This is a genomic window from Actinoplanes italicus, from assembly GCF_003001815.1.
In the GTDB taxonomy this organism is placed as follows: domain Bacteria; phylum Actinomycetota; class Actinomycetes; order Mycobacteriales; family Micromonosporaceae; genus Actinoplanes; species Actinoplanes italicus.
Window position 1 is genome coordinate 229,793 of record NZ_PVMZ01000006.1, and the last position, 56,362, is coordinate 286,154.

A 56,362-nucleotide genomic window follows, 5' to 3' on the forward strand; every position below is an offset into this window, starting at 1 on the left:
CGCCCACATCAGGCAGAAGTCCCTCGAACCCGGGAAGGACGAGCCGGGCGCGGACTGGGAGCAGGCCTTTCCGCCCTGCACCACCGACCGTGTGACCGACTGTGACAGCGACGTCGGTTATCCGCGGGACCTGCCGACCGATGCCGCCGCGATGCGCGAGCGTCTGTACGGCACGCCGCGCGGGGACAATCCGGCCGACCAGGGCGCTTTCACCACGATCGGCGACATCATGCGGTCGCACTACGTGACGCCGGACGCGGCGGCCGCGATGTTCGAGGCGGCCGCGACCATTCCGGGGGTGACCCTGGTCCCCGGGGCCGTCGACACGGCGGGGCGGCAGGGCGTCGCGGTGTCCCGGCTCGAGAGGGGCAGCCGCCGCGAGCTGATCTTCGAGGAGGGCACCTACCGATACCTCGGCGAACGGGAGGTGGCGACCGCGGATCACCCGGCCGCACCCGAAGGCGCGGTGATCAGCTACCGCGTACAGCTCGAGGTGGCGATCGTGGACCGGACGAAGCAGCTGCCATAGGCCGCCGTCAGTGTCACAGCGGTCGGCGCGCACACAGCGGCACCGAGTGCTCCCGTCGTCGCCAGGACGACCGTGCGCGTCCACGGATCCGCAGCGTGTGCTCCTGCCGTCGCCGCCCACGAGGTCACACGCACACGGAAAGCGCCAACGTGCGCCCGGCCACGCCGGAAAGCCCGACAGCACCGTCAAACCCGGCAGAACCGTGAAGCCCGACAGCGACGGAAGCGCACCGACGATCGCACCACCGGCCATCACAGCCTCCGGGCCAGCCATGATCACGAACGGCGGGCTGCCTCACCAGGCGGGTTCGCTCCGGGCGTACCGCAGGAAGAGCATGTCCTCGTGGGTCAGCGCGTGCCGCAGCGACATCCTGCGCGGAGGCGCCGGCGGGCCGTGTGCGATCCGGCCCGCCGAGCCGCCGACCAGCAGCGGGGCGACCGTGAGGCACAGCTCGTCGATCAGGTCGGCGGCGATCATCGCGCCGAGCAGGCCTGGTCCGCCCTCGCAGAGCACGCGCGTCGCGCCCCGATCGTGCAGCAGCCGCACCCCGGCGGCCAGGTCGACCTCGTCCTCACCGAGCGCGATCACCTCGGCCACCTCGCGGATCGGCGCGTCCGCGGGCGCCGCGCGATGGGTCAGCACGATCGGGCGGATCGGGGCGTCCGAGAAGATCAGCTGCTCAGGGTCGAGATCGAGAGAACCGGAGACGACGACCATGAGCGGGTACGGGGAGAGCCCGTTCGCGATCCGCCAGGTGCGAGCCGATCCGGTCAGGCGCAGCGCGTCGTAGCGTTCGGCGCGGACCGTGCCGGCCGCCACCACCAGGGCATCGCAGGTCATCCGGAGATGGTCGAAGATCTCCTTGTCACCGGGCCCCTGGAGCCCGGCGGAGAGCCCGTCGACCGAGACCGCCCCGTCGGCGCTGGCGATGAAGTTGGCCCGCAGGGTGGGGTGCTCGGCCCGCGGGTAGTGGCCGAGCAGCTCGTCCGGCGTGAAGATCATGGACCGGGCGGGCCCGTGACCGGCGGGGTCGGCTCGGGCTTGCGGTGCTGGCAGTCGCACCAGGACGCGCCCCGGCAGTCGTCGTGCCGCCGCTCCCGGCAGGACTCACAGATCATGCCTCGACCTTAGCGCCCGGGCAGGGCGCCGAACCCGGACCGGCTGTCTCTCACCGCTGTCTCAGGCGCGTCGAGACAGCGGTGTGAGACAGCCGGGTGCTGAATCCCGGATTCTGGGAGCCTGATCCACTCTCCGGGAGTACGACGGTGTCCGACACCCGACCGGCGAACCGCCGCGACCGGCCCGGACTTCTACCCTCAGTGGTGATTCCGGGCATACCGCGACAGCTTGACGGCCGGGACACGGCCGCGCAACGGGTCGGAAACGCCAGGTGGGCAGGGTGTTGAACGGGGACGGCGCGCCGGCCGTCGCGACAGGAGGAGTCACATGTTGCTGCGGGTTCGAGTCACCCTGCCGGACCGCCCCGGCGCTCTGGGGCAGGTCGCGCGCACCCTCGGGGTGGCCGGTGCCGACATCGTCCAGGTCGTCGTGCTGGAGCGCCTCGGCGGCCGCGCGGTCGACGACTTCACCGTCGTGTGGCCCGGCGCCACCCGGGTCGAGCGTCTTCTCGCCGGCCTGGCCGCCATCCCCGGTGTGCAGGTCGACGGCGTGTGGAAGGCGATAGGAGCCCCGGTCAACGGCGGCCACGACGCCGAACTGCTCGCCCAGGTCGCGGCGAACCCCGCCGACGGGCTGGCCACGCTGGTCGACGCGGTTCCCGGACTGCTCGCCGCCGACTGGGCCGCGGCCGCCGTGGTGCCGGCCGACTGGGCCGCCCGCAACGGCTCCGGCGCGGGCACCGGGCCGGGTGTCGTCTACGCGAGCTGGCGTGCCCCGTCCCCGCTGCACCTGCCCGAGGTCACCCCGCTGCGGGCCCGCCCGATGACCGAGCCCGGTGGCGCGCGATTCGCGGTCGCCCCGTTCGGCCGTGCCGGGCTGGTCCTCGTGGTCGCCCGCACCGACGAGGACGACCTGCCGGCCGCCGCCTTCCACATCACCGAGGTGGACCGGGTCGCCCAGCTGGTCCGGGCTGCCGCGGTCATCCTCGGCGACCGGCTGGACTCCGTGGGCACGCCCGCCACCGCCCACCGGGTGTGACCGTACTAACCCCGGTTTTCCCAGCTCAAGCAATACCGGCGCAACATCGGCGGTGCACTCTGGAAGACGGATGAAGGGAGTGCCCCCGATGGCGTTGTGGCGAGTCAGGGCAACGGTCGACGACCGTCCCGGTTACCTCTCGGTGCTGACCGCGAGCCTGGCACTGCGGTCGGTCAACATCCTGGCCGTGCAGGTGCACACCACCGAGGACGGCGCGGTCGACGACTTCCTCGTCGATGCTCCGGACAATCTGACCGAGGCCGATCTGCTGGCCGCGGTGGCCAAGGGCCGCGGACGCGACGCGTTCGTGGCCCGGGCCGAGGCACAGGGGCTGGCCGACCAGCCGACCCGGGCCCTCGCCCTGGCCGGACGTCTGGTGCACGAGCCCGAGTCGCTGGGTGAGGCGCTCGTCACACTGCTCGACGCGACCGAGGTGCGCTGGCGCCCGCAGAGTGGTGAGCTGCCCGGTTTCCACGGCGGGCGGATGACCCTGACCGACCCGGCCGGCGGTTCGCTCGAGGTGCTGCGGGCCCTGCCGGCGTTCACCCCTGCCGAGTTCGCCCGGGCGCAGGCACTGGTCGAGGTCGCCACCGGGGTCCACCGGCGGCACCGCGAACAGGTAGCGCTGCTGCTGCCGGACGGCACCGAGACGGTGCTGCGCGCCGCCGGGCCGGACGACCTGGCCGCGGTCGGCGAGTTCCACGACGAGTGCTCACCGGCGGCGCTGCGCCAGCGCTATCCCGCCGGGGTGCCCGCCGAGGGCCGGCTGCGCCGCCTGCTGGAGCCGGCCGGTGGGGTGACGCTGCTCGCCGTCGCACCCGGTGGCGCCGTGGTGGCGATGGCGACCCTGCTGGCCGAGGGAGACCTGGGCGAGGTCCGGGTCCTGGTGGCAGACGACTGGCAGCGCCGCGGCCTGGGCACTGCCCTGCTGCGGCGACTGCGGGCGCACGCCACGCGATCGGGTGTGGCCGCGGTGGTGGCGCACATCGGCGCCGGCAACGTGGCGATGCTGCGCACCCTGCGCCGGGTCGGCTCGGGCCCGATCGAACGCGACGGTGCGATGGTGACCGTCACGCTGCGCACGGCCGGCCCGCGGGTCGGCGACGAGGCTCCTCGCATCGCGGGGTGAGAGGGGTGGCGGCGGGCTCCGGTTCGGACCCGCCGTCACCCAGGGGTCACCGCGCGACACACCCGGCTCGCCGGAGTGGTCAGCCCCGCAGCTCGCCGTGCTCCACACAGGTCGCCGTCCAGCCGGTGGGGACGACCTGCACCTTCATCCGGCGGCGGCAGTGCGTGCAGTACCGCGGTGGTTCCAGCGCGCGGGCAGCCGAACACGCCTGGTGGGAACCCGGCTCTCCGCAGCGATCGCAGTACATCAGAACGTCGCCGACAGGGACTTGACCGGCATCTTCAGGTCCTTGAGCAGCTCGAGGTCGTCGCTTGCCGGACGGCCCAGCGTGGTCAGGTAGTTGCCGACGATCATCGCGTTGATGCCACCGAGCATGCCGTCACGGGTACCCAGGTCACCCAGCGTGATCTCGCGCCCGCCGGCGTACCGCAGGATGGTTCTCGGCATGGCCAGCCGGAAGGCCGCGATCGCACGCAACGCGTCGCGACCCTCCACCACCGGACGGTCCGAGAACGGGGTGCCGGGCCGCGGTGTGAGGAAGTTCAGCGGGACCTCGTGCGGGTCGAGTTCGGCCAGCTGGGCGGCGAACTCGGCGCGTTGCTCGAGGGTCTCGCCCATGCCGAGGATGCCGCCGCAGCAGACCTCCATGCCGGAGTCGCGCACCATCTTCAGCGTGCCCCAGCGCTCCTCCCACGAATGGGTGGTCACCACGTTGGGGAAGTGGGAGCGGCAGGTCTCGAGGTTGTGGTTGTAGCGGTGCACACCCATCTCGACCAGCTCGTCGACCTGCTCCTGGGTGAGCATGCCGAGGCTGGCCGCGACCTGGATGTCGACCGCCTCCCTGATCGCCTTGACGCCCTCGCGCATCTGATCCATCAGGCGCTTGTCCGGCCCGCGGACGGCGGCGACGATGCAGAACTCGGTCGCCCCGGTGGCCGCGGTCTGCCTCGCGGCCTCCACGAGGGAGGGAATGTCGAGCCAGACCGCCCGGACGGGGGATGCGAAAAGACCCGACTGCGAGCAGAAATGACAGTCCTCGGGACAGCCACCGGTCTTCAGCGAGACGATCCCCTCGACCTCGACCTCCGGGCCGCACCACTTCATCCGCACGTCGTGGGCGAGCTGGAGCAGCTCCGGCAGATCCTCGTCGGGGAGGCGGAGGACCTCCAGGATGTCCGTCTCGTCGAGACCGGCACCGTCGTCGAGCACCCGGGCCCGCGCCCGGTCGAGGATCTCTGGCATGGCCCGTACCCTACAGAGTTCCCAGCACGGTAGGACTGTCGGAGCTGGGTGATAGTTTGCCAGTCTCGTGATCAATGGGGGTGTCTTGGCGGACTGGTTGGAGGCGCTCGACCGCCTGGCCCACGAGCGGGCCAAGGCGGGGCTCACCCGTCAGTTGCGGCCACGGGCGGCCGGCGACACCGTCGTCGACCTCGCCGGAAACGACTACCTCGGCCTCTCCGGACATCCCCGGGTGATCGACGCGGCACGGCAGGCCCTGGAGACGTACGGCCTCGGCGCCACCGGTTCCCGGCTGGTCCGCGGCTCGACCGACGCGCACGCCGCCCTCGAGGACTCCCTGGCCGGCTGGCTCGGTCTCGACGCGGCCCTGGTCTTCTCCTCGGGATACCTCGCCAACCTGGCCGTCGTCCGGGCCCTCTCCGCGGTCTGCGACCTGGTGGTGTCCGACGCGTACAACCACGCCTCCCTGATCGACGGATGCAGGATCTCCGGCCTGCCGGTCCGGGTGGCGCCGCACAACGACCCCGCCGCCGTCGCCGCCGTCCTCGACGCGCACCCCGGCCGGGCCGCCGTCGTCACCGAGTCGGTGTTCTCCGTCGACGGCGACCTCGCCCCACTCGCCGAGCTGTATCGGGTCACGTCGTCCCGGGGCGCCCTGCTGATCGTCGACGACGCACACGCGCTCGGCCTGCTCGGCGACGCGGGCGCCGGCGGGGTCGCGGCCGCCGGCCTGGCCGGTGCGCCGGACGTGATCGTCACGGCGACGCTGTCCAAATCGCTCGGTGGCGCCGGCGGTGTGGTGGCCGGGCCCGCGGCGCTGGTCCGGCACCTGGTCGACACGGGGCGCAGCTTCATCTACGACACCGCTCCCCCACCGGCCGTGGTCGCCGGGGTCCTCGCCGCCGTCGAGGTGGCCCGGGCCGCCGACGACCGGCGGGCCGTGCTGTTCCGGCGGGGCGCACACCTGGCCGCCACGCTGCACCGTCCCGTCCCGGCGGCCGGGGTGCTCTCGGTGCCGGCACCGGGGCCGGAGGCCGCCGTGGCCTGGGCCGCCGACTGCCGGGACCGCGGGGTCGCGGTCGGCTGCTTCCGGCCACCGTCGACACCGGACGGCAGCTCGCGCCTGCGACTGACCGTGAACGCGGGCGTCCCCGAGGAGGCTTTCGCCCGGGCCTTGCAAGTGATCCTGGAGTGCGCACCATGACCCCCGACCCCCCACGACACCTTTCGGCGGTTCCGCCGCTGCCCCGCTCCGGCGGACACGGGTTGCCCGACCTGCCGGCCCGCCCGGCGCCGGTGACCGGACCCGACCCGCTGCAGGCCCACGGCGGAGGGCACATACCGCCGGCGGCCGAGACGCTGCCACCCTCTGACCCGCCGCCCACGTCATCGCCCTCTCGCCCGGAACCCGAAGCCGAGCAGACGGAGGAGCCCGAAGCCGAGCAGACGGAGGAGCCCGCAGCCGAGCAGGCAGAGGAGCCCGAGCCGGTGACGGAAGCCCCGCCGGTGACGGCGTCGGAGGCCGAACCGCCCGCGGAAGCCCGGGCCGAGCCCGCGCCGAGTGACGAATGGCACGGGATCGTCCTGGTCACCGGCACCGACACCGAGGTCGGCAAGACCATCGCGACAGCCGCCATGGCCGCCGCCGCCCAGGCCGCCGGCCTCCGCGTCGCCGTGATCAAACCCGGTCAGACCGGCATCGCGACCGGCGCGCCCACCGACGCCGACGTGGTGACCCGTCTGGCCGGTCCCGAGACCGTCCGCACCCTCGCCGAGTACCCCGAGCCCCTGGCCCCGCTGGCCGCCGCCAAGGTCGCCGGCCTGCCCGCGCTCGACCTGTTCGACGTGGTCGACGCGATCCGGGCCGAAGCCGGCAAGCACGACCTTGTCCTGGTCGAGGGCGCCGGCGGCCTGCTGGTGCCGATGGGCCTGCGGCCGTCCGGCGAGTCGTGGACCTTCGCCGACCTGGCGACCACGCTCGGCTCCGGCACGATCGTGGTGGCCCGTGCCGGACTGGGCACGCTCAACCACACGGCGCTCACCCTGGAGGCGCTGGAGCGGCGCGGTGTGACGGCCAAGGTGATCCTCGGCGCCTGGCCGGCCGAGCCCGAGCTGGTCCACTGGGCGAACCTCGGCGAGCTGGTCCCGCATCTGGTCGGGGCACTGCCGGCGGGTGCCGGGTCGATGGATCCGGGCGTCTTCCGGCGATCGGCTCCGGGCTGGCTGACACCGGCGCTGCACGGTGTGCTGGACAACTGGCGCGTCTGGGCGGAGGAGGCGGGATGACGGTCCCCGATGGGGGATCGGCGTCGCGGGCGGGGTAACGGGACACCCGACACAATTGCAGTCCGGGGAGGTGATCCGCGTGCAGACTGGCCGAGTGGCTTTCACCCTGACGATCGACTGTGGCGGTGGCGGGATCAAGGGTTCGGTCCTTGACGAGGCCGGGACGATGCGGGCCCAGCCGATCCGGGTGCCGACGCCCTACCCGCTTCCGCCGGACCTGTTCGTGAAGACGCTCGTCACGCTCGGCGAGCAGCTGCCGTCCGCGGACCGGGTGACCGTCGGCATGCCCGGGATGATCCGGCACGGCGTGGTGGTGGCGACCCCGCACTACGTGACCCGGTCCGGCCCGCGTACGAAGGTCGATCCCGAGTTGGTCGAGGCCTGGCACGGGTTCGACGCGCGGACCGCTCTGGCCGAGGCGTTCGGGCTGCCGACGCTGGTGCTCAACGACGCCGAGGTGCACGGTGCCGGAGTGGTCGCCGGCACCGGCTGCGAGCTGGTCCTCACTCTGGGGACCGGGCTGGGCTGCGCGCTGTTCGACGGCGGCGAACTGGCTCCGCACCTGGAGATGTCACAGGCGCCGATCCGGTGGGGCACGTCCTACGACACGTACATCGGTGAGCACGAGCGCCGCCGGCTCGGCGACGCCCTCTGGTCGCGCCGGGTCCGCAACGTGGTCGACGGGCTGCGGCCGGTCTTCCTCTGGGACCGGGTCTACCTGGGCGGCGGCAACTCCCGGCTGATCACCCCGACGCAGCTGGCCCGGATGGGCGACGACGTGGTGGTGGTCCCGAACACGGCGGGCATCGTCGGCGGGGTCCGCGCCTGGACGCTGGGTCACCGGTCATGATCGGCCGACCCGCCGCCGTCCTGCTCGACTTCGGTGGTGTGCTCGCCGACGCGCCGTACCGTGCCGAGCGCCCCGACCTGGTCCTGCGCCTCTACAACCTCACCGACCGGGCGCTCTCCCCCGGCCGGATCCAGCAGTCGCTGATCGACGGCGGCGCCGCCTACGCCCGCTGGCGCGACGAGGACTGGCCCGACGAGCTGCCGCAGCCCGAGGTCTGGGAACGCTTCGTGATCCACGACTGGCCACCGCTCGCCCAGGCCAGAGTGCGCGGCGCGGTCACCCGGCTCAGTTACGACTGGGCCTGGCGGGAGGGCTGGGCGCTGCGGCCCGGCATCGCCGGGTTCCTCACCACATGCGCCGGGCGGGGCATCCCGCTCGCGGTGGTCAGCAACACCCTCAGCGGCGCGGCGCACCGTGACTTCCTGGCCAAGGCCGGCGTCGGGCGCCTGTTCGCGGCACAGATCTACAGCGACGAGGCCGGGGTCCGCAAACCCAACCCGCAGATGATCTGGAACGCCACCGACGCGCTCGGCGTCTCCCCGGCGGACTGCTGGTTCGTGGGCGACAGCAAACGCCGCGACATCGCGTGTGCCCGGCGTGCCGACATCGGCACCGCCATCCTGATGCCGTCCGGCCGTAAGGACTCCGGCGGCACGCAACCCGAGGCCGATGCGGTGGTCGCCGACGGCCACGAACTTCAAGACCTTCTCTCCGGTACGCCCTGAGCGTCCCGTTCTCAGCGGGGCGGGCTCGTGTAGAGCCCGGTCCGGCAGCCCATCTCGCCCGGTTCGAGCCAGATCCGGTCGAACCCGACGTCCTTCGTCCTGCCGTCCGGTGTCCGGATCACCACGACGCAGTCACGCTCGGCGGCGATGCCCACGGCCGCCACCAGAACGCCCTCGACGACGGCGGTGTCGATGCCGGTCCCTGCCGGGAACGCGGCCCGGACCGCGTCCGCCAGCGTCTCCGGTGTAGCGGTCTTCAGCACCTCGGCGAGCCGATCACGCGCATCGGGCGGCAGCGACGGCGGAGGCGACGGTGAGGGCGCGGCCGGAGCGGTGCCCTCCGGGCAGTCGACGACCTTGTGGGTGGTGTAGCGGTACATCTTGAGGGTGAACCGATAGCAGGCCGCCGGTGTGACCGCCGGGTCGGGCGAGGGCAGCTCGAACCGGACGTCCACGGTCGCCTCCTCGTCCGAGGAGACCCGCCCGGACCAGGCCACCGGCGTCAGGCGGATCGAGTCGTCGAGTGATGGGGCGGGCATCTCGGCCGGGATCTCGGTGGCGGCGATGTGCTCGGCTGTGCGGCTGCGCTCCCGATAACCGAGGTCCTTGCCGAGTTCCTCCGCCATGGACTCGGTCGCGCGCCGCGCCGAGGACGTGCCGTCGGCGGACTCGGTCGCCCGGGTCAGGACACTCACCGCCACCGCGATCACCGCGCCGACCATGACCAGACTGCCGACCAGCCACACGACGAACGCCCGTATTCCGCGCACGCCGGAACTCTATCGGTGCCGGTCAATCAGGCCGCGGTGACCTGCCAGACCGTGGTGCGGCGGATCGGCATGTTCTCCAGCTCCTCCACCACCGGGACGTCGTAGACCGCCCGCTGGATCAGCCCCTCCGGCAGGTAGGCGCGGCCCGGGTCACCCACCAGGACCAGCGAGCCCCGGCCCGCGGCCCGCCGCAGGAACGGCAGCACACGCCCGGCCATCTCCCGGCTGTAGAAGACGTCCCCGGCCAGGACCACGCCGTACCGGTCGTCGGAGTCCAGCAGGTCGGCCTCGACGGTCTCCACCCGTACGCCGTTGGCCTCGGCGTTGGCCCGCGCCGCCGCCAGCGACAACGGGTCGATGTCGTTCGCCGTGACCGGTTGCGCCCCGGCCCGCGCCGCGGCCACCGCCACCAGGCCGGAGCCGGTCGCCAGGTCGAGGACGCTGCGGTCGGCCACCAGGTCGGGATCGTCGAGGACGTGGCGGGCCAGGGCCTGCCCACCGGCCCAGGCGAAGGCCCAGAACGGCGGCGGCTGCGGGGTCCCGGACTCCTCGGTCGCCTCCCACAGGGCGATCGGGTCGCCGGCCTGGAAGAGCGAGACCTCGGGCACGAACGGGACCGGCGCCAGAGCGGTGTGGGCGCGGAGGAACTCCAGAAGCACGCCTGCGATTGTGCCGTTTCCGCTCAGGTGCGCGGTCACCGGGCCGATCAGTCCGACAAGGGTCTACGTCGGGAGGAGCACCGATGCCGACACGGTGGCCCGCCACCATCTTCGGAGCCTGGATGGTGGTGCTCGCCGTGGCCTTCGGGCTGCAGCCGGACCTCCAGGGGCTGTTGCGCCTGGTCGCCGGCATCTCGGCGGCGCTGGCGCTCTCCTTCGGCATCCGCCGCAGCCGCCCTGACGACGTCAAGCCGTGGTGGGTGCTGGCCGGGGCGGTGCTCCTGTCAGCCGTCGGCGGCGCTCTCGCCACAGCACCGGCGTTCATCGCGAACTGGCTGACCTGGCTGGAGTCGGCCGGGGTCGCGCTGCTGCTCGTCGCGTACGCCGCCCTGGCCGTCGCCCTGGCCGGTTTCGTGGATCGCCGCACCAGCTCGTCGCGGGACCGGGCCGGTCTGCTGGACGCGCTCACCGTCACGTCCGGGGTGGCGCTGCTGATCTGGACGTTCGTGGTCGGTCCGCGGCTGGAGGGCTCGGCCGCCACCGGCTGGACCGAGATCGCCATGCCGGTCGCCGACCTGCTCTGCCTGGGTCTGCTGGTCCGGCTCGCGACCATGCCGGGCCGCCTGGTGGCACCCGGTTACATGCTCGGGGCCGGGGTGGTGGCGCTGCTCGCCGCCGACGTGGGCCGGGCGTCCGGTTTCGGGCATCTGGCCCTCTACACGGCGGCGGGGCTCGCCGCGCTGATCCCGTCGATGGCCGAGTTGACCCGTCCGGCCGAGACACCGCCGGCCGAGACCAGTCACGCCCGGCTCGCGCTGCTCGGGGTGGCGGCCATGGTCGCGCCGACCGTGCTGCTGGTGAAGATGTTCCGCGACGGCCAGTTCGCCGGTCTCACCGTGGTCGCCGCGCTCAGCACCCTGATGGTGGCGCTGGTCCTGGCCCGGATGGCCGGGATCATGGCGAGTCACCGGCAGGCGATGTCCCGGGAGCGGGCGTTGCGCGAGGCGTCGGCGGCACTGGTCTCGGCGGCCGACAGCGAGGCGGTGGGCCTGGCCGTACGCACCGCGGTCGCCCAGCTCATCCCGGGTGACGTGCCACACGGCGTGGTCCTGGCGATCGCGATCGCCCAGTCCGAGCCGCAGTCGCCGGAGGCGGCCGCGCAGGCCGCCGTGGACCGGGCCACCGGCACCGCGGCCCGGCTCGTCACCACCCGTGACGTGGACTGGGCGGTGGCGGTACGCCTGACCCAGTTCACCAGGACGCTGCGCTGCCCCATGGTGCTCAAGGACCGGCCGGGCGGCGACCCGCTCGTCGGCGTTCTGCACGTGGGCGCGCCGACCTGGGCGCTGCTGGAGCTGCAGCGGTCGGTGGAGGTGCTGGCCGCGCAGGTGGCGCTGGCCCTGGAACGGATCGCGCTGGGGCACGAGGTGGCGCGGCGCAACAGCGAGACGTACTTCCGGACGCTGATCCAGAACACCGCCGACGTGATCACCATCCTCGACGACGAGGACCGGATCCGGTACGCCAGCCCGTCCGCGGTCGGGGTGTTCGGCGGCGACCCGACCGGCGCCCTGCTACCCGAGGTGATCCACCCCGGCGAACGGGACCGGCTCGGCGACGTCCTGGCCGCGGTCCGCGGCGGTCATCAGCTGGAGCAGCAGCTCGACTTCCGGGCGCGCGGCAACCGGCGTACCGAAGTCCTGCTCGAATTGCACTGCCGGGACCTGCGGGCGGAACCGACCGTGGCCGGGCTCGTCATCACCATGCGGGATGTCACCGAGCAGCGCCGCCTGCAGAACGAGCTGACCCACCAGGCGTTCCACGACGCGATGACCGGCCTGGCGAACCGGGTGCTGTTCAACGACCGCCTGCGGCACGCGGTGTCCCGCAGCACCCGGGACGGTTCGGTGATCGGCGTCCTCTTCATCGACCTGGACGACTTCAAGATGGTGAACGACACTCTCGGGCACGCGGTCGGCGACCAGCTGCTGATCGAGGTGGCGCACCGGATCGCCGGGGCGCTGCGGGCCGACGACACGGCGGCCCGGCTCGGCGGCGACGAGTTCGCGGCCCTGGTGGAGAATGTCAACGACCCGGGCGCGGTCGAGGAGACCGCCAACCGGATCTTCGCGGCCCTCGCCCAGCCGGTGATGACCGACGCCAAGCCGCTGTACGCGATGGCCAGCATCGGCATCACCACGACGCCCGAGGGCAACGACGCCGACGAGCTGCTGCGGCAGGCCGACCTGGCGCTGTACGTGGCCAAGGGCGCCGGCAAGAACCAGTGGCGGCGCTACCAGGCGCACCTGCACAACGAGATGGTGGAGCGGCTGGAGCTGCGGTCGGCGCTCGACCACGCGGTCAACGAGGGCCACTTCCTGCTGCACTACCAGCCGATCGTGGACCTGCCGTCGGGCATGGCGGTCGGGTTCGAGGCGCTGGTCCGCTGGCACCACCCGAAGCGCGGCGTGATCACGCCGGACCAGTTCATCGAGGTCGCCGAGGAGAGCGGGCTGGTCCTGCCGATGGGCCGCTGGGTGCTGGAGGAGGCATTGCGCACGGTCGCCGAGTGGCGCCGCATCCTGCCGGACGGTCACACGCCGTACGTCAGCGTCAACGTGTCGGTCAAGCAGTTCCGGGAGAGCGGCTTCGTCGAGCAGGTGCGGACCGCGCTCGCACACACCGGGGTGCCGCCGCAGTCACTGATGCTCGAGATCACCGAGACGCTGCTGGCCAAGGACGACGAGCGTATGTGGACCGACCTGAGTGTGCTGCGGGAGATGGGCATCCGGATCGCGATCGACGACTTCGGCACCGGGTACTCGTCGCTCGGCTACCTGCGGCAGCGACCGATCGACGTCATCAAGATCGACAAGACGTTCATCGACGACATGGTCACCGGGCAGCAGCCGCTCGCACTGGTCAGCGGCATCGTCAGCCTGGCACAGTCGCTGGGCCTGGTCGTCATCGCCGAGGGCATCGAGGATCCCGGTCACCGCGAGGTTCTGGTGCGCCTCGGGTGCCCGCTCGGGCAGGGCTTCCTGTTCTCGAGTCCGCTCGGCCCGACCGAGGTGCTGGCCTGGCTGCGGAGCACCCAGTCGATCGCCGTCTGACCCGTCTGGCGCGTTTCGAGGGGCAGGTCAGCGTGCTCGGGTGGTGCGTCGCGGGACGTGTGGGTTGCGGTTGGGCACCGCGACGTGCGTACAAAATAGGTCAATAGGGGTTTCCGGTGCCGGGAAGCCGGCCGCGCAGCAGACCACCCAACCGTCCGGGCAGGCCGGGGTCGTCCGCCAGAGGCGGGCTTTCGGTGCCGGCCTCGCCGGCGATCCCGGCGACAAGCTCACGCAGGGCGCTCACCGCATCGGTCCGCGGACGCCAGCCGAGGGCGGCGGCCGCCCGGTCGCAACTCATCAAGGGCGCCTTCAGCGCCAGCCGCACCCACCCCCGATCCACCGGCTGCAGCCGCAACTGCCAGGTCAGCGCGGCGGCTCCCTCCAACAACAAACCAGGCACCCGCAGTCGTACGCCGTGAAACGCGCGCCCCACGATGTCGGCGTCGAGCACCGGCCCGGCCGCGAGATTGAAGGCACCCCGCACGTCGGCGCGGAGCACGCGCAGAAAGGCGTCGGCGACATCGTCCGCGTGCACCGCCTGCATCCGCAGCCCCGGATGACTCGGGACGATCGGGATCCGCCCGAAGCGCAGCAGGTTCGCGGGCAGCAGCGGTCCGGCGAAGTAGCGGGCGATCTCGGCGCCGGCGTCCCGCTGGAAGATCAGCCCCGGCCGCAACCGGACGATCCGCAACGTCGGATGGTCCGACTCGATCTCGTCGAGCATGCGTTCCACCAGCGCCTTGTGGCGGCTGTACGACGACTCGGCGACGCCGGTGCGCAGCCAGGTCTCGCGGACGAACGCCCGTTTCGGGCCGGGCGCGTAGACGCCGACCGACGAGGCATGCACGAGGGCCGGGACGCCGGCCGCGATCGCGGCCCGGAAAACGGTCCGGCTGCCGAGCACGTTCGTCCGGTACAGGCGGCGCTGGTCGTGGCTGGGCTGGATCTGCCAGGCGAGGTTCACCACCGCGTCCGCGCCGGTGAAGAGCTCGGTCAGCCGTACGCCCGCTTCGTCGGTCCCGATGTCGATCGAGTGCCAGTCGACATCCGCGTACGGACCGGTCGGCGGCGGCCGGCGACGGCTGACACCGGAGAGTTCGAGGTCGGGCTCCTCGTGGAGACGCCGCAGCAGGGCCGTGCCGGCGTTGCCGCTGGCGCCCACGATCACTACACGCATGGGTGATGCGGTACCCCCGGGCGCCCGCTTGAACCGTTGCGGCCCGCACTACCCGTCCCACCGAACGGAAGTACGTCGAGCCGGAGCCGTTTCATTCCTGCGGGCGGGAAATCATCCGCCCGCGCCACTTTCCTGTGTGCGGGCCATGAATGACCGTGGCAATCTGGAATTATCTCGCGCCGCATTGCGGTACGTTCTTCGGGCCCACCGGCCGTTCTTTACACCGCTCCGGCCGTTCCGCCGGGTGAACCGGCCGTTCTCTCAGGCCGCCGGGTCGTTCTTTGTGCCCTTTCGGGCCGCGCGGCCCGCGTAGAGCCGGTCGGGCACGAACGGCAGCGCATTGGCCAGCAGGATCGCCGCGCGATACTTCCCCGGAACGACGATCCGCCGGCGCGGCCGGTTCAGTGCCCGTTCCACCGCCGCCGCCACGATTTCCGGGCCGGGCAGGCCGGAACGGTGCGCGGTCAGGTCGGTCGCGATGTATCCGGGCTCGACGAGAGTGACGCCGATGCCCGTACCGGCCAGTTCCCGGCGCACCGAGTCATTGATGCCGCGAAGGCCGAACTTGGTCGCGGAGTAGACGCCGCCGATACCGATCTCACCGGCCACCGAACCGATGTTCACGATCGAACCGGACCCCTGAGCCCGCATGATCGGAACGATGGCCCGCATCAGCCGGATCGGCGCCAGGAGATTTACCTCGACCGCCGCCCGGACCTCGTCCTCACCGGCCAGAACGGACGCGTCACAGCCGACACCCGCGTTGTTGATCAGGGCATCGATCCGCCCGTCGACCGTCATAGCCCGCTCGACCAGCGCGTTCACGGCATCGGGATCGGTGACGTCGGCGGGCGCCACGAGCGCCGTGCCGCCCGTCTCCACGATCCGGGCGGCCACCGACCCCAGCTCGGCGGCCCGGCGCGCGGCCAGCACCACGGTGTCCCCCCGGGCTCCGAGCCGGAGGGCGATCGCCCGGCCGATCCCGCTGGACGCTCCGGTCACGACGACGACGGCCACGGCACTCCCCTTTCGGCGGCAACGCCTTCCGACGGCAAACGGCGCCACCCGATCGGGCGGCGCCGTTGCACGGGCGACTAGCGCTTGCTGTGGTACGCCTCGACGACCTCACTCGGGATGCGGCCACGCTCGGAGACGGTGAAACCGTTCTTGTTGGCCCACTCCCGAATAGCCTGATTCTGGTCGCGGCTGGAACGGCTCGACACCGCCGGAACTGCACGCCGGGCTGGGGTCGGAACGTTACCGTTCCGGCCCAGCCGGGTGGCTGCGGAGAGGAACGGTTCCAATGCTTTACGCAGCTTGCCGGCGTTCTTCTCGGACAGGTCGATCGTGTAGTTGACCCCGTCGAGGCCGAATTCGACGGTGCGGTCCGCTTCGGTACCGTCGAGGTCGTCGGTCAGCACGGTAATTATCTGCTTGGCCATGGTTGTTCGCTCCTACGGCGAGTATTCGGCTGACGTCCGCGCGCACACGCCAGTCCTGCTCGCGAATGCCCGCCGTCACATTCATTCTGTCTTCCACAAGGCAGCCAGTGCAAATTGCCCGTTCTGGCATGTCGCAATTGCCGGGTACCAACCGCCCCAGAACTCTTTTCGTAGCCGTGAATGTGCGGTAACGTCGCAGGTGGGAGCGCTCCCACACCTCCTGGAGGCCAGATGAGCCGCGCCGTCCGAGTCATGACCCTGACCGCCCTGGTGGCGTTCGCGGTAGCCACCGCGATCGTCGCCGCCCAACAGGCCTGACCCCCGGCCGTGCTGACCCCGCAGCGTAGTTGACCTTCCATACCCAACGCCACCACCCGCTGCCCACGATCCCGAGCCGCCTCGTCGCCGATTCTCCGGTGCCGGGGCGGTTCGCCGTTCCACCGCACGGCATCCAGGTCCGGCCCGACGTTGAGAGCCCGGCCCGACGTCAAGGCCCGGCCCGGCGTCAAGGCCCGGCCCGACGTTGAGAGCCCGGCCCGGCGTCAAGGCCCGGCCCGGCGTCAAGGCCCGGCCCGACGTCAAGGCCCGGCCCGACGTTGAGAGCCCGGCCCGGCGTCAACGGCCCGGCCCGGCGTTGAGGGCGACTCCCGCCGCGGCATGCACGCTGAAGCCGACCTCGCCAGGTCGGTCCCTGTCAGCCTCCGGCACGCCGTAGCCCACGTCCGGTGACCGGTTCACAGCTGACCTTCGTCCGCGCCTGTTCCCGGCTCTCACCTCGGGCCCACACCTACGTCGAGAATGCGCGTCTTTCCCTGACCCGGCGAACGTCTCGACCTGGCCTTCCTTTCCCGGCCTCGCCGCCCGCCACCTCCCTCGGAAGAGCGCGACGGCATCACGCCGGTCGCCGGGCGAGTGAGTAACCGCAGCAGCCCTTGACTGGATGATCAACTAGACCGCTTCTGGAGAGCGGGCTGTGGGATATGGCCGCCTCCCGCGCTCGGAAAGGTGCGTCGGCCACATCCCGTCGATCAGATAAGCCCACGAGAGGTCCGCCAACCACCGCCCACAGATCGGAAACATCACCGAGCCCACCGGAAAGGCCCGCCAACCACGGCCCACAGATCGGAAAGATCACCGGAGCCACCGGGAAGGCCCGCCAACCAGCGTCCATCGATCGGAAACATCACCGGAGCCACCGGAGAGCTCCGTCAACCAGCGTCCATCGATCGGAGACGTCGCCGAGCCCGCCTGCGAGCGAGTCAGGCGGGGCACACCGGACTGACGAGCTGCGCCTTCGTGAATCGAGGGGAGACGTTAGGCAGCAGGGCCCGGCACCGAACGCCTGCCGGCTCAGGACAACGAACCGGCCCCTCGATGCGGAAGTTCGCGCTCAGCGCCAACGCGAGCGAGGACGACTGGTCGGCGGCGGTGAAAGGATGTAAGCATGTAATCAAGTAAGTAGAGGGAGGATGACATGCGCGTCCGTTTCGCCCCGCCCGGTGGGCGGGCTGAGCCACCTGCCGCTGACGACGCCGCCGCCTGGATCGCCGGTGCGGTCGCGGATGGCTGGTTCACCGAGCAGCCCGAAGTGGTCATCGACCGAGACGAGATCATCATCTGGGGACGGTTGCCCCGTCCCGAGCTGGGTGACGAAGCCACCGAGGCGGACGACGCGGCCGCCCAGGCAGGGCGGATCGCCCAGTTCCGCGAAGACACCCGCGACGCACGGATCCGCGTCGCACGGCAGGTGGAGCACCGCTACCAGCGCAAGGTCGCCTGGGGCGTCCGGTGCGGCGACGCCTCCGAGCTCTTCACACACCTGTCCGCCCCGGTCATGACCCGTCTCCGTCAGCCCGAACGCCAGGTGCTCGACACTCTCGTCGACGCCGGCGTGGCGCGGTCCCGCTCGGAGGCTCTCGCCTGGTGCGTCAAGCTGGTCGGCCGCCACACCGAGGACTGGCTGACCGAGCTCCGCACCGCCATGACACAGGTCGACGAACTACGCCGCCGAGGCCCGGACGCCTGACAGCCCTCCTCCGCTGCCCAGCCGCAGGCCGAAGGCCGAACGGCTGGGCAGTCCTACCAGCGGCCGGCGAGGAAAGCGGCTATGGGCGGGTGTGGGCCTTGGACCGGCGGAGGCGGCCGTAGGGTGGGCGGCGTGCTTCGTGAGGTCACCGCCATTCGTTATGTCACCCCTCTCCGTGAGGGTGGATCTCTGCCCGGTGTGGTCGAGGCCGACGATCTCGGGACCTATGTGGTCAAGTTCCGCGGGGCGGGGCAGGGCCCGCGTGCTCTGGTCGCCGAGGTGATCGCTGGGGAACTGGCTCGGCGGCTCGGGCTCCCGGTGCCTGAGCTGGCTCGGGTGGAGCTGGATCCCGTGGTGGCCCGGGCCGAGCCGGACGAGGAGGTCCAGGAGCTGATCAAGGCCAGCGCCGGCGGCAACCTCGGAATGGACTTTCTGCCTGGATCGCTCGGCTATGACCCTGTGGCGCACCACATCGAGCCGGGGCTGGCGAGCCGCGTGGTGGTTTTCGACGCGTTCGTGGAGAACGTCGACCGCAGCTGGCGCAATCCCAACCTGCTGATCTGGCACGGTGGGCTATGGCTCATCGACCACGGTGCGACGCTCTATTTCCACCACAACTGGGCTCGCGCCGAACAGGTGGTGCACCGGGCATATAAGTGGGATGACCATGTGCTCAAGCCGTACGCCCATGATCTCGCCGTCGAAGGACCGGCTCTGGCCGAGCGGATCACCCCGGAGCTGCTGGGTGAGGTGATCGCCCTGATTCCCGAGGAGTGGCTCGAGGAGGGCGACCGGGACGCCTACCTGAATCACCTGTCGCGCCGGGCGGCGCGCCCGGAGGCGTGGCTGCCGTGACCACCAGAATGACTCCCTATGAGTACGCGATCATCCAGGCGGTTCCACGGATCGAGCGCGGTGAGTTGATCAATGTCGGGGTGCTGCTCTACAGCCAGCGGCACGACTTCCTGTGCGCCCGGACCCACCTGGACCCCGCACGGCTGCGGGCACTGGACGCCGGCGCCGACGTCGACGCGATCCAGAAGGCGCTGGATGCCTGGGAGATGACTTGCAGGGGCGGCGGAGCCTCTGAACAGATGCGCCTCGGCGAACGATTTCGCTGGCTGGTGGCCCCACGCAGCACGATTCTGCGAGCCGGCCCGGTCCACATGGGCCTGACCGCGGACCCGGCCGTCGAACTGGAGCGGCTCGTCGGCCTGCTGGTCCACTGACCACAGCCTCCTCCACCGGAACGCGCAGGGAAGTCGACTGACCACAGCGTCCTCCACCGGAACGCGCAGGGAAGTCGCAGGAAATCGCGAACAACCGGGGCGACGAAACGGAAGGCAGCGGTAGTCCGGCAAGGCACCGGCGGCAGAAGCGACCAGCGGCTGGCGGCCGGCCGCCGGTCGCGGGCCGGCTGCAGGCCGACCGCTGGGCGACGGGAAGCTGATCGCCGTGTGGCCACAGACCGGCCCCAACCAACCGCATTCCGATCACCGGGCAGTGACAAGGCCCGCCACCAACCAAACCGCAGAGACCACCGCGGCAGTGACAAGGCCCGCCACCAACCAACCGCAGGCCGATCGCCGGGTGGCGGGAGACCGATCGCCAGCTGGTGGCAGCCCACGGATGGTCGACCGACAGATGGCGGTATGGGCGGTGGTACTTGACCGCTTGGCTGGACTTCTTGTGGAGCGGCGCCGGGGATGACGTCGCAGAGGCGGTCGTGGAGCAGAGGCCAAAGGACATCGCCGAGGCGGATTCGGGGTGGATCCCACGGTCTGCCCGAGCGCGAGCTTCGGCATCAGGCCGCCGACGGGCCGCAAGAGATCGGGCGCCGACGGGCCGCAAGAGATCGGGCGCCGACGGGCCGCAATAGGCCAAGGCCACCGACGGATTGCGTGAGGAGCCAGGCCACCGAAAGACCGCGTGAGGATCAAGCCACCGGCAATCCGCGAGGAGGTCAGGCCACCGACAGGCCGTAAGAGGACCAAACCACCGACAGACCGCAAGAAGGTCAAGCCACCGACAGGCCGCAAGAAGGTCAAGCCACCGACAGGCCGCAAGCGGACCACATCACTGACGGACCGCACGAAGGTCAGGCCATCGACAGACCGCAAGCGGACCACTCCACCGACAGCCCGCGACGGGACCGCGCAACAGGCCGACCGCGAGGGGAACGGGCGCCGGCCGACCGCGAGCGGAACAGGGCGCCGGCCGGCCTCGACTGGGTCAGCTGATCGGGGGTGGTGTGGGGCGGTGTGGGTCGACGGTGTAGGTGAGGCCCCGGGGTGAGTGACAGGTGACGACGTCGCCGAGGTGGAGGCGGGGGTCGGTGGCGTACATGGCGGCCAGCTTCTGTTCGGCTGCCTGGTCTCCGGCGTCGGCGGCGAGCAGCAGGTCGGCTATCTCGTCGATCAGGCTGACGGAGCCCGTGTTCCACGGTGGCAGGTCGGCCCACGCCTCGACCAGGGGGCGGCCGCCCAGGTCGCCGACGAAGGTGGCGTCGTCGGCCCAGAAGTCCCACAGCAGGAGCTCGTCGCCCTGGCGGTGGGCCAGCTCGGACAGCACGTACTTGCGGATCATGAGGGGACCGCGGATCGGCACGTCGCGGCCCACGCCGTACTTCTCAGGGTCGATCTCGCCGCGCCGGAAGGCGCGCCAGGACTGGGCCGCGGTGCGCAACCCGCCGGGGCCCAGGGGTACGTCGGTGACGTCGACCGGGAAGCCGGCGTCCGGAGCGAGCTGGGCGTCGGTCGCGACCCAGCGGGTGCCGTCGTGGTACTCCGTCACCACGTGGTCGACGTGGTAGCCGGGCTCGAAGTAGTCGGCGAACCCGATCCGGCTGCGCGCCGGGATCCCCTTGGCCCGCAGCGCCGCGACGGTGAGCAGGGTGAAGTCACGGCAGCAGCCGACGATGCGCTCCTCGGCGGGGCGCGGAGCGTCGAGCGGCCCGTCGTCGCCGAGGCTGTCGAGCATGGTCTCCACCCAGCGGTTGTCGATCTCGGCGAGCCGCTCCGGCGGGAACTCGAGGCCGGAGGCCCGGTAGTGCACGACGAGGTTGCGGACGGCGGCGCTGATCCCGGCGACGTCGTCGGGGAGCGCCCGGATCCGGTCGAGATGCCGGCCCGGGTCGGAGAAGCGGGTCTGTCGCGTGTGGTCCATGGTCCTCAGCCTTCGAACGGTAGGGCGACGTGCACGAAGTCGTCGCTGCCGGAGAGGTTTTCCCAGCTGTCCAGATAGAGCTCGCGGGGTGGCGCGCTGATGATCAGCCCGGCGGACCGGACGTACTCGCCGACCGCGTCATAGGCCTGCAGGATCCGTGGGTAGAAGCAGTCGTCGCGGGTGACCGCGGCGTAGGCGACCAGTCGCTCCGGCTCGAGCCGGATGGTGATGCGGCCGGCGGGCTCGACGGCGCCGGTGAACGGGACGCAGATCTCGACCCGGGCCTCGCTGTCCGGCGTGATCTGGCCGTGGAAGATCACCCAGTGCACGCCGGTCGCGACGGCGTCCTGCTCCTCCAGGTGACGGCGGATCTCCCACTCCGCCGCGGCCATCTCGGGGACCAGCTGTATCTGGTCGACCTCGATCTGCAGGGTCGCCACCTTGCGCGCCGGGACCGCGGTGATCTCGACCGCATACCGTCGCTCGGGCTCGTCGCCGTGCGCCAGATGGGTGCGCAGCCAGGTGTAGCTCTCGCTGCGGGCGGACCAGGCCGCCTGCTCGGTCGCCCACCAGCGGTCGAGTCGGCGCACCGCCTCTGCGTCGGGCAGGTCGAGCACCTCGCCGATCACGGCGAGCGGCATGCCGAGCCGCCGGAGCACGCTGATCCGGTTGGCCCGGTCGAGTTGGTCCGGTGTGTACCGCCGGTAGTTGCTGGCGCCCACCGTCGCGGGTGGCAGCAGGCCGGACGCCTCGTAGAGGCGCAGGGCCTTGATGGAGAGCCCGGCCCGGCGGCCGAACTCACCGATGGTCATCGACTCGATCCCCCGCGTCGTCATGGGTTTGATGGTGAGGTCTGCCCCAGGGGACGAGTAAAGGGGGCACACTGATCGAATGCAGCTCCCGCTGAACCCACCGGTCAAGCCGATGCTCGCCAAGCCCGTCGCGGACATCCCGCCCGGCCAGATCTACGAGCCCAAATGGGACGGATTCCGGTCGATCGTCTTCCGCGACGGTGCCGAGGTGGAGATCGGCAGCCGCAACGAGAAGCCGATGACCCGCTACTTCCCCGAGGTGGTCGAGGCGGTGCTGGCGAACTTCCCGGAGCGGGCGGTGATCGACGGTGAGGTGATCGTCGCCGACACCGCGCGGAACACCCTCGACTTCGAGGCACTCCAGCAGCGCATCCATCCGGCGGCGAGCCGGGTGAAGCTGCTCTCCGAACAGACGCCGGCCGGTTTCGTGGCCTTCGATCTGCTGGCCCTCGGCGACGACGACCTGACCGAGCTGCCGTTCCACAGGAGACGCGAGATGCTGGTGAAGGCCCTGGAGAACGCCAAACCTCCGGTGTACGTCACTCCGGCGACCGACGATGTGGAGACGGCCCGGCGCTGGTTCGCCGAGTTCGAGGGCGCCGGACTGGACGGCCTGATCGCGAAGGGCCGTGATCTGACGTACCAGCCCGACAAGCGGGTCATGGCGAAGGTCAAGCACAAGCGGACCGCGGACTGCGTGGTGGCCGGTTACCGGGTGCACAAGTCGGCGGAGAACCGGATCGGCTCGCTGCTGCTCGGCCTGCACGACGAGCGGGGGGTGCTGGTGAGCGTCGGTGTGATCGGCTCGTTCCCGATGGCGGTCCGCGAGGAGCTGTTCGAGGAGCTGCAGCCGCTGGTCACCACGTTCGAGGGTCACCCGTGGAACTGGGCGGCGCACGAGCAGGGCGAGCGGACCCCGCGCAAGAACGAGGTGAGCCGGTGGAACGCGGGCAAGGACCTGTCGTTCACGCCGTTGCGACCCGAACGGGTCGTCGAGGTCCGCTACGACTACATGGAGGGCGTCCGGTTCCGGCACACCGCGCAGTTCGAGCGATGGCGGCCTGACCGCGATCCGCTGACCTGCACGTACGAGCAGCTGGAGCGCCCGGTCCGGTTCGACCTGGCGGAGGTGCTGACCAGCCGCTGAGTCGCACCCGCGCCGGGCGCGAAGTGGCACTCGAGCGCCGACCGGATAGGGTCGGTGCGTGGAACGTCGCTCTCGCCTGGCCGTCGCCCTCCTCTCGGTGCTCGTCCTCGCCACGGGGTGCACCCTGCCCTCGTTCGCGCCGGAGGGCTCCGACGAGCCGACCCGCAAGGGTGGTACGACCACGTCCGGCACCACCTCCGGCCCCCAGTGGAAACCGTGCCCCGACGTGCCACGCGAGCTGGTCGGCAAGGCCGCCGAGGGGATGAGCTACGACTGCGCCACGGTCGAGGTTCCCCGCGACTGGGCGACTCCGGCCGGCGGCGATACGTATGGCATCGAGATGATCCGGATCCGGTCGAAGAAGCAGAAGCAGCGGATCGGCTCGCTGCTGCTGAACCCGGGCGGGCCGGGCGGTTCCGGCATCGACGTGGCGGTCTACCTGTCGTACGGCCCCGGGTTCGGCGGTCTGCCCACCGGGATCACCGACCGGTTCGACATCGTCGGGTTCGACCCGCGCGGCGTGGGCGACTCCGCTCCGGTGAAGTGCATCAACCCGCGCGACCAGGACGCTAGCTTCGCGGCCGAGCCGGACCCTGCCGACCAGGCCGCCTTCGACGCGATCGTGGCTCTGAACAAGAAGATCGCCGACGACTGCGCCGCGAAGTACGGCACACGCCTGCGCACCTTCTCCACCGAGCAGGCGGCCCGCGACCTGGACGCGCTGCGTGCCGCGGTCGGCGACGAGAAACTGACCTACCTGGGCTACTCGTACGGAACGCTGCTGGGCGCCACCTACGCGCAGCTGTTCCCGAAGAACGTGCGGGCGCTGGTGCTGGACGGCGCGGTCGACCCGACCGAGGGTTACGTGGCCGGATCCGAGCAGCAGGCCAAGGGCTTCGAGCGGGCGTTCACGAACTTCACGAACTGGTGCGCGAAGAACGCCGGGAAGTGCCCGATCGCCCCGGACGCCCGGGGTGCGGTGACCGACGCGATGGCCAAGGCGAGGGTGTCGCCGGTCCGCGGTTCGGACGGGCGGGACGCGACCGCCGGCTGGGTCTTCCTGAGCGTGATCTCGTCGCTCTACACCGAGCGGGGCTGGACCGATCTGGCGAACGCCGTCGACGATCTTCAGAAGGGTGACGCCGAGGGCGTCTTCGAGCTGGCCGATCAATACGCCGAACGCGAACCCGACGGCACCTACTCGAACCTGTTCGACGCCAACCTGACGGTGAACTGCGCGGACACCGACAAGGCGCCGACCGTCGAGGAGGTGCGCAAGCTGCAGGGCGAGTGGCGCACGAAATACCCGCTGTTCGGCCCGGCCCTCGCGATCGGCATGCTGCCGTGCACGTTCTGGGCGAAGGACCGCGACCCGTACCCGGCGGGCAAGGCCGAGGGCGCCCCGCCGATCGTGGTGGTGGGCACGACCGGTGACCCGGCCACGCCGTACGAGAACACCGCCGACCTGGCGAACATGCTGGGTGTCGGCCACGTACTGACGTGGGAGGGCGAGGGGCACACGGCGTACCCGTCGACCACCTGCATCCGGGACGCGGTCGACTCGTACTTCATCGATCTGAAGGTGCCGCAGGAGGGCCTGCGCTGCCCTCCGAAGTGAGGGTGATGCCCTGACGGGCGGCCATCTCCTCGAGCAGGGCCCGCGTCACCCGCAGGTTCGCTTTGAGTTCTTCCTGCTCCTCGTGGTGGAAGGCGTCGTTGTTGACGATCAGCTTGCTGGCGAAGTGTGCCGTGATCAGCGGGATCACCAGCAGCACCATGGCCGAGATCAGGATGCCGGCCATCACGCGGGCCTGCCACGTCTCAGGCGAGATGTCGCCGTACCCGACGGTCGAGGCGGTGACCACGGCCCACCAGAACGAGTCGCCGAAGGTCTGATCCTCGAAGTGCTCGTAGAGGACGGCGCAGACGACGATCAGGATGGTGTACGACAGCAGGAGCTTCTTCGGCGAGTTGGCCAGCCAGACCAGCACGCGATATAGCGCCCGGGGCAGGATGAGCAGCGCGTTCATCTCGTCATGGTGCCCGACGTCACCGGTCCGCGACAGCCCGTGACAAGCTTTCGATCATGCAGATCCGGATCGCGAACCGTACCGACGTCCCCGCCGTTCTCGGCCTGCTCGCCGACGACGACGTCAGCCGCGCCCGTGGTTTCGGGGTGGTGCCCGAGGAGGTCGACGCCGCGGTGTGGGCGGCGTTCGAGTCGATCGACGCGGACGACCGCAACGAGCTGATCGTGGCGGCCGACGGCGACGACGTGATCGGCACCTGTCAGCTCACGTTCATCCCGGGACTGAGCCGGGGCGGCGCCGAGCGGATGCTGATCGAGGCGGTACGGATCCACTCGGGCCGGCGCGGGCAGGGTCTGGGCGGCGAGCTGATCCGCTGGACGATCGAGCGGGCCCGCGAGCGCGGATGCCGGATCGTGCAGCTCACCACGGACAAGCGGCGCACCGACGCGCACCGCTTCTATGCCGCGCTCGGCTTCGAGGCCTCCCACGAGGGGATGAAACTGATGCTCTAGCATTCTCGCCGATCGATATCCTTCGGCACAGTGGAGCGACCATCCGTAAGCCTCTGAGTTTTCTGGCCGTCGCCCTCGCCGGTGCAGCGCTGATCATGGCCGTCGAACCGCCGGTGAGCGCTGCGGCCTGCGTGACGATTCCGGTGGTGGCGCACCGCGGTGGCCTCGAGCGCTGGGCGGAGAACAGCGGCAACGCGTACCGCGACGCCTCCAACCAGGGTGCCGGCGTGTGGGAGACCGACGTGCGGTTCACCAGCGACGACGTGCCGGTGATCATGCACGATCCGGAGGTCGACCGGACCACCGACGGCACCGGCCTGGTCGCCGACCTGACCTACGCGCAGGTGGCCGCTCTGCGGACCGCGGACGGACAGCCCGTTCCGACGCTCACGCAGCTGATCAACGACGCCGCCGTCGACGGGCCGCGCCTGCTGGTCGAGTTGAAGACGGTTCCGACGCCCGCCCAGTGGGCGACGTTCAACGCGGCGCTCGCGTCCCGGCCCGGCGTGGCGAGCCGGGTGCTGCTGATGTCGTTCGAGGTGCAGGCCCTCGTCGGGGCCACGCAGTACGCGCCCGCGCTCACCCGCGGCCTGCTGCAGAGCGTCGGCGACACCGACCCGGCGGCGGTCACCCCGTACGCCAAGATCTTGATCAAGCATGTCAACGCGATCACCGCGGCACGCATGACGAAGTGGAAAGGCGCTGGGCTCACCGTGTACGCCTGGACCGTCAACACGTCGTCGGAGTGGGAGCGGATGACGTGGTATCCGGGGATGGCCGGGGTGATCACCGACCAGCCGGGCGCCTACCTGGCGTGGCAGAAGTCCCGCACCTGCTGAGGGCCTGCTAGACCTGCTTCGCGCGGCTCGGCTGCACCCTCGGGGGCTCGCCGGGCATCTTGGGGTGGTCGGGCGGGTAGGGCAGGTCGCCGAGGCCGTCGCGCTCGTCCCTCTCGACCCACTCGAGCAGCGGGGTGAGGTCGTGGGCCACATCGTCGATGCCGGCGTGCGGGTCGCCGATCTCGGCGAATCGCGCCGGCGTGGTCCGCAGGTCGAAGTCGTCCGGCTCGACGCCGGGCAGCTCGTCCCAGGTGACGGGGGCGGAGACGGTAGCCCGGCCGTTGGCGCGCAGCGAGTAGGCGCAGGCGATGGTGCGGTCGCGGGCCATCTGGTTGTAGTCGAGGAAGACCCGCTCGCCGCGCTCCTCCTTCCACCAGGAGGTGGTGATGCCGGCCGGGTTGCGCCGCTCCACCTCACGGGCCAGGGCGATCGCGGCCCGCCGCACCTCCACGAACGACCAGCGCGGGGCGATCCGCACATACACGTGCACCCCGCGGCCGCCCGAGGTCTTGGGGTAGCCGGTCCAGCCGAGGTCGGCGAGGACCTCGCGGACGACACCCGCGGTGGCGACCACGTCGGCGAAGCCGGTGCCGGGCTGCGGGTCGAGGTCGACGCGCAGCTCGTCGGGCTCGTCGGGATGCTCGGCGCGTACCGGCCAGGGGTGGAAGACCACGGTGCCCATCTGGGCCGCCCAGGCGACGTGGGCCAGGTCGGACGGGCTGAGCTCGTCCGCCGTACGCATGCTGGGGAATTTGATCTTCGCGGTCTTGATCCAGTCCGGGACGCCGCGGGCAGGGATCCGCTTCTGGAAGAACATCTCCCCCTCGATGCCGTCGGGGAAGCGCTGCAGGGTGGTGGGACGGTCGCGCAGAGCCCGCAGGATGCCGTCGCCGACGGACCGGTAGTACTCGAAGACGTCGCGCTTGGTGAACCCGCGATCCGGGAAGACGATCTTGTCCGGGCTGCTCAGTCGCACGGTGTGCCCGGCGATCTCGTGCTCTTCAGCGGCGGCTTTCGGCATGACCCGAGCCTATGCGCTGAAACGCTCCGAGGCCGCCCGGCGAACCGGACGGCCTCGGGTGCGGAACCGACTTCTCAGGCGCTGCGCCGCCGGCGGGTGTACCAGACGGCGGTGGCGCCACCGGCCAGCATCAGGCCACCGAGCGCCAGGGTGCCGCCGAGCGGGGCACCGGTGACCGGCAGCTTCTGACCTGAGCTGAGCCCGTTCCCGGTGGCACCGGGGCCCGTCACCGGCGCGGCGGTCTGCGAGCTGACACCGGTCGGCGTGATCACGTTGACGCTGCCGGTCGTCGTCGGCGGGCTGGGGGTGGTGCTCGTGAAGGACGGCGTGCTCGGCGTCGGGCTGGTGGTCGTGGTGTAGCCCGGGCGCCCACGGGTGGGCCCGGTGGTCGCGGCGGCCGGCTGACCGGTGGTCCCGCCCGGAGCCGGCGTTGTGGCGGCGGGTGCGGTCGTCGTCGGCGGCGCCTCTTTGACAGTGCCGCCGTAGCCCGCGTTACCGCGCTGATCGCCCGTATCGGGACTCGGCGTGACAACCACGTGACCGGCCTTGCCGGCTACGTCAGCGGCGGTCGCCGGAGCTCCGCCAAGGGCGAGAGCAGCGAGAACAGTGGCACCGACCGTGGCGAGTCCAGCGGCCGGACGGCGCGAAAAGCTCATGAGGAGTATCCGTTCTGTTGCGGAAGGTACGTTCCATGGTCGCACGGGAGCTTAACGGTAATTGCCCGTTTTACCCGGAAACACCCCCCGGCGCGTGTTCAGCCGGGAAGACCACCGAAACGGTGACTCCGCCACAAATGGGACAGAGTGAACACCTTGAACTCGAACTGCGGGTCTGCTGCGAAAAGGCCGCCGCTGTACGGCGCGTGCAGTTGCACGCTGACTCCCGAATCCAGGTACACCGAGACCACGTTGCGGCTCCCGCGCCGCTCCGCGCGCAGGTCCACCACCCGGTGCCACGGTGCGACACCCTCTTCGAACACCGAGGACGTACGGATGCCGCACTCACCCACCTCGACACCGGTGCGCCGCCCCGCGACCGCCCCGACCGCCGCCCCGGTCAGCAGCGGCCCGAGCACCAGCATCGGCCAGATCCAGCCCGGCGGCCCCGACCAGAAAAGCGCGGCGATCACCCCCACCGTGACGCTCGCCACCGCGCCGAGCACGCCGAGGTAGAGACCATGGCCGAGAACCTGCTGATTGGTCGGCCGGAACGTCGCCGGGGATGCACCTTCCATAGAGGTCTCAACAGGCGGCGGACATCACCCGTGGCGCACCGGGCGTGCGACGTACGGTTGATGGCATGACGACCGATCTACCCGCGACCCCCGATCTGCCGAAGACCGAGGACGAGTGGCGGATCCGCCTGAGCCCCGCCGAGTTCCGGGTGCTCCGCGAAGCCGGCACCGAGGCGCCCTGGTCCGGGGAGTATGTGAACACCAAGACCGAGGGTGTGTACGACTGCCGCGCGTGCGGCGCCCAGCTCTATCCCAGCGACACGAAGTTCGACTCCCACTGCGGCTGGCCGTCGTTCGACGACGCCATCCCGGGAGCGGTCAGGGAGATCGAGGACCGCGGTCACGGGATGGTCCGCGTCGAGATCAGGTGTGCGCGGTGCGACTCGCACCTGGGCCACGTGTTCCGGGGCGAGGGATTCACCCCGAAGAACACGCGGCACTGCGTGAACAGCCTGTCGATCAGGCTGGACCCCGCCTCCTGAGGTCCTCGACCACATAGGTGACCCCGGTGGGCGCCTCATGCTCGGCGCTCTCGACGACCTCCCAGTCATCGCCGAGTTCCGGCGCGAGGGTGTCCCCCGGGACCTCGAGATCGATCCTGGTCCGCACGATGTGCCCGGCCCGCGGCAGGAAGGCGGCGTAGATCTCGGCGCCGCCCATCACCCAGAAGTCGTCGTGTTTCACGTCGTCCAGGGAGTGCACCGCCGTGGCGCCGGGCGCCGACCACGAGGGATCCCGGGTCAGGACGATGTTGTCCCGGCCGGGCAGCGGCTTGAGCGGCAGCGATTCCCAGGTGAGCCGGCCCATCACCACCGCGGCGCCGGTCGTCCGTTCCTTGAAGATCCGCTGCTCCCCCGGCACCCGCCACGGGATGGTGTTGCCCGCGCCGATCACCCGGCCGTGTGCCTCGGCCCAGATCATGTGGATCATCAGATCGCGACCGGAGCCTTGATCAGCGGGTGGTGCCGGTAGCCGACCACGGTGAAATCGTCGTACTCGTGCTCGAACAGGCTCTCCCGCGGTTTGATCTCGATCGTGGGGAACGGGTACGGCTCGCGGGTGAGCTGCTCCTTCACCTGCTCGATGTGGTTGCTGTAGATGTGCACGTCACCACCGACCCAGATGAAGTCGCCGGGCCGCAGACCCACGTGCGCGGCCACCATCTGCGTCAGCAGGGCGTAGCTGGCGATGTTGAACGGCACACCCAGGAACAGGTCGGCGCTGCGCTGGTAGAGCTGGCAGGACAGCTTGCCGTCGGCCACGTAGAACTGGAACAGCGCATGACACGGCGCCAGCGCCATGTCGGGGATGTCCGAGACGTTCCACGCCGACACGATCATCCGGCGGGAGTCGGGGTTCGTCCGGATCGTCTCGACGACCTCGGCGAACTGGTCGACGTCCCCGCGTGAGGTGGGCCACGACCGCCACTGCCTGCCGTAGACGGGCCCGAGCTCACCGTTCGGGTCGGCCCACTCGTCCCAGATCGTCACGCCCTGCTCGTGCAGCCACCGCACGTTCGTGTCGCCGCGCAGGAACCAGAGCAGCTCCACAGCGAGGGACTTGAAGTGCACCCGCTTTGTGGTGATCAGCGGGAACCCCTGGGACAGGTCGTACCGCAACCGCTCGCCGAACAGGCTGAGCGTCCCCGTCCCGGTGCGGTCGCTCTTCGGCGTCCCGGTCGCCAGGACCCGGCGGAGGAGGTCTTCGTACTGGGTGTCCATACCCCAGACCGTACCGTCGTCTACAGGTGGAGCTCGGGACCGTCCTCGTCGTCCAGCCACACACCGTCGGTGGCGAGGTAACGGAACTTGTAGTGGCCCGGCTCGAGCGGGATGCTGACCGTCCGGGTTCCGTTGCGCCGTACCTGCAACTCGTGCTTCCCCGGCTCCCACCCGTTGAAATCGCCGACCACGCTCACGGTCCCGGCCGGCTCGTCGGCCGGCAGGGAGAAGGTCACGCGGGTCTTCGTACCGAACAGTTTGCTTGTCTTGATCATGACGTCCTCCAGCCTTCACCGGTACAACGTCGCACTGCCGCGTATGTTGTGCCGATGCATCCCGAACCTCACGACGAGCTGCGGGTGGCGTCCTTCCGCGACCTGGACACCACTACCCTCTACGAAATTCTCAAGCTGCGCAGCGAGGTCTTCGTGGTCGAGCAGGAATGCGCCTACCTTGATCCGGACGGACGGGACGACGAGCCCGGAACCCGGCACGTATGGCTCGCCCAGGGCAAGAAGGTGCGGGCCTACCTGCGAATTCTCAGCGATCACGGGGTGGAGCGGATCGGCCGGGTGGTGACCGCTCCCCAAGCCCGGGGCGCCGGCCTGGCCGGGCGACTCATGGATCACGCCATGGAGGTGATCGGCAGCCGGCCGGCCGTGCTCGACGCCCAGGCGCACCTCGCCGGGTTCTACCGGCGATACGGCTTCGAGACGACCGGCCCGGAGTACGTGGAGGACGGGATCCCCCACGTGCCGATGGCCCGGAAGGCTAGGGCAGATTCGCAACCAGCTCGGTGACGGAACGCCGGCGACCGGTGTAGAACGGCACCTCCTCGCGGACGTGCCGCCGGGCCCCCGACGCGCGCAGGTCGCGCATCAGGTCGACGATGCGGTGCAGTTCGTCGGCCTCGAAGGCCAGCATCCACTCGTAGTCACCGAGCGCGAACGAGGCGACCGTGTTGGCCCGCACATCCGGGTACGGCCGGGCCATCCTGCCGTGCTCGGCCAGCAGCGCGCGGCGCTCCTCGTCGGGCAGCAGGTACCACTCGTAGGAGCGCACGAACGGGTAGACGCAGATGTACGGCCGGGCCTCCTCACCGGCGAGGAAGGCCGGCAGGTGGCTGCGGTTGAACTCGGCCGGGCGGTGCAGCGCCATCTGCGACCAGACCGGCTCCAGGTGGCGGCCCAGGGCGGTGCGGCGGAACAGCCCGTAGGCGTCCTGCAGCGCGTCCGGCGAAGCGGAGTGCCACCACACCATGATGTCGGCGTCGGCGCGCAGGCCGGACACGTCGTAGGTGCCGCGGATCGTCACGTCCTTGCCGGCGAGCTGCTCGAACAGCGCGTCCACCTCACCGGCCAGCTCGTCACGCAGCGCCGGCAGCGGGGACGAGACCCGGAACACCGACCACATCGTGTAGCGGATGGTCGCGTTCAGTTCCTTGATGCGCGACGCGTTGGTCTGCTCGGTCATTCGATCTCCTCCAGGAACTTGCTCACATCGTCTGCCGCACGCTCACCACTGGCCACGCACACCGGGATCCCGACGCCGTCGAACGCGGCCCCGGCCAGAGCCAGCCCTGCCGGCAGCCCGGCACGCACGCGGGCGACACGCTCGGCATGACCCGGGGCGTACTGCGGCAGGCCACCGCCCCAACGCTGCACCCACGACTCCACCGGCTCCGGCAGCGGCGTGCCGATCAGCTCACCCAGCTCGCGACGGGCGATGGCGAGCAGCGACGCGTCGTCGAGCTGCAGCCGGGCCTCCTCACCGGCCCGGCCGAGCGAGACCCGCACGATCACCGGCCCGGCGGCGCCCAGATGCGGCCACTTCGTCGTGAAGAAGGTCGCGGCCTTGACCAGCGTCCCCTCCCCCGGCGGAACCAGGAATCCGGACAGATCCGGCAGCTCGGTGCCCGGTGGCAGGGCCAGCCCGGCCAGCGCGACGCTCGCATACTCCAGCGCCTCGACCCCGGCCTCCCCGAGCAGCCGCGCGGCCGGTCCGGCGGGCACGGCCAGGATCACCGCGTCGACAATCTCGGTCTGCGGCGCGGGCACCGGACCAAAGATCAACTTCCAACGGCCATCGGTTGTACGGGTGAGCTCGCGCACCGGCATCCCCAGCACGACCCGCGCACCACCGGCCGCGGCGGCGGCCTCGACCAGGCGGCTCATCCCGCCGTCCACGGCCGCGAACACCGGCCGGCCCGGAACCCGCCGGCTGCGGGCCTGAGCCGCCCGCACGGCACCTGCCAGCGTGTGCTCGGTCTCCGCCGTGGCCGCCAGCTGCGGCATCGTGACCCGCAACGACAGCCGGTCGGCCCGGCCCGCGTAAACCCCGCCGAGCATCGGGTCGACCAGCCGGTCCACCACCTCGTCGCCGTAACGCTCCCGGACCAGCGCGCCGACCGCCACGTCCTCACCGGGAGCCAGCAGCGGGCGCCCCCGGTCGGTGTCGGCGCCGCTCGCCGGCAGTGCCACGCCGTCCAGCGCGGACAGATCGCCGGGCACACCGACCAGGGTGCCACCCGGAATCGGGGCCAGGCGGCCACCGAGGGCCAGCGCGGCCGGGCGGGCGGCCGGATGCACCAGCGCGTCACCGAGACCGAGGCGGCGGGCCAGGGCGACGGCCGCCGACTCACCGCCGTCGGATCCGCTGTTCAAAAAGGACTCGGCGCCGCGCTCGACCCGTCGTCCACCCAGCTCGCCGGTGCGGAGTTTGCCGCCCAGGGCTCCACTCTGCTCGTACAGAATGATCTCGGTATGTTCCGGAAGAAGATCGCGCAGGCGCACCGACGCGGCGAGGCCGGCAATGCCGCCGCCGATGATCGCGATCCGCTTCCGCACGCCTCTCACACTCCCAGGTCAAGCTCCGGTCCGCCGACCGGGGTCGCCGGCTGTGACGAGAGCCCGGTCGAAGACTCCGGCTGTGCCGTACCCGCCACAGCCGGGTCCGGTCAACGCGATGACACCTCGTGCACCAGGGCGGTCAGCCGGGTCAGCACATCCGGATCGGTCTCCGGCATCACGCCGTGTCCCAGGTTGAAGACGTGACCCGGGGCGGACCCGCCCTGCTGCAGCACCCGGCGGGCCTCCCGCTCGACCGTGTCCCAACCGGCGAACAGGATCGCCGGGTCCAGGTTGCCCTGCACCGAGCGGTCCGGACCGATCCGCTTGGTGGCCACGTCCAGCGGGGTGCGCCAGTCCACACCGACCACGTCGGCACCGGCCTCGCCCATCGCCTCGAGCAGCACCGCCGTGCCCACCCCGAAGTGGATCCGGGGCACGCCGGCGTCGACCAGGCCGCGCAGCACCGACGCCGAGTGCGGCATGACGAACCGCCGGTAGTCGGCCTCGGACAGCGCACCGGCCCACGAATCGAACAGCTGCACCGCACTCACCCCGGCGTCGACCTGGACCTTCAGGAACGTCAGCGTGATCTCGGCGAGGCGCGCGAGCAACGCGTTCCACAGGTCGGGAGCGCCGTACATCATGGCCTTGGTCTTGAGATAGGTCCGCGAGGGACCGCCCTCGATGAGGTAGCTGGCCAGCGTGAACGGCGCGCCGGCGAAACCGATCAGCGGGGTCGTGCCCAGCTCGGCCACCAGCAGCTCGACCGCCTCGGTGATGAAGGCGACATCGCCCGGCTCGATCGCGCGCAGACGGGCCAGATCGACCTCGGTGCGCACCGGCTCGGCCACCACCGGACCGGTGCCGGCCACGATGTCCAGATCGATGCCGGCCGCCGCCACCGGGACCACGATGTCGCTGAAGAAGATCGCCGCGTCCACGTTGTGGCGGCGCACCGGCTGCAGGGTGATCTCGGTGACCAGGTCGGGCCGGCGGCACGACTCGAGCATGCCGACGCCCTGGCGGATCTTGCGGTACTCCGGCAGCGAGCGCCCGGCCTGCCGCATGAACCAGACCGGCGTGTGCGGGACGGGCAGACCGCGGCACGCCCGGACGAAGGGGGAATCCTCAAGAACCGTCACCGAGACATCGTGCCACGCGAGTGAACGGCCTCGGCGGCGCGCCGAGCACCGACCGGCGGCGAGATCGGCATAGGCTGCCCCCATGGCGTCCCCCACCGCTGCCCCCGAGGCGTTCACCCGCGCCGTTGCCGGGTTGCGCGCGGAGTCGCCGCGGCCGGAGATCCTGCTCGAGGAGATCGCCGCGCCACAGCGGCTCGCGCCGTTCTCGTTCGCTCTCAGCGCCACCGTGCTCCGCGGAGGTGACGAGGTGGCGAGCGGCCGGCTCATCCTCCTGCACGACCCGGCCGGGCACGACGCCTGGCGCGGCGACCTGCGACTGGTCACGCTGATCACCGCGGAGCTGGAGGAGGATCTGGCCTCCGACCCGCTGCTGCCGGCGGTGGCCTGGACCTGGCTGACCGACGGGCTCGATCAGTACGCCGCGGCGTACACGGCGATCGGTGGCACGGTCACCCAGACCGCTTCCACCCGGTTCGGCGAGCTGGCCGGACCCGAGCCGACCGCCGATCTGGAGGTGCGCGCGTCGTGGACGCCCACCTCCGACGACTTCGGTGCGCACCTGCGCGGCTGGCTCGCGATGCTCTCCTCGACGGCGGGCCTGCCGCCGCCCGGAGTGGCCTCGCTCAGCGACCGGCAGTTACGGGTCTAGGGCCCGCTCCTAACTGTTTCCGCAGGCCCCGAGGGTCTCGCAGGCGACCTCGATCGGGATCGCCAAGCCGATGCCCTCGGCGTCCCGCGCCTTCGCCGTGGCCAGCCCGACCACCTGCCGGTTGGAGTTGACCACCGGACCGCCGGAGTTGCCCGGGTTGATGGGGGCGTCGAACTGGATCGTCGGCCCGTCCTCGGTGTCCCGGTAGGCGCTGATCACGCCGGTGGTCACCGAGTCCTCCAGTCCCAGCGGCGCGCCGACGACCATCACCTGCTGGCCCGACTTCACCTTGTTGCCGGCGACCTTCAGCGTGGTGATCTCGCGGTTGGCCCGCAGCAGCGCGAGGTCCTTGCCCTCGCTGACCTTGACGATCGTCGCGTTGATCCGGGTGTTGCCCCGCTCCAGCGTGACCGCCTTGTCGCCGCTGTCCCACACCTCCTCGACCACGTGGAAGTTCGTGAAGAGGCTGGTACGCCCGTTGGCCTGGCTGATCGCGAACGCCGTGCCGGTGAACTCGCCGGCCTGAACCCGGAAGACGCTGGGCAGTACGTCCTCGGCGATGCCCTCCGAGTCGAAGACCGAGGTCAGCTTTTTCTCCAGCTCCTCGGTGCGGCCCTGTGAGGAACTGACCCTCTCGGCGAGGTCGTTGCTGCTCTGGATCATGTTCTCGACCCGGAACGCCTGCCAGCCGGAGACGGCGACCAGCGCGACGACCAGGCCGATGACGATCGGCTTGTACCGGCTCCGCTTCGCCCGCGGCTGTTCGTAGGACGGCTGGGGGGCCTGATAGACCGGCTGTTCATAGACGGGCTGCTGGTAGACGGGCTGCTGCTGGTAGACCGGCTGCTCGTAGGACGGCTGCTCGTAGGACGGCTGCTGATAGGTGGGCTGCTGCTGCGCCCACGGGTCGTAGGCCTGGTACTGCTGCTCCTCCTGCCAGTTCCACTCCTGGGCGCGGCGGCCGCTGTTGGCCGGCGTGAAGGGCTCGAACGGAGTGGACATAAGGCGCGGCCTCCCGGTGGCGTCTCGGCGCTGCAACAGGTGGTACGGACGCAGGCGGCGAAAGGATGAACCCCCGGAAGATCGAGAATCGACGCGCCGGGAGCCCTGCTGCGCACGGCAAGGGTGCTACCCCCGTACGGTTACGGAGTGACCGACGAAGCACCCCTGCGCCGTCGGGACTCGCCGGACACGGCAGGGGACGGACCGCACCTTGTGCCGCCCGACCCGACATCTGGCGGTCCCGAGGATTCCCGCCCCGCGACACCCCTGACCGCACCCCGTGATGGCACGCCCCCACCGGTGGAAACCCCGGACGAGCTCGCCGATGTGGTTTCCCGGATGACGGCCGGCACCGGCCCGGTCGCCGTCGACGCCGAACGAGCCTCGGGCTACCGCTACACCCAGCGGGCATACCTCGTGCAGCTTCGCCGGGCCGGGTCCGGCACGGTGCTGATCGACCCCCTCCCGCTCGACGACCTGCGCACCCTGGACGCCGCGCTGGCCGACACCGAGTGGGTGCTGCACGCGGCCAGCCAGGACCTGCCCTGCCTGGCCGAGCTTGGTTTCCGGCCGCGCCGGCTGTTCGACACCGAGCTGGCCGCCCGGCTGGCCGGCTTCGAGCGGGTCGGTCTGGCCGCGCTGACCGAGCAGCTGCTCGGCTACTCGCTGGAGAAACACCACTCGGCCGCCGACTGGTCGACCCGGCCGCTGCCCGAGTCGTGGCTCACCTACGCCGCCCTCGACGTGGAGCTGCTCACCGATCTGCGTGACGTGCTCGCCGAGGAGCTGGACCGGCAGAACAAGACGGCGTGGGCCGCGGAGGAGTTCGCCGCGCTGGTGCAGAGCGCCGACCGCCCGCCCCGGGTCCGCCCCGACCCGTGGCGCCGCACGTCCGGGATCCACCGGGTCCGCGGCGCGCGGGCACAGTCCCGGGTGCGCGCTCTCTGGTACGCCCGCGACGGTGTCGCGGCCCGCCGTGACTCCGCGCCCGGCCGGGTCCTGCCCGACTCGGCGATCGTCGCGGCCGCCGAGATGGATCCGAAGGACGAACGCACCCTGCTCGGTATCCCCGGCTTCGGTGGCCGTTCGGTGCGCCGGCTGGCACGTATCTGGCTGGACGCACTCGACCAGGCACGGTCCCTGCCGGACGACGCGCTGCCGGTGAACCAGCCGGTCGACGGCCCTCCGCCGCCGCACCGCTGGGCCGAACGCGACCCGATCGCGGCCGCCCGGCTGGCTCGCTGCAGGCAGATCGTGGTCGGCACCGCCGAGCAGCACAACCTGCCACCGGAGAACCTGATCAGCCCGGACTTCATCCGCCGGCTGGCCTGGTCGCCGCCGGACGAGATGACGTCACGGACGGTCGGTGACACGCTGCGCGGTTTCGGCGCCCGTAACTGGCAGGTGAACCTGCTGGCCGACCAGCTCGCCGACGCTCTGCCCGAAACCTCCTGAATCACCCATACCGTACGGTCGACGCGCGCCACTCGTCGATCTTGTGAGGTTGCGGCCGGACGTCTCGCCGCAACCTCACAAGATCGCGGCCAAGGCGGCGGCGCGGCCGCGGCGCGATGGGGCGGTGAAATGCGAGAAGCCCGGCTCCGAAAGGGCCGGGCTTCTCACGTACGGCTGAAGGTCAGCTCTTGGTCTCGATCTGAGCCCGCAGCTTCGGGAACTCGGTCTTCACCTGCTTGGCCTTCTTGAAGTACCACATGAGCATGCCGATGCTGCCCTCGTCGGCCCAGCTGCAGACCGCCACGTCGACACCCTCGGCGTCACCGTCGCCGCACTTGGCCACGCCGCCCAGCTTGCCGGTGCTGACGTCGGTCAGGTTGCTGACCTTGAGGCCGCCGATGCCGATGCCGGCGAAGGTGCCGGCGAGCGCGGACTTCGGCTGGGGCACGTCGGTCTCGACGGCGATCGCGATGACGATGTCCTCGGAGCCGAGCTCGCCGTAGAACGCGCCGAACGAGTTGCCGGAGCCGTAGTCGGCGGCGATCCCGTCCTGCAGTTCCTTGGTGATGTCGGCGAACTGCTCGTCGGTCAGCTTCGGGCGTCCGCCCAGCTTGGCCGGCTCAGTGATCTTGATGTTCGCCTTCGGCGGCGCGGGATCGGTCGTCTCCGGCCCCGTCTCCGAGGTGGACTCGGTCGTCGGCAGACCGGAGGCGGCCGTGTCGATCGCCTTGCTGGTCTCGTCGATGGCGTTCTTGCCGACCAGGTAGAGCGACGTCACGCCACCGACACAGAGCACCAGCACCAGTGCGACGACGCCCAGGATGATCGGCGTCTTCGACTTCTGCGGCGGCAGGGGCGGCGGCGGGAAGCCGGGCGCGCCGTACTGCTGGTTCGGGTCGAACGGCGGCGGCTGGTTCGGGTCGTACTGAGGCTGACCGTACTGCGGCTGACCGTACTGTGGCTGGCCGTACTGCGGCTGAGCCCCGAACTGCGGCACGGTCGGGTCTGGGTATGCCGGCGGAGGCTGGGGCGGGCCCCATCCCGACGGCTGGCCGCTCGTCGGCTGAGCGGGGTTGGGTTCACCGGGGTACGGCGGGTACGTCATCAACGCTCCAAAATCGTGATGTCGATGGATCCTACCGGCGCCCGGAGCTCGGGAAGGTCCCTCAACCGGTGACATCCGGCACCGGTTCGGCCAGTCTTCGCTTTTCGGTTCAGGACGGGGCCGAACGGGCCGATCTGCAGGGATGGCCCGGAGATGTGACCTTTTCTCGGAGCCCCTGGCAGCTACTAGTTACTGGCGAGTAGCATTGCCGACACATTTGGGTTCACGCCCGCAAGGAGGCTTGCTGTGCCCCGTGAAGTACGCGAGGTCGTCTTCGTCGACGGCGTCCGCACCCCGTTCGGCAAGGCGGGCGGCATGTATGCCGAGACCCGCGCCGACGACCTGGTGATCCGCTGCATGCGCGAACTGCTCAAGCGGAATCCCAACCTCCCGCCCGAGAAGGTGGAGGAGGTCGCGATCGCGGCCACCACCCAGATCGGCGACCAGGGCCTGACGCTCGGCCGGACCGCCGCGTTGCTCTCCGGCCTGCCCAAGACCACGCCCGGCTACTCCGTCGACCGGATGTGCGCGGGCGCCATGACTGCGGTGACCAATGTCGCCGGCGGCATCGCGATGGGCGCGTACGACATCGCCATCGCCGGTGGCGTCGAGCACATGGGCCGGCACCCGATGGGTGAGGGCGTCGACCCCAACCCGCGGATCCTGGCCGAGAAGCTGGTCGACCCCTCCGCACTGGTGATGGGCTCGACGGCGGAGAACCTGCACGACCGTCTGCCGCACATCACCAAGGAGCGGGCCGACGCCTACGGCCTCAACAGCCAGATCAAGACCGCCAAGGCGTACGCCGACGGCAAGATCCAGCCGGACCTGGTCCCGGTCGCGATCCGCTCGGCCGAGCTGGGCTGGGGCCTGGCCACCGTCGACGAGGCCCCGCGCCAGACGTCGCTGGAGAAGCTGGCCACCCTGAAGACCCCGTTCCGCCCGCACGGCCGGGTCACCGCGGGCAACGCGGCCGGCCTGAACGACGGCGCCACCGCGGCGATCCTGGCCGACGAGGCCACCGCCCGCGAGCTGGGCCTGCCGGTCGCCATGCGCCTGGTTTCCTACGCGTTCGTCGGCGTCGAGCCCGAGGTCATGGGTTACGGCCCGGTCCCGTCGACGGAGAAGGCGCTGAAGAAGGCCGGCCTCACCATCGGCGACATCGGCCTGTTCGAGCTGAACGAGGCCTTCGCGGTGCAGGTGCTCGCCTTCCTCGACCACTTCGGCATCGCCGACGACGACCCGCGGGTCAACCCGTGGGGCGGCGCGATCGCCATCGGTCACCCGCTCGCGTCCTCGGCGATCCGCCTGATGACGCAGCTCGCCCGGCAGTTCGCCGAGCGTCCCGACGTCCGCTACGGGATCAACGCGATGTGCATCGGCATCGGCATGGGCGGCACCGTTATCTGGGAGAACCCGTACTGGGAGGGCGCGGCCAAGTGATCGAGAACCCGAACGAGGTAGTCACCAAGGCGATCCTCCGCCTGGTACCGGTGCCCGGGCTGGAGAAGCCCGCGGCCCTGATCACGCTGGACAACGGCTTCGACCACAAGAAGCCGAACAGCTTCGGACCGGGCGGCCTGGCGTCGCTGGACGAGGCGATCACCGCGGCCACCGAGGCGAACCCGTCGTTCATCGCACTGACCGGCAAGCCCTACATCTTCTGCGTCGGCGCCGACATCACCGGCATGCCGCTGATCAACTCCCGGGAGCAGGCCCTCGCGCTCGGCGAGCTGGGCCACCGGGTCTTCGCCCGCCTCCGCAACAGCGAGATCCCGACCTTCGCGTTCGTCAACGGCGCGGCGATGGGCGGCGGTCTCGAGGTCGCGCTGCACTGCCACTACCGGACCGTCTCCTCCGGCGCGGCGGCGCTCGCGCTGCCCGAGGTCGCGATCGGCCTGATCCCCGGCTGGGGCGGCTCGCAGATCCTGCCGAACCTGATCGGCATCATCAACGCGGCCACGGTCATCCTGCAGAACCCGCTGACCCAGAAGACGCTGCGTCCCAAGCAGGCCAGGGAGTGGGGTGTCGCGGACGCCCTGTTCGAGGCGGCCGACTTCCTGGAGGACTCGCTGGCCTGGGCGGCCGGCGTGGTCAAGGGCGAGGTCACCGTCGAGCGCCCGGAGATCGAGCGCAAGGACTGGGACGGCGTCCTCGAGTTCGCCAAGGCGGTGCTGGACGAGAAGCTGCACGGCGCCGTCCCGTCCGCCAACAAGGCCCTCGAGCTGCTGGCCCTGGCCAAGACGGCGTCCTTCGAGGAGGGCACCGCGGCCGAGACCGAGGCGCTCGCCGACCTGATCATGGGCGACGAGGCGCGTGCCAGCCTGTACTCGTTCGACCTGGTCCAGCGCCGGGCAAAGCGCCCGGTCGGCGTGCCGGACAAGTCGCTGGCCCGCAAGGTCACCAAGGTCGGCATCATCGGCGCCGGCCTGATGGCCTCCCAGCTGGCCCTGCTCTTCCTGCGCCGCCTCCAGGTCCCGGTCGTGCTGACCGACCTCGACCAGGAGCGCGTCGACAAGGGCGTCGCCTACGTGACCGGTGAGATCGACAAGCTGGTCGCCAAGAAGCGGATGGACGAGGGCACCGCGACCAAGCTGCGTCTGCTGATCAGCGGCTCGGTCGACAAGTCCGTCTTCGCCGACGCCGACTTCGTGATCGAGGCGGTCTTCGAGAACCTCGATCTCAAGAAGCAGATCTGGGCCGAGTTCGAGAAGATCGTCAAGCCCGAGGCGATCCTCGCGACCAACACCAGCTCGCTGTCGATCACCGAGATGGCGGCCGGCCTCGAGCACCCCGAGCGGGTCGTCGGCTTCCACTTCTTCAACCCGGTCGCCGTCCTCCCGCTGCTGGAGATCATCCGCGGTGAGAAGACCGACGATGCCACGCTGGCCACCGCGTTCGAGGTCGGCAAGACCCTGCGCAAGTCGTCGGTGCTGGTCAAGGACGCCCCGGCGTTCGTGGTCAACCGCCTGCTCACCCGGGTCACGAGCGAGATCTTCCAGGCCGTCGACGCGGGCACCCCGCTGGACGTGGTGAACGTGGCGATGGACCCGCTGGGCCTGCCGATGCGGCCGATCGCCCTGCTCCAGCTGGTCGGCCCGGCTGTGGCGTACCACGTGGGCGAGACCCTGCACGCCGCGTTCCCGGACCGGTACGTGGACTCCGCGAACCTCAAGCGGATCGTCGACTCCAAGCTGCCGGTCATGGTGGACAAGGAGATCAACCCCGAGGTCATCAAGATCCTCGAGGTCGGCGACGCCCCGCTCACCGCCGACGAGGTACGCCAGAAGGCGCTCGACGGCCTGGCCGAGGAGATCCGCATCATGCTCGACGAGGGCGTGGTCGCGGAGGCGCAGGACATCGACCTGTGCATGATCCTCGGCGCCGGTTACCCGTTCCACCTGGGCGGCGTCACGCCGTACCTGGACCGCAGCGGCACCTCCGAGAAGGTCACCGGCAAGCGGTTCCTCGCCGACGGGGTGGCGAACGTCCGCGCCTGATTCACATGGTGCACAACGAGTGCCCCCGCGCCGCTGAGGTGCGGGGGCACCTGTCGTTCACCCGTCAGCGGCCAGCCCGGTCGCCGGTTCGTCGGTAGGATCCACCGACTACACAAGTTCTGGAGCATCGATGACGTACCCTCCTCACCCCGGTGAGCCCAACCCTTCCGGATACCAGCCACCCCAGCAGCCGCCGCAGTACGGCCAGCAGCCCCCGCAGTACGGGCAGCAGCAGCCCCAGTACGGCCAGCAGCCGCAGTACGGCCAGCAGCCCCCGCAGTACGGCCAGCAGCAGCCGGGGCAGCAGTACGGCGCGCCTGCCCCGCAGTACGGCGAGCAGCCCGGTTACGGCCAGCCCGGCCAGCTCCCGCCGCCCGGCTTCCCGCCGCCGCCGGGGGCCCCGCAGAAGAAGTCGCGCGTTGTGCCGATCATCCTGCTCGTGGTGGGCATCCTGGCGGTGCTCTGCCTCGGCGGCGGCGCGGTGCTCTACTTCATCGGCAAGGACGCGGCCGACGACGCCGCGGCGGTCAGCATCACCGAGCCGGCGACGCTCGGCGGCCGGCCGAAACTGGAGAGCCCGGAATTCGCCACGCTGACGGCGGACATGGAGAAGAGCCTCGCCGAGTACCCGGGCGCCTCCGACTCGTTCGGCGCGTTCTACGGTGACCCGGCCAAGAAGGACATGGTCGCCGCCATCGCCACGAAGGCCCTGATCACGAACCCGCAGGCCGAGTTGGACGCCTCGTTCAAGACATTCGGCCAGGACGCGCCGGTCAGCGGCCTGACCGACGTCAGCACCGGCACGCTCGGCGGCGTCGCCAAGTGCGGCACCAGCGCGTTCTCCGGTATCGACGTGGCCGTCTGCGGCTGGGCCGACGAGGGCAGCGTCGGCATGATCATGTGGTTCTTCAAGAAGGCTCCCGACGTGCAGGCCGAGTTCCCGAAGGCGCGCGCCGAGATCGAGACCAAGACGAAGTGATCGACCGCGGCCGTCCCCCTCACCTGGTGCGGGGGACGCTCGCCGTCGCGGCCACCACGGGTGTCGTGTCGGCGGCCGGCAGGGTCACCGTGACCTCCAGACCACCACCCTCCTGGGCCACCGCGCTGACCGTGCCACCGTGCGCGTCGCAGACTGCCCGCACGATCGACAGACCCAGCCCCGAACCCCTCGATCCGGTACGTTCCCAGCCGCCGCGCCGGAACGGTTCGAACAGTCCCGGCACGTCGGCGGGCTCCACCTCGTAACCGGTGTTGCCGACGATCAGCCGGGCCCGGCCGCCGGACGACTCGGTGCGCAGCCAGAGCCGGCCCAGCAGGTGGTTGTAGCGGATCGCGTTCTCGATGAGGTTCCCGGCCAGCCGGTCCAGCAGGCTCGGGTCACCGACCACCGGAGCCGGGTCGAGTTCCGTGGTGACCTCCAGTTTCAGCCGCTCGGCTTCGACCTTCACCGCCGACAGCGCGTTCTGCACGCTGAGCGCCAGGTCGGCGGGCACCTTGCGGACCAGCCGCCGGCCGGACTGCGCTTCCGAGCGGGCCAGCACCAGCAGCGCGTCGACCAGCCCGTTCGCCCGTTCCGAGGCGTTGCGGACCACCTTGGCCATCCGCCGGTACTCGGCGACGTCGGCCTCGTCGTCGCTCAGTGTCACGTCGATCTCGGTGCGCATCACCGCGAGCGGGGTGCGCAGTTCGTGCGACGCGTTCGCGACGAACCGTTTCTGCGACTCGAAGGCGGCCGCCAGCCGATCCAGCATCGCGTCGAAGGTCTGCGCCAGCTCGGCCACCTCACCGTCCGCGCCCGAGTACCGGATCCGCTGGTCCAGGGTCTCCTCGCCGAGCCGCTGCGCGGTCTGGGTGACGTCCCGCAACGGACGCAGGGCACGGCCGGTCACCACGTAGGCCAGGACGATGCCCACGATCACCACCAGCCCCAGCGCGCCGAACCCTTGGAACAGCAGGTCGTCGGAGGCCTGCTCGACGACCTGACTCTGCCAGGCCGCCGCGTCGCGGACGTTGCCGTCGGCCAGGGTCACCGTCGTGCCCTCGCGCAGCGCCGGCACCGGCTGCACCGACTGGCTGATCAGCAGCCAGTCCAGCAGCACCAGCACCGTCCCGGCGCCGACCAGCAGCAGTCCATTGAGCAGGGTGAGCCGCAGCCGCAGGGTCGGTGGCACGTGCAGCCGCAGGCCGCGGCTGCGGAGCCCCGGATAGACGGTCACGAGGCCACGACCGGCTCCGGAACCCGGTAACCGGCGCCCACCACGGTCTCGATCAACGGCGGTTCCCCGATCTTCTTGCGCAGCGTGTTGATGGTGACCCGCACGGTCGTGGTGAACGGGTCGGTGTTCGCGTCCCAGACCCGTTCCAGCAGCTCCTCGCTGGAGACCACCCCGCCCTTGGCCTTGAGCAGCTCCTCCAGGACGCAGAACTCCTTGTTGGTGAGGTCGAGCGTGGCCCCGCCCCGGGTCACCACCCGGCGGGACTGGTCGAGAACCAGGTTGCCGACAGTGAGCACCGGAGGCGCGACAGGCGTGGCCCGCCGGCCCAGCGCCTGCACGCGGGCCACCAGCTCCTTGAAGTCGAACGGCTTGGCCAGGTAGTCGTCGGCGCCCAGCTCCAGGCCCTCGACCTTGTCCTCGACCGAGGAACTGGCGGTCAGCATGAGGACCCGGGTGAGCGCGCCCGACTCGACCAGGGCCGCGCAGATGTCGTCACCGTGCATGCCGGGCAGGTCACGGTCGAGCACGACCACGTCGTACCGGGTCACGTACGCCATCTCGTGCCCCTGGAGGCCGTCGTAGGCGACGTCCACCGCCATACCCTTGCGACGCAGGCCACGCGCGATCGCGTCGGCCATGTCCCGCTCGTCTTCCACCACCAGCACACGCACCGCTGACCTCCGCCGTCCGTCCGGGCCGTAGGTGCAGGTTACCGACCGGGAACCACGTGGCGTCAGAGCCGCCAGACGGCGATCGACGAATCGAGCCGCCGGCAGACCAGGACGGCCGTGTTGAACTGGCAGCCGCCGGCGATCCGCTCCGCCCGGCCGAGCAGGCGCACCTTCCCGTCACCCAGGTCGAGGACCCCGTACGCGAGCTGGTAGCCGGGCTGATTGAGGCGATAGACCCAGGCCGTGCCGGGGGCCGGACCCGGGCCTCCGCTGACCCAGCCGGGGATCCGCGTGACGACCGTCCCGCTCCTCGGGTCGAGCAGAGCCAGCGCGGGCTCGGCCTGGCTGGACTGGGAGACGACGACGTGCCCGTCGATGACCTCGCCGGCGTCGTACCCGTCGGCACGCCAGAGCAGGCGCCCGGTGGCCGGGTCGACCGCGCTGAAGCCGCCACCGCCGTACGTGGCGATGCAGATCGTCGGCCGGCAGTCCTGCGGGAAGCCGTCCTCGGGCATCACCGGTCCGGGGCGCCGCCATTTCTCGGCGAGCGTCTCCTGGTCGTAGGCGGTCGTCTCCTCGGTTCCCCGCCCGACCAGCACCAGACCGCCGGCCGCCCAGATCGCCGTGTCGTCCCGGAGCGGGCCGGCCGGCCGGGTGGTCGCGGTGACCACACCGGTTCGGGCGCTGCGTACCTCCAGCCTCCCGTCGGCGCGCAGCGCGTAGATCCGCTCCGGGAATCCCGACCAGAACGACTCGACCGGCATCGTGACCTGCAGTACCTCGGACGGCTCCATCGACCAGAGGACGGCGCCGGTCCGCGGATCCATCCCGCGCCAGACCGGCTGGTTCGCCCCCGGTCCCTCATAGGCCAGCAGCACGCTGCGGTCCGGTGCGATGCCGTACAGGTCCACCGGGCGGGTCCAGACAGGCGTCTCGTCGTCGGGCCGCATCACCGACGTGCCCGGGTCGCCGTTCTGCACGTCGCTGAAGCCGACCATCAGCAGGCCGTCGCCGACGTCGGCGATCCGCTGGATGTCGCCGGTCACCTCGACCCGATAGGTGTCGAGCAGCTCCATCCCGGGCAGGTCGTAGGCCCTGATGGTGTGATGGCGGACCACGGTGCCGACGGGGTCGGCCTGTTCGACCACGTAGAGCCGGTTCTCGTCGAGCCGGATCCCGTCGCCCAGCGTCAGCGGCAGGACAAAGGGTGCGGGCGGCGGCTGCGGCGGCGGGCCACCTCCGCCGAGCATCACGACCAGCAGGAGGGTCAAGGGCCCGAGAATCCAGCGGTACGGCACAGGCGCGCGCGGCAGTGCGGTCCCGGACTCACCGGACGGCACCTCGCCGAGGTCGATCTGGACGTCCCGCACGATGCGATGCTCAGACCCGGTAGGCCCAGACGCGCAGCCCTCGGACATCCCGACAGACTACGTAGCGATCGTCGCCCCCGCAGTCCCCGCCACTGCCGCCGGCCACCCCGAGAACCCGTACCTCGGGCCGCCCCGGCAGCACCGCCCCGAAGGCCGGCCCGCCGCTCGCGTCGTCGCGCCGGAGCAGCAGCACCCGGGAGGCGAAACCCTCCACCTCGCCGGTCCAGCCGGACAGCGACAGCAGCGGCCGTCCGGTGGCCGGATCCACCAGCGCCGACGGGGTGCCCGACGACGGCTCACGCATCACCACCCAGCCGGACCGCACCGCCAGGTCCACCTCGGAGGGCGCCGACCAGGCCGCCCGCCCGGTACGCCGGTCCAGCACCCGCACCTCGCCGCGTTCGGCGGCACAGAGCAGCCCGGCACAGTCCGCCGAGTCCAGCCCGGGGTCGAGGTCGCGGATCCAGAGACGCTCCAGGGTCCGGGTGTCGTAGCCGGCCTGCCGCCCGGCCTCCGGATAGCCGATCAGGGCCACGTCGTCCAGCACGTCGCTGGTGCCCGGCCCGTAACCGTCCTCCCGCGGCAGCGTGGTCTCCCGCAGCACCGCGCCGGTGCGGGCGTCGTGCAGGCTCAGCGCATCGGAGGCGGTGATCAGGACGGCGGGGCGGTCGTCACCTCCACCGGTCGCCTCGGCGGTCACCGAGCCGCCCGGCGCGGCGCTCCACAGCACCGCGCCGGTGGCCAGGTCGAGACCGCGTACCTCGGTCCGGATCGGCGGCTCCACGTGCGGCTGCCCGTCGGCCGAGAAGTAGAGCATTCCCGGATCGCCGGACTCCTGGTCGTACAGCGTGCCGGGCCGGAAGATCCGCTCGGTGACGATCGCCGTGCCGCCGGCCACCGGGGTGATCCGTGCCGGGGTGGTCCACCGGATCCGGCCGGTCGCCGGGTCGAGGATCGTGCTGGACAGACCCGCGCTGAGCAGCAGCAGATCGTCGATCCGCTCCACCCGGACCACCCCGAAGACGCCGTTCACCGGGTCGAAGGAGGCGCTGATCGGCACCTCGGCGCTCCACAGCCGGTGCGGCGACGGCTGCAGTCCCCACGCCGTCAGGAGCCGGTTCCGGCCGGCCGAGACGACCGTGAACACCCGGCCGCCGGCCATCTGGATGCTCGCCTCGGCGCCGGCCTCGGCCGGGATGAGCCCGAGCTCGCGCCAGAAGGTGCCACCGGTCGGCGCGGCACCGCCGAGGGTCAGCAGCAACGCGACGACCAGGGCCAGGCCGGCATGGCGGTAACGCCACGGGGGCGGTGGGCTGCGTTCGGCGGGCCGATCGGGCAGGGCGTCCAGATCCAGATCGATCAGCGCCACGCCACACCTTTCCCGAGGATCACGCCGCCTCGGTCCGGTAGGACCAGACGACCAGTTCGCCATACATCGACCGGCAGATCAGCCGGCCGTGCGCGGACTGGCACTCACCGGTGCCGGTGGGCAGCTCGCCGAGCAGGCGCGGCCGGGACAGACGGGGCGACGCGACGGCGACCATCGTACGCCGGTCCGGGCCACCGTCCCTGGCGACGAGAACCTCCCCGCCGGCGGTGATGCCACCGAGCGGCTGCCAGCCGGTCAGGTCGACGATCACCCCGCCGGACGCCGGATCGGTCAGCGCCGTCGGCGCGTCCGGCCCGTCCGCGTAGGAGATCAGCCGGCCGCCGATCGTCTCCACCGACCGCCAGCCAGGACGGTGCCAGCGCGCGTCACCGGTCGCCGGATCGATGGCCCGCACCCCGTCCAGCCCGATCAGGCAGGCCAGCGGGCCGCACGGCTGAATCTCCCGGGTGTTGCCGGCCGGCGCCGTCCACAACGGCCGCAGCGTGAACGGGTCGTACGCCGACACCTCTATCCCGGACGGGCCGGGGTGCCGCAGGAGCAGGGCCTCCCCCACCAGCAGCGGGTTCTCGGTGTCGTAGTTGGCCGCCGGCACCCTGCGCTCGGCCAGGACCGCGCCGGTACGTCCGTCGTGCAGCAGGGCCGTCTGGTCGTCGCGCACCATCAGCATGCGGGCGGGGCCGCCGTCCGGGCCGGGCATGCTGAGCAGCACGGCCGTCGACGGCACGTCGACCCGCCAGCGGGACAGCCCGGCGTCCGGGTCCAGGGCCTCGACGATGCGCTCCACCCGGCGGCCGGTGCCGGTCGACTGGCTGCGCACCCCCTCGACCGAGAACATCAGGCCGGTGCCGTCGAAACTCACCACGCTGCGCTGGTTGTGCCAGCGCTCGGCGCCGGTCCGCAGGGACAGCGCGGTCGTGCCGGGCTCGATGCTGCCGGCACCCCACGGTCGCAGCAAAAGCAGCCCGTCACCGGCCCGCAGCCGGTAGGTGGGCACCTGCTGGACGACCCGCCACTGCCGCTCCCCGGTCTCGAGGTCGTACGCGGACAGCCGGCCGGCCGACTGGACCACCAGCTGACCGGTCCCGGTGACCAGATAGGGGTCACCGGAGCCGATCTCCACCCGGATCAGCTCCGCCATCAGGGGCGGGGGCGGCGCGCCCGAGGCGACGGTGGTGAAGAGCAGAAGCAGCACGACGACGGCCGGGGCGAACCAGGGCGGCGCCCAGTTTCGCTCCGGCCGGTCGTACGCCGAAGGCTCACCCCGGCTCGTGCCCAGGTCGATGACGACTGGACCGGCGGCGGTGTCCGCTCTCATCCGACAACGGTAACGTTGCCGTAACGATCCTGCCCAGTGACTCAGACCCGGATGTCAGGCTCCGCGAGACGCGACACCCACTCGGTCGTCTCCCGGGCCACGTCCTGGGACGTCAGACCGAGCGAGGCCAGGATCTCGGCGCGGGTCCCGTGCGGGTGGAAGCCGACCGGCACGCCGAAGTCGCGCAGCGGGGTGGCCACCCCGGCGTCGCGCAGCGCGCTCGCCACCGCGTCACCGACACCACCCGCACGCACGCCGTCCTCCAGCGTCACCACGGCCCGGTGCTGGGCGGCCAGACCGGTCAGCTCGATCGGCACGGGACGCACCCAGCGCGGGTCGACGACCGTCACGCCGTAACCCTGCTCGGCGATCCGCTCCGCCGCGTCGAGCGCCAGCCCGACGAACGAGCCCACCGCCACGAACAGGATGTCCTGACGTGAGTCCTCACGGAGCACGTCGACCTGGCCCACCCTGCGGATCGCCGGGGTGTCGGCCGCGACCGAGCCGGTCGGGAACCGCAGGATCGTCGGCCCGTCCTCGACGGCGACCGCCTCACGCAGCTCCTCCCGCAGCGTCGCGGCGTCCCGCGGAGCGGCGATCCGCAGCCCCGGGACCACGCCGAACACGCTCATGTCCCACATGCCGTAGTGGCTCGGCCCGTCCGGACCGGTGATGCCGGCCCGGTCCAGCACGAAGGTGACCGGCAGCTCGTGCATCGCCACGTCCAGCAGGACCTGGTCGAACGCCCGGTTCAGGAAGGTCGCGTAGACCGCCACGACCGGGTGCAGCCCGCCCATGGCCAGGCCGGCCGCGGAGGTCGCCGCGTGCTGCTCGGCGATGCCCACGTCATACGTCCGCTCGGGGTACTTCTCGGCCAGCGCGGCGATGCCGGTCGGCTCGGCCATCGCGGCGGTGATGCCGACGATGTCCGGCCGCTCGTCGGCGATCCGGACCAGCTCGTCGGAGAAGACCTTGGTCCACTTCAGCGACGGCTTGGCGGTCAGCGCGCCGGTCTGCGGGTCGAACGCGCCCGGACCGTGCAGGCAGTCCGCCTCGTCCTGCTCGGCGGGGCGGTAGCCGTAGCCCTTGCGGGTGACCGCGTGCACGATGACCGGGGCGTTGAAGCCCTTGGCCCGCCGCAGCGCCGACTCCATGGCCTGCTGGTCGTGGCCGTCGACCGGGCCGATGTACTTCAGGCCGAGGTCCTCGAACATCGGCTGCGGGCTGATCGCGTCCTTGATGCCACGCTTGACCGCGTGCAGCACCTCGAACACCGGCTTGCCCACCACCGGTGTCTGCCCCAGCGCGTCCTTGACCAGGTCGAGCACCTTCTCGTAACCCGGGTTGAGGCGCAGCGTGGAGAGGTGGTCGGCGAGGCCGCCGATGGTCGGCGCATACGACCGGCCGTTGTCGTTGACCACGATGACCAGCCGGTTGCGTGTCGCCGCGATGTTGTTGAGCGCCTCCCAGCACATGCCGCCGGTCAGCGCGCCGTCACCGACGACCGCGACCACGTGACGGTCCTCACCGCGGAGGGTGAACGCCTTGGCCAGACCGTCCGCGTAGGACAGTGCCGTGGAGGCGTGCGAGTTCTCGATCAGGTCGTGCTCACTCTCGGCCCGGCTCGGGTAGCCGGTGAGGCCGCCCCGCTGGCGGAGCAGGTCGAAGCCGTCCTGCCGGCCGGTCACGATCTTGTGCACATAGGCCTGATGGCCGGTGTCGAAAAGGATCTTGTCGCGTGGGGAGTCGAAGACCCGGTGCAGCGCCAGGGTCGTCTCGACCACGCCCAGGTTCGGACCCAGGTGGCCGCCGGTGCGGGAGACCTTGGCCACCAGGAAGTCACGAATCTCGGCCGCGAGCAGGGTCAACTGCTCCGCGGTCAGTCGCTTGAGATCACCGGGTTCGGTGATGCTGCTCAGCAGGCCGGCCGGGGTCGAGGGGGAGTCACTCATGAGGGGAGAGTCTATCCGTGCCGCGCTTGATGGCGACTTGAGCGAACGGACCGTCACCATTCCTCCACACAATTGGTACATCCCCCATCCGGCGTACCGGAGACCCCCGCCTGGTCGATGGAACGGGCCGTCCGGCATCCTGGAGAGCACGCAGCGACTGGCGGCACAGGGATGGTCGAACCATCGGGGAGCTAGTCACGAGGAGTCGACCGCCTGGGCTCCCGCCTGAGGAGATACGCATGTCCACTGCTCGTCTTCTTCCTGGCGCCCCGGTCGCCGAGTCCGTCCTCAACGACGTCCGCGAACGTGTCGCACGTCTCAAGGAACGCGGCGTCCAGCCCAGCCTCGCCACCATCCTGGTCGGTGACGACGACGCCAGCGCCGGCTACATCCGGATCAAGCAGAAGCAGGCCGCCGAGCTCGGCTTCGAGTCCCCGCACGAGCACCTGAGCGGCGACGTGACCCAGGCCGACCTGCTCAAGGTGATCGCCGGCTACAACGACGACAAGAACGTGCACGGCGTCCTCATCCAGTACCCGATCCCCGGCCACCTCGACTACGACGCCGCGCTGCAGACGCTCGACCCCGACAAGGACGTCGACGGCATGCACCCGCTCAACATGGGCCGCCTCGCCGTCGGCCTGCCCGGCCCGCTGCCCTGCACCCCGGCCGGCATCGAGGCGCTGCTCGCCTTCCATGGCGTGGAGGTCTCCGGCCGTGAGGTCGTCATCCTCGGCCGCGGCGCCACCCTCGGCCGTCCGCTGGCCATGCTGCTGGCGCAGAAGCGGCCCACCGCCAACGCCGCCGTCACCGTGGTGCACACGGGGGTCAAGGACTGGCCGCGGTACGCCCAGCGCGCCGACATCCTGATCGCCGCCGTGGGCGTCCCCGGCATCGTCAAGCCCGAGCACGTCAAGCCCGGTTCCGTGGTGATCGGCGCCGGTGTCCGCTACGAGGGCCGCCGCCTGCTGCCGGACGTCGAGGAATCCTGCGCCGAGGTGGCCGGAGCCATCACCCCCCGCGTCGGCGGTGTGGGCCCCACCACGGTCGCCATGCTGTTCCGCAATGCGGTGGCCGCTGCCGAGCGGGCCAACCCCTGACCGAGACCGGCCGCCGGTGCGGGGACCATGGTCCCCGCACCCGGGCTCAGGCGGCGTGCTGATAGGCCGGATAGGTCAGGTATCCCGAGTCGCCACCCTGATAGAAGGTCTGTTCCTCGACCGGCGCCAGCGGCAACCCGATCCGTAGCCGCTCGACCAGGTCCGGGTTGGCCAGGAACGCCCGTCCGAAACTGATCAGGTCGGCACCCAGACCGAGCCAGTGCTCGGCCTCCGCCCGCCCGGTCTGCTTCGGCCCCATCGGCATGACCGGGTTCATGATCAGTACCCCCGGCCAGTCCCGCCGCAGCCCAAGCAGCACGTCCTCCGCCACGGTCGCCTCCAGGTGCACGTAGGCGATCTCCAGCCGGGCCAGTTCCCGCAGCAGCGCCGCGTACATCTCCGGGACGTCCGACTCGGCCACACCCCAGAAGACACCGCCGGGCGACAGCCGGATCCCGGTCCGCGCAGCGCCGATCGCGTCCACCGTCGCGGAGACGGCCTCGACCGCGAACCGGATCCGGTTCGCCACCGATCCGCCGTACCTGTCGTCGCGCAGATTCGCGTTCGACGACAGGAACTGTGAGATCAGGTACCCGTTGGCGCCGTGCAGCTCCACCCCGTCGAACCCGGCCTCGACCGCCCGCCGCGCCGCCGCGCCGTAGGCGGCCGCATGCTCCGGAACCTCGGCGGTCTCCAGAGCCCGGGGCACCGGCGCCGGCTGCGGACCGCTGGGGGTGAAGACGTCACCGGTCGCGGCCACCGCCGACGGACCGACCGGCCGCAACCCGGTGGTCTCCGGATGCGACACCCTGCCACCGTGCATGAGCTGGGCGAAGATCCGCCCGCCGCTGGTGTGCACCGCGTCGGTCACCGGACGCCAGGACTCCACCTGCGCCGCGGTGTGCAGGCCGGGGGTGCCCGGATTGGACTGTCCGACGAGACTCGGCTGCACGCCCTCGGACACGATCAGGCCCGCGGTCGCCCGCTGCGCGTAGTAGGCGGCCATCGAGCGCGTGGCAAGACCACCGGCGGCCGCGCGGACCCGGGTCATCGGCGCCATCACGATCCGGTTGGGCAGGGACAGACCGCCGAGCGGGAACCCGCTGAAGAGATTCGTCATGCGGCTACGCTAGAAGCTGACATTGACGTCAGAGGCAAGGTTAGGGAGGCCACAGAGATGCGCATCGGCGATTTGGCCGCACGGGCGGGCGTCAGCGTCCGCTCGGTCCGCTATTACGAGGAGCAGGGCCTGCTGACCAGTGTCCGCAGCCCGCGCGGCCAGCGGCTCTACGGTGACGCCGAGGTCGAACGGGTCCGGTTCGTCCAGCGCCTCTATGCGGCCGGGCTCTCCAGCCGCACCATCGCCGAACTGCTGCCCTGCGTCGACTCCCCGAGCCGGGAGAACTCCGACGCCGCCATGGAGCGCATGCTGCAGGAACGCGCCCGGCTCTCCCAGCACATCGACGACCTGATCCAGACCCGGGACACCCTGGACCGCCTGATGGCGGTCGCAGCCGAGCACCACGCCCTTCAGGCCGCCGGCACCAGCAGCGCCACGCACTCCACGTGCTGAGTCATCGGGAAGCAGTCGAAGGCCCGTAGCCGCTCGACGCGCCAGCCCTCCGACCGGAACGTCTTCAGGTCACGGGCCAGGGCCGCCGGGTCACACGCCACGTAGGCGATCGCCCGGGGCCGGGCCGCCGCCAGAGCCTTGACCACCCGGGCACCGGCGCCGGCGCGGGGCGGGTCGAGCACCACCAGGTCGACCGGCGCCGTGATCCGCCGCCGGGCCAGCGCGACCTCGACCCGTGCCTCGACCACGTCGGCCCGTGGCAGACCGGCGAGGTTGGTACGTGCCGCGGCCACCCCGGTCGACGAGGACTCCACGACGGTCACCCGGGCTCCGGTACGTTCCCCGACCGCGGCCGCGAACAGCCCGGCGCCACCGTAGAGGTCCCAGGCGGTCTCGCCCTCGACCGGGCGCAACATGTCCAGGACCGCGGCGACCAGGGTGTCCGGCGCCGCCGGATGGACCTGCCAGAACCCCTGCGGCGGGAGTCGCCACGCGTGTCCGGCGGCCAGCTCGATCACCTCGGGCGGTCCGGAGAGGCGCACCATGGGGCCGCTCTCCGGCGCCTCGGTGAGGTCGTCGCCGGAGGCCGGGCCGGACGAGCCCGACGGACGCCCCAGCACGACGACGTCGCCGCCGGTGGAGGCGACCGCTTGAAGGGCGTCGATGTTGGGCCAGTCGTTGGCCAGCACGTCCAGGTCCTGGATCGAGCGGTGGGCGATCCGGCAGCGGTCGATCGGCACGACCTGGTGCGACCGGTGCTGCAGCAGACCGGGCCGTCCGGCGGCGTCGATCGCGTACCGGATCCGGCTGCGCCATCCGAGCAACCGGGCCGCTTCGTCACGGTCGTCCGCGGGCAGGCCGGGGCCGTCGGGCGGCGGCGGGAGTGCTTCCACCCGTACGAAGATCTGCTCCTGATCCTCTCGAGTCAGGCCGGCCAGGCGGGTGAGCTGTTCCCGGACCACCTCGGTCTTCCACCGCAGCTGTGCATCCCCGGAGGCGTGCTGGAGATCGCAGCCGCCGCAGGCGCCGGGACGGGCGTGGGGACACGGCGGGGTGACCCGGTCCGGACTGTGCTCGTGGATCTCCACGGCATCGCCCCGCAGATAGCCCCGGTGCAGTTCGGTGATCTCGACGGTGACCCGCTCGCCAGGCAGCGCGTGCCGGACGAAGACGACCCGCCCGTGCGGACCGCCGATCCGGGCGACGCAGTGCCCGCCGTGCGCGGGTGCGCCGACGACGACCTCGACCCGGTCGCCCTCTATCAATTCCTCGGTGAGCTCGGCAGGGGCCGTCATGGCTGGTCTCCGTCATCCTGGCCGGGCTGGTTACGCGGTCCGCGGGCGGGTGCTCGGCTCAGCACCCGGTCGAGGCGTTCGAGATCGCGGTCCTGGCTGGACCGCAGCTGCCAGGGCACACTGACGACCATCACGCCGTTCTCGAAGAGCAGGCGGCCCTTGATCCGCAGAGCACTCTGGTTGTGCAGCAGATTCTCCCACCATCGGCCGACCACGTACTCCGGGACGAAGACCGTGACCACGTCGCGCGGTGAGGCTCGGCGGGTGTTCTTCACGAAGTCCAGGATCGGGCGGGTGATTTCGCGGTACGGCGAGTCGACCACCGTGAGCGGCACCGGTAGCTGCCGCCGCTCCCACTCGGCCTGGATGGACCGGGTGTCGTTGTCGTCGACGTTCACGGTGACCGCGGTGAGGGTGTCCGGCCGGGTCGCCTGCGCGTAGGCGATCGCCCGCAGTGTCGGCTGGTGCACCTTGCTGACCAGCACGATCGCGTGATTGCGGGACGGCAGGACGGGCCGCTCGTCGGTGGGCTTGAGCTCCTCGGCGACCCGGGTGTAGTGCCGGTGGATGGCCACCATCAGCCCGTAGATGACGATCATGGCGGCGATCGCGATCCACGCGCCGAGCAGGAACTTGGTGATCAGCACGACGATCAGCACGGCGCCGGTGAGGATCATGCCGAACGTGTTGATCGCCCGGGACCGGATCATCTGCCGCCGCCGGACCGGGTCACGCTGGGTGCGCAGCAGCCGGTTCCAGTGCAGGATCATCCCGAGCTGGGAGAGCGTGAACGACACGAACACGCCCACGATGTAGAGCTGGATCAGCCGGGTGACCTCGGCCTCGAAGGCCACGATCAGCACCATGGCGGCGACCGCCAGGAACAGGATGCCGTTGCTGAAGGCCAGCCGGTCACCGCGGGTGTGCAGCTGGCGTGGCAGGTATCGATCCTGGGCCAGGATCGAGCCGAGCACCGGGAAGCCGTTGAAGGCGGTGTTCGCGGCCAGGAACAGGATCAGCGCGGTCACCGCGCCGACCACGTAGAGCAGGAACGACCCGCTACCGAAGACCGTCTCGGCCAGCTGCGTGGTGACCGTCTTCTGGACGTAACCCTCGGACGCCGCGTTCGGGACGATCTGCAGCGTCGGGTTCTCGACGAACTTCAGGTGCGTGGCCTGGGCCAGCAGGATGA

At 71.0% G+C, this 56,362-nt stretch carries 55 protein-coding genes and 1 riboswitch (2 of these 56 cut by a window edge); of the genes, 24 read left to right on the top strand and 31 right to left on the bottom strand.

Translation table 11 applies throughout. The features are described 5' to 3' along the window. On the top strand, positions 1–529 hold the 3' portion of the coding sequence (locus CLV67_RS17230) for a CU044_5270 family protein (protein WP_106319476.1). Its footprint begins 431 nt before the window's first position; only the last 529 of its 960 coding nucleotides appear in the window; its start codon lies beyond the left edge, outside the window; the stop codon is at positions 527–529. 294 nt (positions 530–823) lie between these two features. Here the strand turns inward: CLV67_RS17230 and CLV67_RS17235 are convergent, their stop codons facing one another. After that, on the bottom strand, positions 824–1,531 hold the full coding sequence (locus CLV67_RS17235) for a pyrimidine reductase family protein (protein ID WP_106319478.1): 708 nt from the start codon (positions 1,529–1,531) through the stop codon (positions 824–826). Between the two features lie 444 nt (positions 1,532–1,975). Here CLV67_RS17235 and CLV67_RS17240 point away from each other — a divergent pair, with 444 nt between their 5' ends. Both CLV67_RS17240 and CLV67_RS17245 read left to right on the top strand, forming a co-directional pair. After that, complete coding sequence (locus CLV67_RS17240) at positions 1,976–2,686, top strand: ACT domain-containing protein (RefSeq protein ID WP_106319480.1); 711 nt, start codon at positions 1,976–1,978, stop codon at positions 2,684–2,686. A gap of 88 nt (positions 2,687–2,774) precedes the next feature. Continuing rightward, positions 2,775–3,815, top strand: coding sequence for a GNAT family N-acetyltransferase (locus CLV67_RS17245; RefSeq protein ID WP_106319482.1), 1,041 nt, complete (start codon positions 2,775–2,777; stop codon positions 3,813–3,815). Between the two features lie 79 nt (positions 3,816–3,894). On the opposite strand, the gene bsaP is transcribed toward CLV67_RS17245, so the two are convergent. After that, positions 3,895–4,062: a biotin synthase auxiliary protein BsaP gene (gene bsaP / locus CLV67_RS54940; protein WP_444978859.1), complete on the bottom strand. Its 168-nt coding sequence runs from the start codon at positions 4,060–4,062 to the stop codon at positions 3,895–3,897. Continuing rightward, a complete protein-coding gene (gene bioB, locus CLV67_RS17250) occupies positions 4,062–5,057 on the bottom strand; it encodes a biotin synthase BioB (RefSeq protein WP_106319484.1) in 996 nt (331 codons plus the stop codon). Before bioB ends, bsaP begins: the two co-directional genes overlap by 1 nt. An 85-nt stretch (positions 5,058–5,142) precedes the next feature. Between bioB and CLV67_RS17255 the strand changes: the two genes are divergently transcribed. The 4 genes from CLV67_RS17255 (at position 5,143) to CLV67_RS17270 (ending at position 8,918) form a co-directional block, all read left to right on the top strand. Further along, on the top strand, positions 5,143–6,261 hold the full coding sequence (locus tag CLV67_RS17255) for an 8-amino-7-oxononanoate synthase (RefSeq protein WP_106319486.1): 1,119 nt from the start codon (positions 5,143–5,145) through the stop codon (positions 6,259–6,261). A 374-nt stretch (positions 6,262–6,635) separates the two neighbouring features. Continuing rightward, positions 6,636–7,343, top strand: a complete 708-nt coding sequence (gene bioD, locus CLV67_RS17260) for a dethiobiotin synthase (protein WP_106319861.1) — start codon at positions 6,636–6,638, stop codon at positions 7,341–7,343. A 94-nt stretch (positions 7,344–7,437) separates the two neighbouring features. Continuing rightward, the gene (locus CLV67_RS17265; RefSeq protein ID WP_106319488.1) at positions 7,438–8,193 is read left to right on the top strand and encodes an ROK family protein; all 756 of its coding nucleotides are present in this window, start codon (positions 7,438–7,440) and stop codon (positions 8,191–8,193) included. Then, positions 8,190–8,918, top strand: coding sequence for an HAD family hydrolase (locus CLV67_RS17270; RefSeq protein ID WP_106319490.1), 729 nt, complete (start codon positions 8,190–8,192; stop codon positions 8,916–8,918). The genes CLV67_RS17265 and CLV67_RS17270 overlap by 4 nt, the downstream gene beginning before the upstream one ends. Positions 8,919–8,929: 11 nt before the next feature. Here the strand turns inward: CLV67_RS17270 and CLV67_RS17275 are convergent, their stop codons facing one another. Continuing rightward, positions 8,930–9,688: a hypothetical protein gene (locus tag CLV67_RS17275; RefSeq protein ID WP_239165949.1), complete on the bottom strand. Its 759-nt coding sequence runs from the start codon at positions 9,686–9,688 to the stop codon at positions 8,930–8,932. Between the two features lie 26 nt (positions 9,689–9,714). Next, positions 9,715–10,356 carry a class I SAM-dependent methyltransferase gene (locus CLV67_RS17280; protein ID WP_373873114.1) on the bottom strand — a complete coding sequence of 214 codons (642 nt, stop codon included), beginning with the start codon at positions 10,354–10,356 and terminating at the stop codon, positions 9,715–9,717. A gap of 74 nt (positions 10,357–10,430) precedes the next feature. On the opposite strand from CLV67_RS17280, the gene CLV67_RS17285 reads away from it, so the two are divergent. After that, entirely contained in the window at positions 10,431–13,460 is a 3,030-nt protein-coding gene (locus CLV67_RS17285; protein ID WP_106319492.1) for a putative bifunctional diguanylate cyclase/phosphodiesterase, read from the top strand. A 100-nt stretch (positions 13,461–13,560) separates the two neighbouring features. Here CLV67_RS17285 and CLV67_RS17290 read toward each other — a convergent pair whose 3' ends face one another. From CLV67_RS17290 to CLV67_RS17300, 3 genes are all read right to left on the bottom strand, one after another. Next, on the bottom strand, positions 13,561–14,637 hold the full coding sequence (locus tag CLV67_RS17290; protein ID WP_106319494.1) for an NAD-dependent epimerase/dehydratase family protein: 1,077 nt from the start codon (positions 14,635–14,637) through the stop codon (positions 13,561–13,563). 261 nt (positions 14,638–14,898) lie between these two features. Next, positions 14,899–15,654 carry an SDR family NAD(P)-dependent oxidoreductase gene (locus tag CLV67_RS17295; protein WP_106319496.1) on the bottom strand — a complete coding sequence of 252 codons (756 nt, stop codon included), beginning with the start codon at positions 15,652–15,654 and terminating at the stop codon, positions 14,899–14,901. Between the two features lie 77 nt (positions 15,655–15,731). After that, entirely contained in the window at positions 15,732–16,079 is a 348-nt protein-coding gene (locus CLV67_RS17300; RefSeq protein WP_106319498.1) for a histone-like nucleoid-structuring protein Lsr2, read from the bottom strand. 1,474 nt (positions 16,080–17,553) lie between these two features. Here CLV67_RS17300 and CLV67_RS17305 point away from each other — a divergent pair. The 3 genes from CLV67_RS17305 (at position 17,554) to CLV67_RS17315 (ending at position 19,334) form a co-directional block, all read left to right on the top strand. Beyond that, positions 17,554–18,105 (top strand): hypothetical protein, encoded by a 552-nt coding sequence (locus CLV67_RS17305; protein WP_106319500.1) that lies wholly within the window; start codon positions 17,554–17,556, stop codon positions 18,103–18,105. Positions 18,106–18,186: 81 nt separating this feature from the next. Next, entirely contained in the window at positions 18,187–18,960 is a 774-nt protein-coding gene (locus CLV67_RS17310; protein ID WP_346265171.1) for a HipA family kinase, read from the top strand. Then, entirely contained in the window at positions 18,957–19,334 is a 378-nt protein-coding gene (locus CLV67_RS17315; protein ID WP_307833842.1) for a DUF3037 domain-containing protein, read from the top strand. The genes CLV67_RS17310 and CLV67_RS17315 overlap by 4 nt, the downstream gene beginning before the upstream one ends. 1,003 nt (positions 19,335–20,337) lie before the next feature. Here CLV67_RS17315 and CLV67_RS17320 read toward each other — a convergent pair. Further along, positions 20,338–21,270, bottom strand: coding sequence for a transglutaminase-like domain-containing protein (locus CLV67_RS17320; RefSeq protein WP_106319503.1), 933 nt, complete (start codon positions 21,268–21,270; stop codon positions 20,338–20,340). Between the two features lie 5 nt (positions 21,271–21,275). Next, entirely contained in the window at positions 21,276–22,106 is an 831-nt protein-coding gene (locus CLV67_RS17325) for a MerR family transcriptional regulator (RefSeq protein WP_106319505.1), read from the bottom strand. A 55-nt stretch (positions 22,107–22,161) separates the two neighbouring features. Between CLV67_RS17325 and CLV67_RS17330 the strand changes: the two genes are divergently transcribed. Both CLV67_RS17330 and CLV67_RS17335 read left to right on the top strand, forming a co-directional pair. Next, positions 22,162–23,229 (top strand): ATP-dependent DNA ligase, encoded by a 1,068-nt coding sequence (locus CLV67_RS17330; RefSeq protein ID WP_106319507.1) that lies wholly within the window; start codon positions 22,162–22,164, stop codon positions 23,227–23,229. A gap of 58 nt (positions 23,230–23,287) precedes the next feature. Next, positions 23,288–24,847, top strand: a complete 1,560-nt coding sequence (locus tag CLV67_RS17335; RefSeq protein WP_106319509.1) for an alpha/beta hydrolase — start codon at positions 23,288–23,290, stop codon at positions 24,845–24,847. On the opposite strand, the gene CLV67_RS17340 is transcribed toward CLV67_RS17335, so the two are convergent. Then, positions 24,798–25,259 carry a potassium channel family protein gene (locus tag CLV67_RS17340; RefSeq protein WP_106319511.1) on the bottom strand — a complete coding sequence of 154 codons (462 nt, stop codon included), beginning with the start codon at positions 25,257–25,259 and terminating at the stop codon, positions 24,798–24,800. The genes CLV67_RS17335 and CLV67_RS17340 overlap by 50 nt on opposite strands. A 56-nt stretch (positions 25,260–25,315) precedes the next feature. Between CLV67_RS17340 and CLV67_RS17345 the strand changes: the two genes are divergently transcribed. Together CLV67_RS17345 and CLV67_RS17350 are read left to right on the top strand one after the other, a co-directional pair. Next, entirely contained in the window at positions 25,316–25,771 is a 456-nt protein-coding gene (locus CLV67_RS17345) for a GNAT family N-acetyltransferase (RefSeq protein ID WP_106319513.1), read from the top strand. 95 nt (positions 25,772–25,866) lie between these two features. Further along, entirely contained in the window at positions 25,867–26,610 is a 744-nt protein-coding gene (locus CLV67_RS17350; RefSeq protein WP_170153903.1) for a glycerophosphodiester phosphodiesterase, read from the top strand. A gap of 7 nt (positions 26,611–26,617) precedes the next feature. Here the strand turns inward: CLV67_RS17350 and ligD are convergent, their stop codons facing one another. The 3 genes from ligD to CLV67_RS17365 all read right to left on the bottom strand — a co-directional run bounded on the left by ligD (position 26,618) and on the right by CLV67_RS17365 (position 28,865). Then, positions 26,618–27,631 carry a non-homologous end-joining DNA ligase gene (gene ligD / locus CLV67_RS17355; RefSeq protein WP_106319517.1) on the bottom strand — a complete coding sequence of 338 codons (1,014 nt, stop codon included), beginning with the start codon at positions 27,629–27,631 and terminating at the stop codon, positions 26,618–26,620. 74 nt (positions 27,632–27,705) lie between these two features. Then, positions 27,706–28,287 (bottom strand): hypothetical protein, encoded by a 582-nt coding sequence (locus CLV67_RS51120; protein WP_146169212.1) that lies wholly within the window; start codon positions 28,285–28,287, stop codon positions 27,706–27,708. A 98-nt stretch (positions 28,288–28,385) separates the two neighbouring features. Continuing rightward, positions 28,386–28,865, bottom strand: a complete 480-nt coding sequence (locus CLV67_RS17365; protein ID WP_106319522.1) for a hypothetical protein — start codon at positions 28,863–28,865, stop codon at positions 28,386–28,388. 65 nt (positions 28,866–28,930) lie between these two features. Between CLV67_RS17365 and msrB the strand changes: the two genes are divergently transcribed. Then, positions 28,931–29,347 carry a peptide-methionine (R)-S-oxide reductase MsrB gene (gene msrB / locus CLV67_RS17370; protein ID WP_106319524.1) on the top strand — a complete coding sequence of 139 codons (417 nt, stop codon included), beginning with the start codon at positions 28,931–28,933 and terminating at the stop codon, positions 29,345–29,347. Here the strand turns inward: msrB and CLV67_RS17375 are convergent. From CLV67_RS17375 to CLV67_RS17385, 3 genes are read right to left on the bottom strand one after another with little or no spacing between them, the layout of a single operon-like run. Next, entirely contained in the window at positions 29,325–29,786 is a 462-nt protein-coding gene (locus tag CLV67_RS17375; RefSeq protein ID WP_106319869.1) for a dihydrofolate reductase, read from the bottom strand. The two genes, msrB and CLV67_RS17375, sit on opposite strands and share 23 nt — an antisense overlap. A gap of 8 nt (positions 29,787–29,794) precedes the next feature. Then, on the bottom strand, positions 29,795–30,586 hold the full coding sequence (locus CLV67_RS17380; protein ID WP_106319526.1) for a thymidylate synthase: 792 nt from the start codon (positions 30,584–30,586) through the stop codon (positions 29,795–29,797). Positions 30,587–30,606: 20 nt separating this feature from the next. Continuing rightward, entirely contained in the window at positions 30,607–30,861 is a 255-nt protein-coding gene (locus tag CLV67_RS17385) for an isoamylase early set domain-containing protein (RefSeq protein ID WP_106319528.1), read from the bottom strand. A 54-nt stretch (positions 30,862–30,915) separates the two neighbouring features. Between CLV67_RS17385 and CLV67_RS17390 the strand changes: the two genes are divergently transcribed. Next, positions 30,916–31,386: a GNAT family N-acetyltransferase gene (locus CLV67_RS17390; protein WP_106319530.1), complete on the top strand. Its 471-nt coding sequence runs from the start codon at positions 30,916–30,918 to the stop codon at positions 31,384–31,386. Here CLV67_RS17390 and hemQ read toward each other — a convergent pair. The 3 genes from hemQ to hemE all read right to left on the bottom strand — a co-directional run bounded on the left by hemQ (position 31,358) and on the right by hemE (position 34,577). Continuing rightward, a complete protein-coding gene (gene hemQ, locus CLV67_RS17395) occupies positions 31,358–32,059 on the bottom strand; it encodes a hydrogen peroxide-dependent heme synthase (RefSeq protein ID WP_106319532.1) in 702 nt (233 codons plus the stop codon). The two genes, CLV67_RS17390 and hemQ, sit on opposite strands and share 29 nt — an antisense overlap. Continuing rightward, positions 32,056–33,432: a protoporphyrinogen oxidase gene (hemG, locus tag CLV67_RS17400; protein ID WP_239165951.1), complete on the bottom strand. Its 1,377-nt coding sequence runs from the start codon at positions 33,430–33,432 to the stop codon at positions 32,056–32,058. The genes hemQ and hemG overlap by 4 nt, the downstream gene beginning before the upstream one ends. 110 nt (positions 33,433–33,542) lie before the next feature. Beyond that, positions 33,543–34,577, bottom strand: a complete 1,035-nt coding sequence (gene hemE, locus CLV67_RS17405; RefSeq protein WP_239165952.1) for a uroporphyrinogen decarboxylase — start codon at positions 34,575–34,577, stop codon at positions 33,543–33,545. Positions 34,578–34,659: 82 nt separating this feature from the next. Between hemE and CLV67_RS17410 the strand changes: the two genes are divergently transcribed. Next, positions 34,660–35,226 carry a DUF3000 domain-containing protein gene (locus CLV67_RS17410; protein WP_106319539.1) on the top strand — a complete coding sequence of 189 codons (567 nt, stop codon included), beginning with the start codon at positions 34,660–34,662 and terminating at the stop codon, positions 35,224–35,226. Between the two features lie 9 nt (positions 35,227–35,235). Here CLV67_RS17410 and CLV67_RS17415 read toward each other — a convergent pair whose 3' ends face one another. After that, complete coding sequence (locus CLV67_RS17415) at positions 35,236–36,228, bottom strand: S1C family serine protease (RefSeq protein WP_106319541.1); 993 nt, start codon at positions 36,226–36,228, stop codon at positions 35,236–35,238. Positions 36,229–36,375: 147 nt separating this feature from the next. Here CLV67_RS17415 and CLV67_RS17420 point away from each other — a divergent pair, with 147 nt between their 5' ends. Beyond that, positions 36,376–37,683 (top strand): ribonuclease D, encoded by a 1,308-nt coding sequence (locus CLV67_RS17420; protein WP_106319543.1) that lies wholly within the window; start codon positions 36,376–36,378, stop codon positions 37,681–37,683. A 181-nt stretch (positions 37,684–37,864) separates the two neighbouring features. Here CLV67_RS17420 and CLV67_RS17425 read toward each other — a convergent pair whose 3' ends face one another. Then, positions 37,865–38,680, bottom strand: coding sequence for a hypothetical protein (locus CLV67_RS17425; protein WP_146169214.1), 816 nt, complete (start codon positions 38,678–38,680; stop codon positions 37,865–37,867). Positions 38,681–39,034: 354 nt separating this feature from the next. On the opposite strand from CLV67_RS17425, the gene CLV67_RS17430 reads away from it, so the two are divergent. From CLV67_RS17430 to CLV67_RS52705, 3 genes are all read left to right on the top strand, one after another. Next, complete coding sequence (locus CLV67_RS17430; RefSeq protein WP_106319547.1) at positions 39,035–40,231, top strand: thiolase family protein; 1,197 nt, start codon at positions 39,035–39,037, stop codon at positions 40,229–40,231. Further along, the gene (locus CLV67_RS17435) at positions 40,228–42,288 is read left to right on the top strand and encodes a 3-hydroxyacyl-CoA dehydrogenase NAD-binding domain-containing protein (protein WP_106319549.1); all 2,061 of its coding nucleotides are present in this window, start codon (positions 40,228–40,230) and stop codon (positions 42,286–42,288) included. Before CLV67_RS17430 ends, CLV67_RS17435 begins: the two co-directional genes overlap by 4 nt. A gap of 130 nt (positions 42,289–42,418) precedes the next feature. Beyond that, positions 42,419–43,267 carry a hypothetical protein gene (locus tag CLV67_RS52705; protein ID WP_203736847.1) on the top strand — a complete coding sequence of 283 codons (849 nt, stop codon included), beginning with the start codon at positions 42,419–42,421 and terminating at the stop codon, positions 43,265–43,267. Positions 43,268–43,286: 19 nt separating this feature from the next. Here the strand turns inward: CLV67_RS52705 and CLV67_RS17445 are convergent, their stop codons facing one another. The 6 genes from CLV67_RS17445 to dxs all read right to left on the bottom strand — a co-directional run bounded on the left by CLV67_RS17445 (position 43,287) and on the right by dxs (position 51,262). Beyond that, positions 43,287–44,504 (bottom strand): sensor histidine kinase, encoded by a 1,218-nt coding sequence (locus CLV67_RS17445; protein ID WP_106319551.1) that lies wholly within the window; start codon positions 44,502–44,504, stop codon positions 43,287–43,289. Continuing rightward, a complete protein-coding gene (locus CLV67_RS17450) occupies positions 44,501–45,175 on the bottom strand; it encodes a response regulator transcription factor (RefSeq protein WP_106319553.1) in 675 nt (224 codons plus the stop codon). Before CLV67_RS17450 ends, CLV67_RS17445 begins: the two co-directional genes overlap by 4 nt. A gap of 62 nt (positions 45,176–45,237) precedes the next feature. Continuing rightward, positions 45,238–46,545 carry an outer membrane protein assembly factor BamB family protein gene (locus tag CLV67_RS17455; protein ID WP_170153904.1) on the bottom strand — a complete coding sequence of 436 codons (1,308 nt, stop codon included), beginning with the start codon at positions 46,543–46,545 and terminating at the stop codon, positions 45,238–45,240. 10 nt (positions 46,546–46,555) lie between these two features. After that, positions 46,556–47,914 (bottom strand): outer membrane protein assembly factor BamB family protein, encoded by a 1,359-nt coding sequence (locus tag CLV67_RS17460; protein WP_170153905.1) that lies wholly within the window; start codon positions 47,912–47,914, stop codon positions 46,556–46,558. Positions 47,915–47,933: 19 nt separating this feature from the next. Continuing rightward, on the bottom strand, positions 47,934–49,250 hold the full coding sequence (locus tag CLV67_RS17465; protein ID WP_106319559.1) for an outer membrane protein assembly factor BamB family protein: 1,317 nt from the start codon (positions 49,248–49,250) through the stop codon (positions 47,934–47,936). Positions 49,251–49,291: 41 nt separating this feature from the next. After that, positions 49,292–51,262 (bottom strand): 1-deoxy-D-xylulose-5-phosphate synthase, encoded by a 1,971-nt coding sequence (dxs, locus tag CLV67_RS17470; RefSeq protein WP_170153906.1) that lies wholly within the window; start codon positions 51,260–51,262, stop codon positions 49,292–49,294. Positions 51,263–51,345: 83 nt separating this feature from the next. Beyond that, a riboswitch (ZMP/ZTP riboswitch) is annotated at positions 51,346–51,428 on the top strand. A gap of 13 nt (positions 51,429–51,441) precedes the next feature. Here dxs and CLV67_RS17475 point away from each other — a divergent pair. Continuing rightward, complete coding sequence (locus tag CLV67_RS17475) at positions 51,442–52,302, top strand: bifunctional 5,10-methylenetetrahydrofolate dehydrogenase/5,10-methenyltetrahydrofolate cyclohydrolase (protein WP_106319563.1); 861 nt, start codon at positions 51,442–51,444, stop codon at positions 52,300–52,302. A gap of 46 nt (positions 52,303–52,348) precedes the next feature. Here the strand turns inward: CLV67_RS17475 and CLV67_RS17480 are convergent, their stop codons facing one another. Then, entirely contained in the window at positions 52,349–53,422 is a 1,074-nt protein-coding gene (locus CLV67_RS17480; protein ID WP_106319565.1) for an alkene reductase, read from the bottom strand. A 57-nt stretch (positions 53,423–53,479) separates the two neighbouring features. Here CLV67_RS17480 and CLV67_RS17485 point away from each other — a divergent pair, with 57 nt between their 5' ends. Continuing rightward, positions 53,480–53,875, top strand: a complete 396-nt coding sequence (locus CLV67_RS17485) for a MerR family transcriptional regulator (RefSeq protein WP_106319567.1) — start codon at positions 53,480–53,482, stop codon at positions 53,873–53,875. Here the strand turns inward: CLV67_RS17485 and CLV67_RS17490 are convergent. Beyond that, complete coding sequence (locus CLV67_RS17490; RefSeq protein WP_106319569.1) at positions 53,833–55,170, bottom strand: class I SAM-dependent RNA methyltransferase; 1,338 nt, start codon at positions 55,168–55,170, stop codon at positions 53,833–53,835. The two genes, CLV67_RS17485 and CLV67_RS17490, sit on opposite strands and share 43 nt — an antisense overlap. After that, positions 55,167–56,362 carry the 3' portion of an APC family permease gene (locus CLV67_RS17495; protein ID WP_239165953.1) on the bottom strand. 826 nt of this gene lie beyond the right edge of the window, so the window shows 1,196 of its 2,022 coding nt (coding positions 827–2,022); its start codon lies beyond the right edge, outside the window; its stop codon occupies positions 55,167–55,169. The genes CLV67_RS17490 and CLV67_RS17495 overlap by 4 nt, the downstream gene beginning before the upstream one ends.

Coding starts and splice junctions, on each gene's coding strand:
- CLV67_RS17235 (WP_106319478.1), bottom strand. CDS start 1,531: ATGATCTTCACGCCGGACGAGCTGCTCGGCCACTACCCGCGGGCCGAG.
- CLV67_RS17240 (WP_106319480.1), top strand. CDS start 1,976: ATGTTGCTGCGGGTTCGAGTCACCCTGCCGGACCGCCCCGGCGCTCTG.
- CLV67_RS17245 (WP_106319482.1), top strand. CDS start 2,775: ATGGCGTTGTGGCGAGTCAGGGCAACGGTCGACGACCGTCCCGGTTAC.
- bsaP (WP_444978859.1), bottom strand. CDS start 4,062: ATGTACTGCGATCGCTGCGGAGAGCCGGGTTCCCACCAGGCGTGTTCG.
- bioB (WP_106319484.1), bottom strand. CDS start 5,057: ATGCCAGAGATCCTCGACCGGGCGCGGGCCCGGGTGCTCGACGACGGT.
- CLV67_RS17270 (WP_106319490.1), top strand. CDS start 8,190: ATGATCGGCCGACCCGCCGCCGTCCTGCTCGACTTCGGTGGTGTGCTC.
- CLV67_RS17285 (WP_106319492.1), top strand. CDS start 10,431: ATGCCGACACGGTGGCCCGCCACCATCTTCGGAGCCTGGATGGTGGTG.
- CLV67_RS17290 (WP_106319494.1), bottom strand. CDS start 14,637: ATGCGTGTAGTGATCGTGGGCGCCAGCGGCAACGCCGGCACGGCCCTG.
- CLV67_RS17300 (WP_106319498.1), bottom strand. CDS start 16,079: ATGGCCAAGCAGATAATTACCGTGCTGACCGACGACCTCGACGGTACC.
- CLV67_RS17305 (WP_106319500.1), top strand. CDS start 17,554: ATGCGCGTCCGTTTCGCCCCGCCCGGTGGGCGGGCTGAGCCACCTGCC.
- CLV67_RS17310 (WP_346265171.1), top strand. CDS start 18,187: ATGGGCGGGTGTGGGCCTTGGACCGGCGGAGGCGGCCGTAGGGTGGGC.
- CLV67_RS17320 (WP_106319503.1), bottom strand. CDS start 21,270: ATGGACCACACGCGACAGACCCGCTTCTCCGACCCGGGCCGGCATCTC.
- CLV67_RS17325 (WP_106319505.1), bottom strand. CDS start 22,106: ATGACGACGCGGGGGATCGAGTCGATGACCATCGGTGAGTTCGGCCGC.
- CLV67_RS17330 (WP_106319507.1), top strand. CDS start 22,162: ATGCAGCTCCCGCTGAACCCACCGGTCAAGCCGATGCTCGCCAAGCCC.
- CLV67_RS17340 (WP_106319511.1), bottom strand. CDS start 25,259: ATGAACGCGCTGCTCATCCTGCCCCGGGCGCTATATCGCGTGCTGGTC.
- CLV67_RS17345 (WP_106319513.1), top strand. CDS start 25,316: ATGCAGATCCGGATCGCGAACCGTACCGACGTCCCCGCCGTTCTCGGC.
- CLV67_RS17350 (WP_170153903.1), top strand. CDS start 25,867: ATGGCCGTCGAACCGCCGGTGAGCGCTGCGGCCTGCGTGACGATTCCG.
- ligD (WP_106319517.1), bottom strand. CDS start 27,631: ATGCCGAAAGCCGCCGCTGAAGAGCACGAGATCGCCGGGCACACCGTG.
- CLV67_RS51120 (WP_146169212.1), bottom strand. CDS start 28,287: ATGAGCTTTTCGCGCCGTCCGGCCGCTGGACTCGCCACGGTCGGTGCC.
- CLV67_RS17365 (WP_106319522.1), bottom strand. CDS start 28,865: ATGGAAGGTGCATCCCCGGCGACGTTCCGGCCGACCAATCAGCAGGTT.
- msrB (WP_106319524.1), top strand. CDS start 28,931: ATGACGACCGATCTACCCGCGACCCCCGATCTGCCGAAGACCGAGGAC.
- CLV67_RS17375 (WP_106319869.1), bottom strand. CDS start 29,786: ATGATCTGGGCCGAGGCACACGGCCGGGTGATCGGCGCGGGCAACACC.
- CLV67_RS17380 (WP_106319526.1), bottom strand. CDS start 30,586: ATGGACACCCAGTACGAAGACCTCCTCCGCCGGGTCCTGGCGACCGGG.
- CLV67_RS17385 (WP_106319528.1), bottom strand. CDS start 30,861: ATGATCAAGACAAGCAAACTGTTCGGTACGAAGACCCGCGTGACCTTC.
- CLV67_RS17390 (WP_106319530.1), top strand. CDS start 30,916: ATGCATCCCGAACCTCACGACGAGCTGCGGGTGGCGTCCTTCCGCGAC.
- hemQ (WP_106319532.1), bottom strand. CDS start 32,059: ATGACCGAGCAGACCAACGCGTCGCGCATCAAGGAACTGAACGCGACC.
- CLV67_RS17410 (WP_106319539.1), top strand. CDS start 34,660: ATGGCGTCCCCCACCGCTGCCCCCGAGGCGTTCACCCGCGCCGTTGCC.
- CLV67_RS17415 (WP_106319541.1), bottom strand. CDS start 36,228: ATGTCCACTCCGTTCGAGCCCTTCACGCCGGCCAACAGCGGCCGCCGC.
- CLV67_RS52705 (WP_203736847.1), top strand. CDS start 42,419: ATGACGTACCCTCCTCACCCCGGTGAGCCCAACCCTTCCGGATACCAG.
- CLV67_RS17465 (WP_106319559.1), bottom strand. CDS start 49,250: ATGAGAGCGGACACCGCCGCCGGTCCAGTCGTCATCGACCTGGGCACG.
- dxs (WP_170153906.1), bottom strand. CDS start 51,262: ATGGTGACGGTCCGTTCGCTCAAGTCGCCATCAAGCGCGGCACGGATA.
- CLV67_RS17475 (WP_106319563.1), top strand. CDS start 51,442: ATGTCCACTGCTCGTCTTCTTCCTGGCGCCCCGGTCGCCGAGTCCGTC.
- CLV67_RS17480 (WP_106319565.1), bottom strand. CDS start 53,422: ATGACGAATCTCTTCAGCGGGTTCCCGCTCGGCGGTCTGTCCCTGCCC.
- CLV67_RS17485 (WP_106319567.1), top strand. CDS start 53,480: ATGCGCATCGGCGATTTGGCCGCACGGGCGGGCGTCAGCGTCCGCTCG.
- CLV67_RS17490 (WP_106319569.1), bottom strand. CDS start 55,170: ATGACGGCCCCTGCCGAGCTCACCGAGGAATTGATAGAGGGCGACCGG.